Here is a 57671-nt window from a genome sequence, read left to right as displayed (position 1 = left end):
CTGTAGCGCCCGCCCGATGCTGCTGGCCTTGCTGTGCACCGTGGCTACGCCCGGATTCGTCGGGAGCGAGGAGGCCGCGACGCACCGCTTCGACCTCGAAGGCGGCGACGAGGCCGTGTGGTCGAACGGCGGAGAGACGCTCTGGGCGGAGTTGGTCGAGGACGAGGCCTGAGGCTCCCGGCCCGGCCCGGCGTCGGTAGGATGCCGGGAGAGGAAGCCGCCATGCCATCCGACCCGGCCGCGAGCCTGCTCCGGCTCCACGTCGAAGAGAAGTCTCTCACGCTGAAAGGCCCGAGGGCTGAAGCCTTGTCGGGTTCTTCCATGGAGGAGACCCTCGCCGCTTTATCGAGAGTCGGCCGCCGCCGGGCTGATGAGCCCCCGCCGATCGGTCGCGGCGATGGCTCATGATCGCCGTGGAGCCGGGCTGAGCTACCGGATGAGAGCGAGTGAAGGCGTGTCGACCGTGGGCTCCGAGCGAATGATCACGATCCTTGACGGCGTCGTCCTGACGGCCGCCATCGGCGTGATCCGGCTCATATGGGATTCCATGCCCAATCCCGCGCTCTGGGTGACGCACCAGGACGGATGGGGGATGCGCGTTTTGTTCGCGACCACTCCTTGCGCCGCTTCGCTGGATTTCCCCTGAGCGTGGTCGGCGGGGACTAGGGGCGGTTCGTCGGCTCTCCGTCGAGTGTAGCCATGTCCATGGAGCAGCGCAAGCAGTTCCAGCTGCAGCCCATCAACGGAAAAGAGCCGCCCCGCCGGACGAACCCGGTAGAGCGGCAATCTATGTGAAGCGGGCGTTCTCACGCCCGGTCGCGTCCAGTCGAAAGCGGATGAATCATATGTACGCGCCACGCTCGCGGCGGATGGCGGCGCTTCGGTCGTAGGCGTCGCGGGCCGCGTCGCGGGCGCGATCCCACTCCACCTCGCCCTCCCAGCCGCTCTTCAGGTCTTCCTCGATCTCGTCGAAGCGGCCCTCGCCGTACTGCGACTCGGCCGTGGCGCCGTAGCGGTACGCGGGCGTGTAGGACTCGAAGGTGTCGCCCTCGCGGACGTAGGGGCGCGACGAGAAGTTGTCTCGCAGCCAGTTGTCTTCGGTCGTCGGATCGATAAGCTCGCCCACGCCCTTGCCGGCCAGGCCGCCCGCGACGGCCCCCAGGGCGGCGCCGACCGCCGTGCCTACAGGACCCGCGACGGAGCCGACCGCCGCGCCGGAGGCGAGGCCGCCGACCGCGGCCCCGATGCCCGTCTCGAAGGGGTGGGAGCCGGGCTGGTCGGTAATGGGATCGGCGTTGCGGTCGCCGCGAGGGGGCAGATCGGCGCTTTTCTCGGGATCGTTGGTGGTGGCCATGATGGTCCTCTCGGATTTCGGGATGACGCGTCGATCAACAAAAGGGCCGACCGAGCATGGATTTCATTGTGTAAGCAATTCGCTTGCCAAAGTGCGACCTCTTACGACTGAGACGGTCAGGGAGACGCGAGGCCGGAGGAAGCCGATGCCCGCCGGAGCAGGATGCATCGCCCGTCCTTTCGGAATCGCTTAGAATCCGCCCAGGCCGATCGCGATCAAGGAAGGAACGCCCCGAATGACCGTCGACGAAATCCTCGCCCAGTTCGAGTCCCTCGGCGACGACGCCCGGCGTAAGCACAACAGGAAGGCCGGCGCGCCCGACGACCAGTTCGGCGTGAAGCTCGGCGACCTGCGGGCGATCGCCAAGAAGATCAAGACGGACCATGAGCTCGCGCTCAGGCTCTGGGAGACCGGCAACGTCGAGGCCCAACTCCTCGCCACGCTCATCATCAAGCCCAGGTCGCTCTCGGCCGACCAGCTCGACGAGTTGACTCGGTCCGCGACCTGCTCGCAGGTGGCCGACTGGCTGAACTCGTACGTCGTCGCAGAACACCCCGAGAAGGAATCGCTGCGTCAGAAGTGGATGAAGGCGAAGGACCGCTGGTCCGCCCGCGCGGGCTGGCACTTCACCGCCAGCCGCGTGAACAAAGGCGGCGGCGGCCTCGACCTGCCCGCACTCCTCGATCGCATCGAGAGAGAGATGCCGAAGGCTGCGCCGGAGGTGCAGTGGACGATGAACAACACGCTCGCCGCGATCGGCATCCACCACCCCGAGTATCGCGAACGAGCCGTAGCCGTCGGAGAGAGGATCGGCCTGTACCGCGACTGGCCGGTGTCCAAGGGCTGCACGCCTCCCTACGTGCCGGTCTGGGTGGCCGCGATGGTCGAGCGGCAGGGCTGAGGCGCATGGACCCTATCTTCTTCGAAACACCCGGGGACTTCCGGGCCTGGCTCGGCGAGAACCACGCCACGGCGGACCAACTCCTGGTCGGCTTCTACAAAAAGGGCACGCGCCGGTCTAGCATCACCTGGCCGGAATCGGTGGATGAGGCCCTCTGCTACGGATGGATCGACGGCGTCCGGAAGGGCGTCGACGCCGAGAGCTACACGATCCGGTTTACGCCGCGCAAGAAGCGCAGCGTGTGGAGCGCCGTGAACATCGCTCGGGTCCAGGCCCTGACCGAACTCGGCCGCATGCAGCCGACCGGCCTGGCCGCGTTCGAAGCTCGGAACGAGGACCGATCGGGCATCTACTCCCACGAGCAGGGGGACGTCGAGATGCCCGAGCCGTTCCTGGGCCTTCTGCGGGAGAAGCCGGCGGCGTGGGAGTTTTACGAGAAGCAGCCCGCGTCCTACCGCAAGGCGGTCAACTGGTGGGTCGCCGGCGCCAAGAAGGTCGAGACGCGTCGTAAACGGTTGGACTCGCTGGCCGCGTACTCGGCCCGGGGCGAGCGGGTGCCCCAGTTCACCTGGAAGAAGGCGCCGGGCTGAGACGCGGGGCGACCCCCGATTAGGCCCCCTGGTTGATGTTGTTCCAATCCTTGCTCGTGCAGCCGCCGCCACGTCGAAACGTGGCGGATCTCATCCCGATTGAGGTGGCAGTCGAGCCCGCCGAACTCACCCGGCCGCATCTTGTCGCACGTTGCAGCGCCTCTGATGATGACGCCGGGGAATTCTCCAGTATCGAGCTGCTTGAGCGGAGCCCAGCATGAAGAAGAAGCCGACCTGCCCCCTGTGCACCGGCCGCATGGAACGACATAAGGAAGTCGTGGTGGAGCACGCCGCCAATGGCACGACCTACGACTTCGCGTGGGTTTGCACCGAGTGCTCTGCCGCGTACCCGATCGCGGTCAACGTCAGCGGCTTCTTCGGCAAGTCCGAGCCGATGTACAAGCCGTTGGATGCGGGGGACTGAGCGGGTGGCTCGCCACCCGGTCGGCACCGGGAGAATTCGAGCGAGCAGCCCCCGGGTAGACTCGGCGTGACAAGCGACTGCCCCGGCCCGACGGCGGCCGGAGATCGGCCCTCCGCATCCACGTCGCCTGGGCCCAGGATCTAGGTTCTGTCTGACGGCTCGTAGAGCGTTACCATGGCGGCTTCCCCAAGGAGGCCGCGATGACGCGTCGCTACGAGTTGAAGGATGAGGAATTCACCCTGATCGCCGACCTTCTGCCGCCGGTCGGGAGGCCGGGGGGTCGCTGGAACGACCACCGGACGACCCTCGACGGCGTCCTCTGGATCCTCCACACGGGGGCCCAGTGGCGGGAGCTCCCGGAGCGTTACGGGAAGTGGAAGAGCGTCTACGACCGCTTCAACCGCTGGGCCCGAGACGGGACCATCGACCGAATCCTGGAGCGGCTCCACCTGGAGCTGGACGCCTCGGGGCGGATCGACTTCGACCTCTGGTGCGTCGACGGGACCTCCATCCGGGCGAGCCGCGCGGCCGCCGGGGCCGGGGGGAAAAGGGGGACGGCCGAGCCGGCCGACCACGCCCTCGGCCGCTCCCGCGGCGGCTTCGGGACGAAGCTCCACCTGGTCGTCGACTCCGGCGGCGTCCCGCTCTCGGCCGTCGTCACGGCGGGCCGGGCCCACGAATCGAAGTCCCTGGAGCCGGCCCTGGAGGCGGTGCGGATCAAGCGGCCGGGCCGGGGCCGGCCGCGACGGCGGCCCCGCCGCCTGGCCGGCGACAAGGGGTATAGCTATCGGCGCATCCGCCGCTACCTGCGACGGCGGGGGATCAAGGCGGTGATCCCGACCCGCAAGGACCAGCGGAGGAACCCGAAGTTCGACGCCGGGGCCTACCGCCGACGAAACATCGTCGAGCGGTGCATCCTCTGGCTGAAGGAGAACCGCCGCCTGGCGACCCGGTTCGAGAAGCTCGCGGTCAACTTCCTGGCCATGGTCAAGCTCGCCATGATCCGCCGTTGCTTCCGGCTCATCGAGCCGTCAGACAGAACCTAGGCCTAGGACCTCGAGACCAGCTCCGGGATCGCCTGGCCGTTGGAGACGATCGGGATGGGTCGCCCTAGACGGTCGGGGATGGTGATCCGTTCGTAATCGATCCCAAGGTGGCGATAGACGGTCGCCAGGAAGTCGTGAGGCCCGACGCGACGATCCACCACGTCCTCGCCGCGGCTGTCCGTCGCGCCGATCACGCGGCCGCCTTCGATGCCGCCCCCCGACCAGATCATGGAGTTCGCCCGGTTCCAGTGATCCCGGCCCGGCTGGGTCGTCCCCGCCGGGGCGCTCGCCACGCCGCCCCCGCTGCTCGCGACGTACGAGATGCGGGGCGTGCGGCCGAATTCGCCCGTGACGATGACCAGCACTCGGTCCTGGAGCCCCCGGTCGTGGACGTCCTGGATCAGGGCCGAGACCGCCTGGTCGAAATACGGGGCGCGGAACTTGAGGGCGTCGAAGACGTGGTGGTTGACGGCGTGGTCGTCCCAGTTCGCGACCCGGCCGCAGAGCGGCCCGTCGAAGGTCGTGGTGACGAGGTCGACCCCCGCCTCGACGAGCCGACGCGCCATGAGGCACTGCTGGCCCCAGGCATGGCGGCCGTAGCGGTCCCGCAGCTTCGGGTCCTCGCGAGAGAGGTCGAACGCCGTGGCGGCCTCCGGGCTGGTCATGAGGTTGAGGGCGCGGGCCTGAAAATCGTCCATGGTCCTCTCGATCTCGGACCGATCCAGCGAACGCCGGAGGTCGTCGAACGTGCTGCGGAGTCTCGCCCTGTCCCGCAGGCGGTCGGCCGCCGCGGCGTCGCCGAAATTGACGCGGAAGTCCGGGGCGGACGGGTCTCCCATCACGGCGAACGGCTCGTAAGTCGAGCCCAGGAACGCCGGGCCGGCGATGCGGAAGCCGTCGTAGCCGTGGATGGGATTGACCCCGACGTAGTTCGGCAGCGCCCGGTCCTCGCGCTTCCCGAGGTAGTTCGCCACCGCGAGCACATCCGGGAAGGCCGGGCCGGCCTTGTCCTGGGGGTCGGGATCGCCCGTGAGCAGCTGGAGCGACCCGGCCGGGTGCCCCCCTCCCGTGTGCGCCATGGAGCGCAAGACGGTGAGCTTGTCCGAGATCGCGGCCTGGAGGGGGAGCAACTCGGACAGGCGCAGGCCGCTCGTCTTGGTGTCCAGCGTCGCGAACGGCCCGCGGAACTCCGACGGGGCGTCCGGCTTCGGATCGTACGTGTCCAGGTGGCTGCACCCGCCCCTGAGCCAGACGAGGATCACGGCCTTCCGCTCCCGCGTCGGGGCGGCCTGCGCCCTGAGCTGGAGCAGCCCCGAGAGCGACAGAGACCCCATGCCCGCCAGCCCCGCCCTCAGGAATTCTCGGCGAGAGCCCGCTCCGGCTGCGTAAGACATGGACCATTCCCGTCAGGATGAACCGGAAGCTCGGAGTCCACGCGACGCCGATCGCCACCAGCCTAGCTCATTCGCCGCCGGCGATCCAGCGGCCTCAGCGCCATCGTCCCGACATCGACACCGTCCGTGCCCCCGGCGGCGGGAGTCGGTATGCTGGCGGTCCCCTGAACTTGAGGAGCCAGATGATGAGAAGACTCCGTCGAACGGTCGTGGTCGGGCTTATGATGCTGGTCGTCGAGGTTCCGGCGAGTCGGGGTTTCGACGACGGGGGACCGCCTCCGTCCTGGAAAGCCGGGACGGCCACGGTCGCGATCACGCCCGAGCGGCCCCTGGTCCTGCTCGGCTACACCGACCGCAAGGGGCCGTTCGAAGGGGTCTCCGACGAGCTGTCGGCCCGCGCGCTGGCCCTGGAGGACGCGCGGGGCCGCCGCGCGGTGGTCGTCGCGGCCGACCTGGTCGGCTTCCAGTCCGCCGTCGTCACCGACGCCGTGACGCGCCGGATCGCCGAGCGGACGGGGCTGGGTCCAGAGCGGCTGATCTTCAACGCCTCGCACACCCACACCGGGCCGGTCGTCAGCCTCGATCCGAACCTGACGCTCAACGTCGCCCACCCGGACATGACGCCCGAGCAGGCCGAGGCGACGGCCGCCTACACCCGCCGGCTGCAGGATCAGCTCGTCGACCTGGTGGAGCGGGCCCTCGCCGCCTTGCGGCCGGCACGGCTCTCCTGGGCGGCCGGCCGCACGAACGTCCCCACCAGCCGCCGGCTTCCGAAGCCCGAAGGGGTCGTCATGGCGCCCAACCCGGACGCCCCGGTGGATGACGCGGTCCCCGTCCTGCGGGTCGATTCGCCGGAAGGGAAGCCCCTGGCCGTGGTCTTCGGCTGCGCCTGCCACGCGGTGGCGGCCGGCACCGGGAACGTCATCAGCGCCGACTACCCCGGCTACGCCCGCGCCGTCGTCGAGGCGCGTCATCCGGGCGCGACGGCCCTGTTCCTGGCCGGTTGCGGCGGGGACGCCAACCCGGAGCCGCGCGGCGCGATCGAACAGGCCCGGACGCACGGCGAGGCGCTGGGCCGCGAGGTCTGCCAAGTGCTCGACGGGCCGCTGGCAGCCGTGGACGGGCCGCTCCAGGTCGCCTACGCGCAGGTGGATCTGCCGCTGCAACAGTTGTCCCGCAAGCAGATCGAGGGATACCTGGATCGTCCCAACTTCCAGGCGTGGCAAGCCCGACACATGCTGGAGGTCCTGGACGCGGGCGAACGCTTGCCGACCCGCTACACGGCGCCCGTGGCGGTCTGGCGGTTCGGCAAGAGCCTGACGCTGGCGGCGCTGCCGGGCGAGCCGGTGGCCGAGTACGCGACGTTGCTACGCAAGGCCCTCGGCCCGGATGGGCTCTGGGTCGCCGGATACAACAACGACTGTTTCGGCTACCTGCCGACGGCGCGGGTCGTCGAGGAGGGCGGCCACGAGGCGATCGGCGTGACGCTCTGGGCGTGGAGTCGGAACCTGAGTCCCATGGTCGGCTTCTTCGAGCCTCGAGTCCAGGACGTCGTCGTCGACGCCGTCCGGCGGCTGGCGGACGAAGCCCGGATCGAGACCCAAGTGAAGTAGCGAAACACCGCTGGGAGATTTTCGGTTGCCGAGGTTTGCCGTAACTCTGATCTCGTCGGTGGGATTCGAACCCACACGGGCGTCCCCGCCCAGAGGATTTTAGGTCCCCAGAGCCGACTCAGCGGGCCGCACTCGGGCGGCAAGGGTTTGGCGACGAAACGCCGTGCTTCAGAAAGCGAAACGCGCGACGGTCGGGTCTCACCGGCACGGGTCGCGTAGTCGTCGCACGGCCCTGGCTCTTACCAAATTCTTGCCAGCCCTGCAACAGACCCACAATCTACTGAGCCGGGCATGAACGCAGTCGATGACTGAGCCGGGCATGAACGCAGTCGATGACGACTACTGGTCGAACCGGTCGACCGCCCTCGACGAATGGGGCGGGGACTGGCGGATTGCCGGAGTGCTCGATGGAAGTGATGTCTCAGGTTCCCATCGAGCAGCACCCGCCATGTCCGCTGGAGAGATCGACTCCCCGCATGATGGTAAGCTGGAGGACGTCGCCTTGCGCTTTAGAGCGGTTTTTTGTCGAGTGTGTCGCTTGATCGGGCCTGGTATCCGCCATGGCGGAACCAGCCGACGACGTCGGCGGGGCGGACCTCCCGCACGGCGTCGCCCATCGCCCCGATCAGGCCGTCGCCCGCCCGTGTTTTCACCTACCGCAGCCAGGCCTTGAGCTTGGAGGACATCCGCTCGATCGGATTCAGGTCGGGGCCGTACGGCGGCAGGAAGCGCGGTTCGGCCCCGGCCGCGGCGATCGGTCGGGCGGCCTCGGCCGTCTTGCGGCACGGCCAGTCGTCGAGGATCACGACGTCGCCGGGCCTCGGCGTCGGGGCCGGGCGTCGCTCGACGTAGGTCTCGAACGCGGCCGAGTCGGTCGCCCCGTCCAAGGCCCCCACGCCGCCCGGGCGGACGGCCTCCGCGAGCGCGACGACCTTCCAGCGGCCGTGCGGCGCCGGGCCGCCGACCCGCACGCCGCCGGGGGCTCGGCCGTGCGTCCGGTCCATGGCCGTGCTCGCGCCCGTCTCGTCGATGAAGACCGGCCGAGCCGGATCGACCCCCGCGAACTCGTCGCGCCAGGCGGCCCGCTCGGCCGTCGGCTCGGGACGGTCCTGCTCGGACGCCCGCCGCGACTTTTCTCGCGAGCGGCCCCCGGACGCTTCAGGGCCCGATGCACCGCCGAGACGCGGCACGAGACGCCGGCGGCCAGGACCGCCTCGCGGAGCCGGCGTTCGGCCTCGGCGTCGAACGCCCGGGCGCGGCCGCCGCCGTGCGGCCTGGGCCCGATCGAGCCGGTCTCGCGACGCCGCCGCATCCGCTTGCGGATCCAGGCGACGCCGACCGAGAAGCGGGCGGCGTCGCCGGCGTCGCACGCCGCGACGACCCGCTCACGGAGGTCGGTTGAGTAGGCTTTCCTCTCAGGTGGCCCTCCATAGCCGCCCAGGGACAACCGCGTCAATCGCCGCATTCAACGAAAAACCGCTCTAAAATTCGAGTTAGAGGTCGACGCCCCGGAAGCAAGGACGACCGGGCCGTCCGACGGCGCGGCGAGATCGGGCGGAAGCCGACCCGGTCGTTTCGGTTAAGATCATGCCGGGTCGCCTCATCCGGCGACCGCGCCAATCCCATCAGGGCCTCGATCCCATGCCGAGCGAAGACGTCGCGAAGATCCTGGGGAACAAGTATCGCCTCGCGCTGGCGGTCGTCGGCTTCCTGGTCTTCGGCAATCAGGCGTTGGTCCAGCCCTCCCTGGTGCGGCTGTCGACCGACGCGACGTTGATCAACTCGGCCGGCCGCCAGCGGATGCTCAGCCAGCGGCTGGCGAAGGCTGCCCTCGCAGCCGACCGCGGCGACGAGCGGGCGGGCGCGGCGAGCGACGAGATGAGGCAGGTCCTCGCCTCGTGGTCGACCGCGCACAAGGGGTTGCTCGACGACGAGGCGGGGGACGGGGAGGATCGGCTTGTACGGGACGGCCTGGCCGCGTTGGAGCCGCATTTCACCGCGATCCAGGACGCCGCGAAGCGCCTGGTCGGACCCGAGGCGGCCGTTCCGCGCGACGCCGCAGCGAGGCGTGTGGACCTGGCCGTCATCCTCGACCACGAGGCGGAATACCTCCGGGGCATGGACCACGTCGTCGGGCTCTACGAAGCCGAGGCGCGGGGGCGGGTCGAGCGGTTTCGTCGAATCGGCTGGGCGCTCGCCGGCTTGACCGTGGGGGGCCTCGTCGCCATCGGCCGTTTCATCCTCCGCCCGGCGGTCGGGCTGATCCGCAGCCAGCTCGACGAGCAGGGACGGGCGCGCGACGAGTTGGAGGCCCGGGTCCGCGAGCGCACCTGCGAGTTGGAGGCGGCAAGGGAGAGGCACGGGGAGCTTCTCGCGCGGCTCAGCCACGCCGATCGGACGAGCGCGGCTGGGGAGATGGCGTCGGCGCTGGCCCACGAGCTGAATCAGCCGCTCGGGGCCGTCTCCAACTACGCCGAGGGCTGCCTGGCCGCCCTGGCCGCCCCGAACCCGGCCGTCGACGAGATCCGCGAGGCGCTCCGGCGCCTCCAGGCCGCCGCGATGCGCGCCGGCCGGATCATCGAACAGGTGCGGCGGTTCGTCACGCGGCAGGGGCCGAGGCGTGAGCCCTTCGAGGCGAACGCGCTCGTCGACGACGCGAGGGAGATCCTGGGGGGCGCGATCCAGCGGACCGGCGTCGCCCTCCGCCTGGAGCTGGCACCCGAATTGCCCTGTCTTCTTGGCGATCCGGTACAGATCCAGCAGGTGTTGGTCAACCTCGCCCGCAACGCCCTGGACTCGCTCGCCCTGTCGCAACCCTCGACCCCCACGCTCGTTATGTGGACGAAGTCGTCCGATGAGGGGGGGGTCGAATTCGGTGTTCGCGACAACGGGGAGGGCATCTCGCCCGACCGGCTGCCCGTGATTTTTGATGCCTATTTCAGCACTCGTGCCAATAGCATGGGCATGGGACTGGCGATCTGTCGCACGATTGTGGAGGCCCACCAGGGGCGGATTTTCGTCGAGTCGGTGCCGGGAGGAGAGACGACCTTCCGGGTCCGGCTGCCGGCCGCCCCGCCCGATCATGAGCGAGCCGACGGTTCACATCGTGGATGACGACCCCGACATGCGAGACTCGCTGCGTTGGCTGCTGAAGACGGTCGGCCTCCGGGCCTTGACCTATGCGTCGGCCGAGGAGTTCGCCCGCGGCTACGCCGAGGACGGCCCCACCTGCCTGGTGCTGGACGTCCGCATGCCGGGGACGGGCGGGCTCGATCTGTTCGAGGACCTCTCCGCGCGCGGTCTGGAGATCCCTGTGCTGTTCATCACAGCCCACGCCGACGTACCGATGGCGGTCCGGGCGATGAAGTCGGGCGCGGCCGAGTTCCTTGAGAAGCCGTTCAACGGCCAGGTGCTCCTGGAGAAGATCCAGCGCGCCCTCCGCGACGACGGAGCCCGCCTTGAGCGACGATCCGCGACCGAAGCGGTCCGGGCGCGGCTCGGCTCCCTGACCACCAAAGAATGCGAAGTCCTGGCGATGATCCGGGACGGTCGGCCGAACAAGGAGATCGCCAGGCTCCTGGAGATCACCCCCCGGGCCGTCGAGCTCCGCCGCGCCAGCCTGATGCGCAAGCTCGGCGTCGGCTCGCTCCCCGACCTGCTCCGGATCGCGATCGGCCTGGAGGCCGCATCCGAAAGCCGCCCTGCGGACCCGCCCTCCCGATCGGCCTGATTCGGCCGCCGAACCGCGTCTGGTTCCCGCCGAACGCACCGCCTGGATTTCTGGCACGACTGCCAGCCCCGCGAACAGGCCCATCGGCATTGCGAGGGCTTCACCCTTCGGTTTGGCGAAGGGTGGATCGCCAGGCCCTTCGTGATTCCGCAAAAGGGGGCCGCCTTTCGCTGACTGGCATCCCCGCTGCTTTCCAGGGCTGGCAGTCGAAGGCCGACCGGCTCCTCTCCCGACCGGTTGCAACCCTGTCGACCCGTCGTCGGGTCGACCCAACCGTCCGCGAGGAGTGGCGTCCATGCGCTTCGTCGATGAAGGTACGTCCCTGAAGCTCGCCGAGCGGGTCGACCGGTCCGAGGCCGGGGTCGGCGGGCGGCGGGACGACCGACTGGTCGACTCGCTCCTCGCCGAGCAGGGCGACCTGAGCGCCGTCGAGCGTTTCGCGAGGCTCCATCGCGGGCCGGACGAGCCAGTGGGGGAGCGGTTCTACTCGGCCCTGCTCCCGGCCGGGCCGCCGGGGCCGGGCCAGCAACTCGCGTTCGAGGTGGACCTCGATCGTTGCTCGGGCTGCAAGGCGTGCGTGTCGGCCTGCCACGCGCTCAACGGGTTGGACGAGGGAGAGACCTGGCGGGACGTCGGCCTGCTGGTCGGCGGGACGGCCGCGCTCCCGGTGATCCAGCACGTCACGACGGCCTGCCACCACTGCCTGGAGCCGGCCTGCCTGGCGGCGTGCCCGGTCGAGGCGTACGAAAAGGAGCCGATCACGGGCATCGTGCGGCACCTCGACGACCAGTGCATCGGCTGCCAGTACTGTACGCTCGCCTGCCCGTACGACGTGCCGAAATACCACGCGGACAAGGGCATCGTCCGCAAGTGCGACATGTGCGCCGACCGGCTGAAGGAGGGAGAGGCCCCGGCTTGCGTCCAGGCCTGCCCCCACGAGGCGATCCGCATCCGGGTCGTGGACGTCGCGGACGTCCGGGCGGACTCCGAGGCGGGCGCGTTCTTGCCCGGGGCGTTCGACCCGTCGTACACCCGGCCGACGACCCGCTTCACGTCGCTCCGGCCCGGCCTGCCGGGGCCGGCGGGGGGCGACCCGACGGCCCCGGAGCACGGGCACTCGCCGCTGGCGGTGATGCTCGTTCTGACGCAGCTCGCCGCGGGCGGGTTCCTCGTCGAGTTGGCCGCGCGGCTGGCCGACCCGAAGGACGGCCTCTCCGGCCCGGCCCTGGCGCGACTCTCCCTCGCGCTGGGGCTGGTCGGGCTGGTCGCGAGCGTGCTCCACCTGGGCCGGCCCCTGTATGCTTACCGGGCGGTGCTCGGGCTGCGGCACTCGTGGCTCAGCCGCGAGGTGGCGACCCTCGGCCTGTTCGCGAAGCTCGCGACGGCCTACGTCGCGGCCGACTGGCTCGCGGGGGACTGGATGGCCGCCCGCCCGGAAGCGAGGCTGGGCCTGCTGGCGGCCGTCGCGGCGGCGGGGGCGGCGGGGGTGGCTTGCTCGGTGATGGTCTACCACGCGGTCCGTCGGCCGTTCTGGCGGGCGTCGGTCTCGGGGTGGAAGTTCGCGGGGACGGCGGCCGTGCTCGGGCTGGCCTCGGCGCTGGCGTGCCTGGGGGCCGGTCGGGCCGGTTGGCTCCCGGCCCCGGCGAGCGGCCGAGACGCGGCCCCGTTCGCGGCCCTCGCCGTCGCGCTCGGGCTGGTCACGGCGGCCAAGCTGCGGTTCGAGGCGCGCGACTGCGACGAGGCGGGCGAGGACGGCCCACTCGGCCGGACCGCCCGGCTGCTCCGCGGACCGATGCGACGGATCGTCACGCTCCGACGGCTCCTTGGGATCGCCGGCGGCGTCGTCCTCCCCGCGGTGGCGGCGGCCGTGGTCGGTCGGGAACCGCACCTGGCCGCCCAGGCGACGACCCTGGCGTTCGCGACTTGCCTCGCCGGCGAGATTCTCGAACGCCACCTGTTCTTCACCGCGGTCTCTCGTCCCACGATGCCGGGAGGGCTGCCGTCATGACGAACGGGAACGGGCGCGACACGATGATCGACCGGCTCGTCGGCCTGGCCCGGGCTCGGGACGGGCGACTGACCCGCGAACTGCGGCGGGAGCCCGGCGGGTTCGGGCTGGGGCAGGTGCCCGCCGCGAGGACGCCGGACGCGACGACCGGCATGGTGTGCGGCTACTGCTCGACCGGCTGCGGCCTGACGGTCCACCTGCGCGAGGGCCGGGCGGTGAACCTCAGCCCCACGAAGGACCACCCCGTCAATCGCGGCATGGCCTGCCCCAAGGGGTGGGAGGCGCTGGCCGTCCTCGACGCCCCCGACCGCGCCGTCGCACCTCTCCTGCGCGGGGCGGACGGGCGGCTGCAGGATGTCGGCTGGGACGAGGCCATGTCGGAGATGGCCTCGCGGTTCCGGGCGATCCAGGCGGAGCATGGGCCGGCCTCGGTGGCGTTCCTCAGCACCGGGCAGATCGCCACCGAGGAGATGGCGCTGCTGGGCGCGGTCGCGAAGTTCGGCATGGGGATGGTCCACGGCGACGGCAACACCCGCCAGTGCATGGCCTCGGCCGTCGTCGCGTACAAGCAGGCCTTCGGCTTCGACGCCCCGCCCTACACGTACCAGGACCTGGAGGAGTCGGACTGCATCGTCCTCATCGGGGCGAACCCTTGCATCGCCCATCCGGTGCTCTGGGAGCGGGCCACGCGGAACCCACACCGCCCCGAGATCCTCGTGATCGACCCTCGCCGGACGGAGACGGCGATGGCGGCGACGCTGCACCTGCCGGCGCGGCCGAAGTCCGACCTCACGCTCCTCTACGGGCTCGCCCGCCTGCTGATCGAGCGAGGCGCGGTCGACCGCCGGTTCGTCGAGGCGCACACCCGCGGCTTCGAGGAGTTCGCCGCGTTCGTGGCACCGTACGACCCGGACCGGGTGGCCCGTGAGACGGGTCTGGAAGCCGACGCCGTCCGATCCGCGGCCGACCGGATCGCGAAGGCGGAGCGGGCGTCGTTCTGGTGGACGATGGGCGTGAACCAGAGCCACCAGGGGGTGAAGACGGCGCAGGCGGCGATCAACCTGGCGCTCCTGACGGGGAGCATCGGCCGGCCCGGGACGGGCGCGAACTCGATCACCGGCCAGTGCAACGCCATGGGCTCGCGGCTTTATTCCAACACGACGTCGCTGCTGGGCGGGCGCGAATTCGCCGACCCCGCCCACCGCGCCGAGGTCGCCGCGACCCTCGGCATCCCCGTCGATCGCATCCCGGACCGGCCGAGCTGGTCGTACGACCGGATCCTCGACGGCGTCCGGTCGGGCGAGATCCGGGGCCTCTGGGTCGTCGCCACGAACCCCGCACACTCGTGGATCGATCAAGGTCGGCTGCGCGAGACTCTCGGCGAGCTGGACTTCCTGGTCGTGCAGGACATGTACAGCTCGACCGAGACCGCGCAGCTGGCCGACCTGCTCCTGCCGGCGGCGGGCTGGGGCGAGAAGGATGGGACGTTCATCAACTCGGAGCGCCGGGTCGGTCTCATCAAGAAGGTCGCCCGCGCGCCGGGCCTGGCGCTGGCCGATTTCCACATCTTCAAGCTCGCCGCGCACTACGCCGGCTGCGGGGCGATGTTCGAGGACTGGTCGTCGCCCGAGGCGACCTTCCAGATCCTCAAGCGGCTCTCCGCGGGGCGACCGTGCGACGTGACGGGGATCGCCGACTACCGCGCGATCGACGAGGCGGGGGGCGTCCAGTGGCCCTTCCCGGCCGAGGGCGCGGACCCGAGCCCGCAGCGGCGGCTGTTCGCCGACGGCCGATTCCACCACCCGGACGGCCGCGCCCGGTTCCTGTTCGAGGAGCCCCGGCCCTCACCCGAGCCGACCGACGACGCCTTCCCGTTCGAGCTGCTGACCGGCCGCGGCGGTGCGGCCCAGTGGCACACTCAGACGCGGACGGCCAAGTCGGACGTCCTCCGCAAGCTCCACCCGCGCGACCCGTACGTCGAGATCCACCCGACCGATGCGCAGAGGCTCGGCCTGACGGCCGGCGCGTGGGCCGTGGTCGAGTCGCGCCGGGGCGAGGCGTGCGTGCGGGTCTTCGCGACCCGACGGTCCCACCCGGCCGTCTGTTCCTGCCGATGCACGACGGCGCGACGAATCGGCTGACGTTCGCGGCGTTCGACCCCGAGTCGCGCCAGCCCGCCTACAAGTCGTGCGCGGCCCGCATCCGGGCCGCCCGCGACGACGAGATCCCCCGGGGCCGCGGCGTCCCGAAGGCCCACTGACCCCCCGCCCGGCACGAGGACCCGACGATGAAGTACGACAAGAGGAAGACCGTGGTGGTGGTCGGCAACGGCATGGTCGGCCACCGTTTCTGCGAACGGCTCGTGGCGCTCGACCTTGAGCGTCGCTACCGGATCGTGACGTTCTGCGAGGAGGCGCGACCGGCCTACGACCGCGTGAACCTGTCGAAGTTCTTCGACGGCCGCGACGCCGACCGCCTCAAGATCGCCTGCCGGACCTGGTACGCCGAGAACGCCGTGGACCTCCACGTCGGCGACCGCGTCGCGGCCGTCGACCGCGAGCGGCGGCGGGTCGTCTCCGCGAAGGGGGTCGAGGTCGACTACGAGGCGCTGGTATTCGCCACCGGCTCCGCGCCGTTCGTGCCGGCGGTCCCGGGCGTGGACAAGAAGGGGATTTTCGTCTACAGGACGATCGAGGACCTGGAGGCGATCCTGGCCTATGCGCCGCGGGCGGGCTCGGCTGCGGTGATCGGCGGCGGGCTGCTCGGCCTGGAGGCGGCGAAGGCGGTCCGGGAGCTGGGCCTGGAGACCCACGTCGTCGAGTTCGCGCCCCGGCTGATGCCCCGCCAGATCGACGCCGCGGGCTCGAAGGTCCTGCTCGAGAAGATCGAGGCGATGAACGTCCGCGTCCACCTCGGCAAGAGCACGCGAGAGTTCCTCGGCAACGGGAAGGTCGAGGGCCTGGCGTTCGCCGACGGCGGCGAGCTCGAGGTCGGCATGGTCGTCGTCTCGGCGGGCATCCGGCCCCGCGACGAGCTGGCCCGCGCCTGCGGCCTGGAGATCGGCCCGCGTGGCGGAGTCGTCGTGGACGACGGGATGTGGACGTCCGACCCGGAGATCCTCGCCGTCGGCGAGGTCGCCGTCCACCGGGGGACGGTCTACGGCCTCGTCGCCCCGGGCTACGAAATGGCCGACGTGGCCGCGGCGAACCTGACGGGCTCCCTGAGGCGGTTCGCCGGCTTCGACATGTCGACCAAGCTGAAGCTGATGGGGGTCGACGTCGCCAGCTTCGGCGACCCGTTCGCCGACGCCGACGGGGCCCGGGCGCTGACCTTCGAGGACCCGTTCCGGGGCGTCTACAAGAAGCTCCTCTTCGCCCCCGACGGCGCGCGGCTGCTCGGCGGCGTCCTCGTCGGCGACGCCTCGGACTATGGCACGCTCCTCTCGGTCTTCAAGAGCGACGGGCCGCTCCCCGTCTCCCCCGGCGACCTGCTCTCCACCGGCCGAGGCCCGGCGCTCGGGGGCGCGGTCGACGCCCAGGTCTGCTCGTGCAACAACGTCGGCGAGGGCCGGGTCCGCGAGGCGATCCGCGACCAGGGTCTCAAGACGATCGCCCAGGTGAAGGAGTGTACGCTCGCCGGGACCGGCTGCGGCGGTTGCCTGCCGCGCGTGTCCGAGCTGCTCAAGGCCGAGCTGAAGGCCGCCGGCGCCCGGGTCGACGACCACCTCTGCGAGCACTTCCCGCACAGTCGGAAGGAGCTGTACCAGATCGCCCTCGTCCGGGGGATTCGGACGTTCGAGGCCCTGATCGCCTCGTACGGCCGGGGGCTCGGCTGCGAGACCTGCAAGCCGACCGTCGCCTCGATCCTGGCGAGCCTCTGGAACGAGAACGTCCTCGACCCGGCCCACGCCACCTTGCAGGACACCAACGACCGCTTCCTCGGCAACATCCAGCGAGGCGGGACGTACTCCGTGGTCCCGCGCGTCCCCGGCGGCGAGATCACGCCGGACCAGTTGATCGTCCTGGGCCGCGTCGCCAAGACGTACGGCCTCTACGCGAAGATCACCGGCGGCCAGCGGGTCGACCTCTTCGGGGCGCCCGTGCACCTCCTGCCCGACATCTGGTCCGAGCTGATCACGGCCGGATTCGAGAGCGGCCACGCCTACGGCAAGTCGCTACGGACGGTCAAGAGCTGCGTGGGCTCGTCGTGGTGCCGCTTCGGCGTGCAGGACTCGGTCGGCTTCGCCGTCCGGGTGGAGCTGCGCTACCGGGGGCTGCGCGCCCCCCACAAGCTCAAGGGGGCCGTTTCGGGTTGCGTCCGCGAGTGCGCCGAGGCCCAGGGCAAGGACTTCGGCCTCATCGCCACCGAGAAGGGTTACAACCTCTACGTCGGCGGCAACGGCGGCGCCCGCCCCCGCCACGCCGACCTCCTGGCGTCGGACCTCGACGAGGAGACGGCCCTCCGCTACCTCGACCGCTTCTTGATGTACTACATCCGCACCGCCGACCGGCTGACCCGGACGTCCACCTGGCTGGAGAACCTGGAGGGGGGGATCGATTACCTCCGCGACGTGATCGTCGACGATCGGCTGGGCCTCGCGGCCGAGCTGGAGCGGCAGATGCAGGCGCACGTCGACTCGTATCGCTGCGAGTGGAAGGCCGTAGTCGACGACCCGGAAAAGCGGCGGTTCTTCAAGCAGTTCGCGAACACTGACGACGTGGAGCCGGGCATCGAGATCGTCGCCGAGCGGGGCCAGCCGCGGCCGGCCGACTGGCCGGACGACTTCGTCCCGGTCGAGAGCCTGGGCGCGTCGGGCGCGGTCGGCCCGGACGGGGGCGAGCGTTCCTGGGTCCACGTCGGGACGGTCGCCGACTTCCCGCCCGACGGCGGCCGTGCGATCAAGCACGGCGCGGCCGAGATCGCCGTCTTCCGGTTCGCCTCCAAGGGCGAATGGTATGCCTGCCAGAACACCTGCCCGCACAAGCGCGAGGCCGTCCTGTCGCGGGGCCTCCTCGGCGACCAGCAAGGCGTCCCGAAAGTCGCCTGCCCGCTGCACAAGAAGACGTTCTCCCTCGAATCGGGAGCGTGCCTGAGCGGCGACCGATTCCGGGTCGAGGTCTTCCCCGTCCGAATCGACGGCGACGCCGTGCTGGTCGAGCTGCCGCCCGCGGAGGACATGGGACGTCTCGCCCGACTGCCCCAACCGTGCGCCACGGCCTGCCCCTGACCGACGCGAGGATCGTCGCAAGATCGCCTTCTTCCCCGAACCCGGAGCCCCGCCCCGATGAACCTGAGCGACTTCCGCCGCGCGGGCCACGCGCCCACCCTGTTCAGCGCGTTCCTCTACTTCGACGTCAGCTTCATGGTCTGGCTGCTGCCCGGCGCGCTGGCCAACTCGATCGTCGCGGAGTTCGGCCTGTCCGACGCCCAGAAGGGGCTGATGGTGGCGGTGCCGCTGCTGGGCGGGGCAGTGCTCCGCCTGGTCCTCGGGCTCCTGGCCGATCGGATCGGCGCCCGGCGGACCGCGATGCTCGGCATGGCCTCGACGGCCGCGCCCCTGCTGCTGGGCTGGCTCTGGGCCGACTCGTACCCGAGGCTGCTGCTCGTCGGGCTGCTGCTGGGCGTCGCGGGAGCGAGCTTCGCCGCCGCGCTGCCGCTGGCGAGCCGATGGTATCCGCCTCGGCTCCAGGGGCTGGCGATGGGGATCGCCGGCGCCGGCAACAGCGGCACGGCGATCGCCACCTTCTTCGGTCCCCGGCTGGCGGCGGTTTGGGGCTGGCGCGCCGTGTTCGGCCTGGCGCTCATCCCGCTGCTGGCGACTTTCGTCCTGTTCGCCCTGCTTGCCAAGGACAGCCCGAACCAGCCGACGCCCCGGCCGTTGCGGGCCTACCTCGAGGTGCTGCGGCGGGGCGACGCCTGGTGGTTCTGCCTGCTCTATTCGATCACCTTCGGCGGCTTCGTCGGGCTCGCCAGCTTCCTCAACGTGTTCTTCCTGAGCCAGTACGGCCTGTCGCCGGTGGCGGCGGGGGGCTTCGCGACGCTCTGCGTAATCGCGGGCTCCGCGCTCCGGCCGGTCGGGGGCCACCTGGCCGACCGACTCGGGGGCGTCCGTTTGCTGACGGCCCTCTTCCTCGCCGCAGGCGGGGCGATGCTGGGCCTGGCGACGCTGCCGCCGCTCGCCGCCGGGACGACGCTCCTGTTCGCGGCCATGGCGGCGCTCGGCATGGGCAACGGCGCGGTCTTCCAGCTCGTCCCTCAGCGATTCCCCAGAGAGATCGGCGTAACGACCGGCGTCGTCGGCGCCGCGGGTGGCCTGGGGGGCTTCTTCCTACCGACCATGCTGGGCGCCATGAAGCAGGCGACCGGCAGCTACAGCGGGGGCTTCCTCGCCTTCGCCCTGATCGGAGGCCTCGGCGGTGCCGCGGCGCTGGCCTACGCGAGCCGAGGCTGGCGCGGCATCTTCATCGACGAGGGCGGAAGGGCCGCGGAGCCCTCATGTGTCCCGCTTCCCGTCGCGGCCGAAGCCACCGGGGCCGCCTGATTCACCCGTCCGCCCGCGTGGCGGCCGGCCCTCCTCGATCGGGGCCACACGTCGCAAACGCCGCACCCAATCCAAGGGCCTCGACGGGCCTTCGCGGGCGGTCTTCGAGGCCCGGCTGGCAGGCAGGCGGCTTGGCGACCCGTCACGGCGGCGTCCCGGTCCTCGCCCCGGCGCTTCGCGAGATCCCCCTGGAGGACGATCCGACCGCGATCCGGTTCGCCGAGGGCCTGATACGGAGTGCATCTAGAAACGGCGCGTTCTTGCGCCCTGCGGCGGCCCCGGGGATGATGGCGGGGACACCTACGGGAGCCCCGCCGCCGACCACCTCACGCTGGACGAATTGCAAGCCCGAGCCGGCGCCGAGAGGGACAAACGCATGTTCCTCCGGCTGCGGGCCGTCTACCTGGCCTCCACGGGCCAGCCCACCCCCCTGCCCGAGTCCGAGGTCGCGCGATTCCGCGAGCGGCTCGACGCCGGGGCGACGCCCGACGATGGCGTCTACGCCCTCCTGCGCCGGCTGGGCTACTCGTGCCTCGCCCCCCCCGGGGCCCCCCAAGTCCGACCCCGCGGCCCGCGAGGAGTTCCAAAAAAAGTCGGCGGACTGATCGCGGAGGTCGCCGCCGCCCACCCGACCAGGAGGGAGGACGAGGCCCGCTTCGGCCGGAAGGGGACGGCGACCGTCTGGGCCCGCCGCGGCTCGCGGCCGACCGCCGTCCGCCAGACGCAGCACGAGCACCTCCGGGTGATCGCCGCGGCCTGCCCCGCCACCGGGGCGACCTCCGGGATCGTCATGCCCGGCCTGGACGCCGAGGCGATCAACCAACGTCTTCCTGGCCGAGCTCTCGCGCCGGCTCGCCCCCGACGTCCACGCCGCGTTGATCTGGGGCGGGGCGGGCTTCCACGTCGCCGGGGCGTCGGAGGTCCCCGAGAACGTCTCGCAGATCCGGCTGCCGCCCTACTCGCCCGAGCTGGACCCGATCGAGAACCTGCGGCACTACTTGCTACTGGTCCAACCGGCTCTACCCCGGCTGGGAGGACCTGATGGAGGCCGCCGTCGCCGCCATCGACGTCGGCATGGCCGACGCCGAGCTGATCAAGTCGGTCTGCGCCGCCCCCTACCTGACGCGAGGCCGGCGTCAGAACTAAATAGATTCCGTATCACCTCTCGTGACCCGGTTCAACGACGCGGGGCTGGCGGCGTTGACGCCTCGCCACGGCGGCGGGCGAAGCCCGACCTACGACGCCTCGGCCCGCGAGCGCATCCTCCGCGAGGTCCGCAGGACGCCCACACCCGAGGCCGACAAGACGGCCTCTAGGTCCTTGAGCACCCTGCGCGAGGCGTTGCGCTCGGCCCCCGACGGACTCCCCGACGTCTCGACTTACACCATCGAAAAAGTGCTCCACGAGGCCGGCTACAGCCACCAACGCACGCGGACCTGGCACCCGACCGGATCGGCCCTGCGCCTGCGAAAAGTGGGGTCCGTCGTGGCCTCGACCCGGACGCCGAGCCCGAAAAATGTTGATCGAGAATGCCTACCGACTGGGCGAGGCGATGGGCCTGCCGGTCTGGTGCGCCGACCAGACCGGGCCCTACCAGACGATCCCGCACCCCGGCCGGTCGTAGCGGCCCGGGGGCGATCCGGTGCGGCAGCCGCACGAGTACCTCCGCGGCGGCACGGCCAATGCCCTGACGCTCTGCTGTCCGACCGACAGCCGGGTCCGCCTGCAATGGGTGACGTCCTGCCCCAACCCAGTGCTGTATCCCTGGCTCAAGAGGGAGTTGGCCGCAATCCTGGCCGGGTTGCCCGATCCGCCCGGCGAGCCGGCCGCCGGGCGGCGAGCGGCCTGGGAACGCTGGAGGCGACTGCATCGCACTGGAACGCGTCGCCGCCCCCCTTCGTCTGCGGCGGCGAGCGGGCGGCCCGCCGGCGGCGTCAACGAGAACGCCGCCATCGCCTGGGCGGCTCGGGCGCTGTACACGGCCGCCCCTGCCGAGACGCTGTGGAGCGAGTTATGGCCACTCGACCCACTAGTGGGTCAAGTGCCATGCCCGTAGCCATAAGACCTGAGTACGAGTACAATCGGTGGCTTCTCGCACCAGGGAGGCCGCCATGTCGCGCCAGAAGAAGGACCCGCTCCGCGAGCTGACCGACGCGGAGCGACGGGAGTTGGTCCAGTTCAGTCGGTCCTCGGCCGCCCCGGCCGCCGAGGTCGTCCGCGCCAAGATCCTGCTGGCCGTCGCCGCCGGCGACGACTACCAGGACGCGGCCCGCGCCGTCGGCCGCCGCTCCGGCGACGCCGTCTCGCACCTGGTCGCCCGCTTCAACGCCGAGGGCCTTGAGGCGTTGAAGCCCCGCCACGGCGGCGGGCGGAGCCCGACCTACGGCCCGCAGGAGCGGGCGCGGATCGCCGCCGAGGCGGCCCGGGCGCCGACCCCGGAGGGCGACGGCACCGCCACCTGGTCGCTCTCGACGTTGCAGCGGACGCTCCGCGCGGCCGCCGACGGCCTGCCGAAGGTCTCGACCTATACCATCCGCCGCGTCCTGCGCGAGTCCGGGGCCAGCTACCAGCGCACTCGGACCTGGTGCCCCACCGGCAAGGCGCTGCGCCGCCGCAAGGTCGGGCCGGTCCAGGTCGCCGACCCGGATTCTGATGCGAAAAAAATTTGATCGAGGCGGCCTACCTCACGGGTACGTCGTCGGGGCTGGAGGTCTGGTGCACCGACCAGGCCGGCCCCTACCAGACGGTCCCCTACCCGGGACGGTCGTGGCGCCCCGAAGGGGACCCGGCGCGCCAGCCGCACGAGTACCTCCGCGACGGCACGGCGAAGGCCCTGACGCTGTTCCGCCCGGCCGACGGCCACGCCCGCGTCAGCGGCGTGACGGCCTGCCCCAACGCCGTCCTGCACCCCTGGCTGAAGCGCGAACTGGCGGCCATCCTTGCCGCGATGCCCGACCCTCCGGCGACGCCGGACGACGGCTGGCGTGGGGCCTGGGAACGCTGGCAGGAGGGCCTCACGGTCGTGCCGACGCTCCCGGAGGCACCGCCGCCGTTGCGGATGCTCTTGGTGCTCGACAACCTGGCCGGCCACAAGACGCCCGAGCTGGTGTGCTGGCTGTTCGACCACGGGATCATGCCGCTGTACACGCCGGTGGGCGGCTCCTGGCTGAACATGGCCGAGAGCCTGCAGCGGATCCTCAAGCGCCGGGCGCTGGACGGGCAGTACCCGACCGACGCGGCCCAGATCATCGCGTGGTATGAAGCCGCGGCGCGGCACTGGGACGCGGCGCCGACGCCGTTCCAGTGGGGCGGCAAGCGGGCGGCCCGGCGGCGGCGGCAGCGTGAGCGCCGTCACCACCTCGGCGGCTCGGGGGCCTGCTCGCGTGTCCCGGTCCCGCGGCGTGCCGACTTATGGCCACAGGCAATCCAAGTGACCCACTAGTTCCACGCCAACGAGTTTCAGGCGAACGATGGTTGGGGCGGTCCGTCGAGGCTCCACTCATCACCGATTAAAATCATATAAAGTCGTTGAAGAGGTTCTCCAGCATCTCCTGGCGGCCGCTGGCGTTCCGGGCCGCGTCCCCCTTTGGCAGGATGTAAGCCTCCAGGTCGGCGAAGCTCGCGGAGCCCGCCTCGACGCGGCGGCCGAGTTCGCCTTCCCAGCTCGCGTAGCGGTCCTTGACGAACGCGGCGAGCCGGCCGTCGGCGCGGACGGCATGGGCGATCTTGAGGCCCCGGGCGAAGGCGTCCATCCCGCCGATGTGGGCGTAAAACAGGTCGACCGGCTCGAAACTCTCCCGCCGCACCTTGGCGTCGAAGTTGACGCCCCCGGTCGTGAAGCCTCCCATCTGGAGCACGCCCAGCATACACTGGGCGGTCAGGTAGATGTTGGTCGGGAACTGGTCCGTGTCCCACCCCAGCAGGTAGTCGCCGGTGTTCGCGTCGATCGAGCCGAGCGCCCCGGAGCCGATGGCGACCTCCATCTCGTGCATCATCTCGTGCCCCGCCAACGTCGCGTGGTTGGTCTCGAGGTTTAGTTTGAAATGGGGGAGCAGGTCGTACGTCCGGAGGAAGTTCAGGCAGGCGGCGGCGTCGGAGTCGTACTGGTGCTTGGTCGGCTCCTTGGGTTTGGGTTCGATGTAGAACGTCCCCTGGAAGCCGATCTGCTTCTTGTAGTCGACCGCCATCTGCAGGAACCGACCGAGGTGGTCCACCTCGCGCTTCATGTCAGTGTTGAGGAGGGTCATGTAGCCCTCGCGGCCCCCCCAGAAGGTGTACCCGGTCCCCCCCAGTTCATGGGTGACCTCCATCGCCTTCTTGACCTGCGCGGCGGCGAAGGCGAAGACGTCGAAGTTGGGGCTGGTGGCCGCGCCGTGCATGTAGCGGGGGTTCGAGAACAGGTTGGCGGTGCCCCAGAGAAGCTTCACGCCCGTCCGCTCCTGCTCCTCCTTGAGGACGTTGACCACCGCGTCCAGGTTGGCGTGGCTCTCCTTGAGCGAGCGGCCCTCAGGTGCCACGTCGCGGTCGTGAAAGGCGTAGAACGGGGCGCCTAGCTTCTCGAAGAACTCGAAGGCGACCCTCGCGCGGGTCTGGGCGTTGGCGACCGAGTTGGTCCCGTCCTCCCAGGGCCGCTGCGCCGTGCCGACGCCGAACGGGTCGGAGAGGGGATTGCAGAACGTATGCCAGTAGACGACGGAGAAGCGGAGGTGCTCCTTCATCGTCCGGTCGCCGACGACTTCGTCCGGGTTGTAGTACTTGAATTCCAGCGGGTTCCGCGACTTCGGCCCGCCATACTGGATCTTCGGCACGTCTGGGAAGAAAGCAGCCATGGGTCGTCTCGCCAGTCATCAGACGGACATCGGTACACACGCGACGCCTCACTCTAAGGAGACGCTCGCGCGTGGGCAACCCCTCACCCGTCCCTCCCGCAGTCCCCCGCCCTCCCCTTAGCCCCGGCCTCCCGTCGCAAAAATCCCTCGATCCAGGCCGCGCCTCCGCCTTGCGAGCCGCCACGCGACTCGCTAGAATGCACCCTGTCGCATACGTTCTCGTCGCGACCGCTCCGGGCGGCTAACTCAGTGGTTAGAGTGCCATCCTCACACGGTGGAAGTCATTGGTTCAAATCCAATGCCGCCCATTTTCAACGCCTTGCACTGCAACGATTTGCGACGAGAAACAGGTCTTCATTTCCTGTTGCAATCGGTTTTGCAATTCCCTCCGGTTCTACTGCCCGGTCACGGCCACATCTTCCTTCGGGACGGCGTGGCCGATTTCGTTTCGTCGGCGAGGCACCCGACGAAATCATCCTGCATGGATATGCGACGGCTTGACCACCCGATCGGGAGCCGCCCTGGTCCTGCCTATTCGAGATCATTCCGTGCCTTGCAGGGACGAGGCCGGGGACGATGCTCGACGGCGTGATCCTAAACGGACATGGGATCAATACGCATGAGCCGACTTTTCCCGAGATCGGATGCGGTCGGCCAACGTTGCGGCCGGACTCATCCCGCTTGCGGGCTCTGCGCGGGGCGACTCCGACGGGTCGACCAGTCGGACGTCCTGCACGGCTTGTATCCGTTCCCCTCCGACCAGTGGGTCGGAGTTTGCAGGTCCATAATAGTTCGAGCCGCCGGCCGGGTGGGAAAGGTGGAACTTGTGGAGCCGATCGATCAAGTCTTTCAAATACTCGTGGCTTCCAGTCTCCAGGAGGTCGAGCAGCCGCTCGGCGTAGGGCCATGCGAGCTTCTGCTTCAGAGTGCTGAGTTGCTCCGGTTTCGGCGGATGAGGGAGGAACTGTTTGATGTCCGCAGCCCACAGGTAATCCCCATCCGGCAAGCCGAGGTGCCTGGTGAGGCGGTCCAGCCTGCCGCCCCGCCTCGAAAGACCGTCCTTTACGATGCGGCGCAGCCAGCGGTATTCGACTTCGACGGCCTCGGACAGGAGCCTTAATTCAAGGTCGTACGCTTCAATCTGCACTTTCTGAGATTGCATGAGCATCAAGCCGCGAGCCGCAGCAGCCTGTCTGCGGCGGCCTGGATTTCGGCGTCGGACGGGCCGGACCGCAGGATCGCGAGAATCTCCCCGGCCAGGAACTCGCGGCGCCAGGCCCCGCGTTTGTCGGCGTGGCTGGGTCGGCGGGTCGGCGAGTCCCAGGGCGAGTCCGTCCGGTCCACCAACTCGGCCTCCGATCGCCTCCAGGCCCACGCCTCGGTCATCGTGTAGGTCCAGAGGCAGACGAGGAAGGCCCCTACGCTCGCGTAAATGAACCGGACCTGCTGCTCCCCCGCCCCAACGATCTCCTTGATCTCGCGGAAGGCGATCTCCAGGCTGAACCGATCGGCGATCGTGGTCAGGACGTCGGCGACCGTCGCCTTCAGTTCGGTGCAGAAGTAAGCCCGCCAGCCGTGCGGCTCGTCGACCAGGACGACCTGAATCACGCCGCCGGCCGGCCGCCACGTCGCCGGGAACGTCTTGTATCGCTTGACGGCAGCCCCGTCGTACAACTCGAAACGATTTCGGGACCAGCCCCGCTTCTGGCCGGCCCGCTTGGCCAGGTCGATCGCCTTCTCGCCGTAGATGCGGGGGCGGCCCCGCCTGCCGGCGGGCCTCGGGCCGGGGACGGTCCGCAGGGCCGCGTCCTTGCAGAGCCGGCTGACGACCGAGATCCCCAGGGCCTTCGCCGGCCTCGACATCTGCCGCTTCGCATAGGCCCCGTCGGCGACCAACCAGATCGGTCGCTTCAGCAGGCCGAGCCAGTGCTTCGCCCACTGCAGCAGTTCGACGGCCATCTCCAGCTTGGTGCGGAACGCGTTACGATGCCTGAGATCGATCGCCGGCAAGTCCGCCCTTACGGACGTAGAGCCGCGACAGGAGCGGCGGGGCGATCACGCCCCAGGACCGGTACTCGACGAGCAAGGCCAGGACGACGAAGACATGGCCGTAGACGTGCGGGGGGCCGGCCGGGCCGGGCGTCGGGTTGTGATGCACGCCGGCGGCCTGCACGTATGGGCCGTAGCGTCGGGTCGGCGTGTCGTCGATCGCCAGCGTCAGCCGCCCCGAGCCCGTCGCCAGCGGGGCGGCGACCTCGTTCAGCAGTCGGACGGCGATCGAATCGGCCTTCCTGCCGGCCGCGGCGACGGTGATGTAGCAGGACCGGAAGCGGCCGCTCAGCCCCGCGGCCCGGATCCAGGTCGTGACGGTACGCCTCCCGCGGGCCAGCACCGCCCCGATGAACAGCAGGGCGAGCCGCGGCGCCGACCGACGGTCGAGCGACGAAGCGAGGCGGACGAACCACTGGCAAGGCGCGAGCGTCGGATGCGAGGATGACATCGGGGGTCGGCTCCGCTCGGGACGTCCGGCAGTCATGATAACCGCCATCGTCCCGCTCAGGTCGGCCCCCGTCTACGATGCCCCCTCGCGTCGGAGGCCGCGAACGCGCAGAACAGCGAATGTGTCCAGGTCCGGTTCCGCGTCCCGACGGGTGATGATCCACGACCCGGAGGACGGCGGCGTATACCTATGCCTGGTTCGTACTCTCAACGACTCGGCATGCGAGGCCGATTACTGGCACGAGAGCGTGACCGACGCCCGGCGAGATGCGGAAGACGGACTTGGGATCGGAGCCGACGCCTGGCGAACAATCCCCGACCCAGCGCCCGATCGTCCCCACGACCTGCTCTCTTGACCCACCGTGCAAGCTGAACGGTCAATTGTCATGAAATCCCGGAAAGTGCAGCGATAGCAAACCAGTCCACATCAAGTGTGTCCTGCTCATAGCCTGTGTACTTTATGGTTGTTCTCGTATGGTATTCCTGGTTAGACAACAAGCCATCCCATCCGGCCGATGAAGGCAACAGCTTTCTTGTCGCGTTAAACAGGCTGTGGCTTGACGGTTTGAGCGAGCTAACAGATGTGGATAAATGCGAAGACGATCTGGACGAAGCCAAGGTAGACTGAGGTGGGCATAATGTCGAGACCACTCGAGCCCGATTCTACAGCGGTTTGCCCTCGGGCGGCATACGCGAAGAGTAGCTGACGGAGCCATGATCGCGTGACGCGTCGGCTCGGGAGGCGTGCCGTGGGAAGACCTTGTTCGGCGGATCTGCGGGAGCGCGTGGTCGCGGCGGTGGACAGGGGCGAGGAGTCGCAACGCGCGATCGCCCGGCGGTTCGAGGTGAGCCCGTCGTTCGTGGTGCGGATGCTGCAGCGTCGGCGTGCGAGCGGCGGCCTGGAGCCGGGGCCCCACGGCGGCGGGGCCGGGTTCAAGCTCGGGCTCGACGAGCGGATTCGCCTGTTCGAGTTGGTTCGCCGGCACGCCGACGCCACGCCGAAGCAGATCAAGGAGCGGGGCGGCTTCGACTGCACGCTCGTGACGATCTGGCGGCCGTTGCGGCGGTCCGGCTGGACGCGGAAGAAGAAGTCGCCGCACGCCGCCGAACGCGACCGCCCCGACGTCAAGGAGGCCCGCCGGAGGTCCCGCCGCAAGGCGAAGCGGCTCGATCCGAGACGGCGGATCGTCCTGGACGAGGCCGGTGTCGACGCGTCGATGACCCCGACGCAAGCCCGGGCCCCGGGGGGGCGTCGGGCCGAGGGCTCGGCCCCGAAGGCGTGGCGGACGACGACCGTGGTCGCGGCGGTGGGCCTCGACGGCCTCCGCGGCGAGTCGGCGTTCGCCGGCGCCATGGACGAGCCGGCGTTCCGGACCTACGCCGAAGGCGTGCTCGCGCCGAACCTGCGCCCCGGCGACGTCGTGGTGATGGACGACCTTCGCGTCCACGACTCGGAGGCGGCCGAGGCCGCGATCGAGCGGGCGGGGGCGAGAGGGGTCCGGCCGCCGCCGTACAGCCCCGACCACGACCCCATCGAGGAGGTGTGGTCGAAGCTCAAGGCCCGCCTGCGTCGGATCGCCGCGGGGACGACCCCGGCGTTGCATCAGGCGCCGGCCGACGCCCTCTACCAGACCACGGCCAAGGATATCGCCGGCTGGTTCAGGCATTCAGGGCTGTATGCCATCCCGGGGTAAACCGCTGTAAACCAGGAGCAGCCCACGCTGCGGGCCGGAGGTGGATTTCGACCGCTCCTGCCGATTTCGCCCGCCGGAGGTGCAGGTTTCGGACGCAAAACCTGTCGGGGTCGACCGCCCCTCTGCACGTCTTCCGACGCCGTCGATCTGGATCGGGCCATGAGTATAGATGGAACAGATTTTTTACAGTCCGAAGGACGATTCCTCGTATTGCCTGCGGCGGTCGGGAAGAAGAACAATCTCGCTCCGCTGATCAGGAGAGCTGACGGTCATGACGTTGAGCGACGAGAGCTGAAGGGGCGGCCGCCTTCAAAGTCCGAGCGAGCTTCCACGTTCGTCGTCGTGGCGAGGCTCACGCCGAGCATCCTCAGCTCACCACGCAACTTCGGAGCGATACAGCCGGTCGATCCCGCTCTCCATCAGCTCGACCACATGATCGAGCGGCTCTCGCCGCCGCCCCACCCCCAAGCCCCTCCCGCCCGCCGGACGGACCAGCCGTCCCACAAGCGAATTTGAGTGCGAAAGTGCCCCGGTCACCGGCCCGCCTCGACCGGAGGCGGGACGATCGGCGAACTCCCGGCTGGAGCGTCGTCCGGGAGGATCTTGAGGCTTTTTTTACGCCCCGTCGTGCGACTTTTGCGCCCGCTTGATCCGCCCTCGGATCTAATGGACCTAGGTCATCGTGGACGGGAGACGTAGCATGGATATCGCCTGGTTGCTCGCAGTGGCGGCGTTCTTCGGGGCATGCGGCCTGTCGATCCGCCTGATCGACGGACTTCGGAGGGAGGCTTGAGCATGGACTGGACGCAACTCGTCGCCTCGGTGATGGCGGTCCTCCTGGCGGGCTACCTGCTCGCCGCCCTGCTCAAGCCGGAGTGGTTCTCATGACGACCTTCGGTCTGATCCAGATCGGCCTCTACCTCTCCGTGCTCGGCCTCTGCGTCCGGCCCCTCGGACTCTTCATGGCGAGGGTCCACCAGGGGCGCATCCCCCCAATCCTCGGCCCATTGCGGCCGCTGGAACGGCTGGTGTATCGGGCCGCCGGGATCGATCCGGAGGCCGAGATGGGCTGGCGACGGTACGCCACGGGGCTGCTGAGCTTCAGCATGGTGAGCATCATATCCGTGTACGTCTTCCAGCGACTCCAGGGCGTCCTGCCGCTGAATCCCGAGGGCCTGCCCGCCGTCTCGCCCGACTCGGCGTTCAACACCGCCGTCAGCTTCGGCACCAACACGAACTGGCAGGGTTACGGCGGCGAGGCGACGATGAGCTACTTGACCCAGGCTGCCGCCCTGACGGTGCAGAACTTCGTCTCGGCGGCGGCGGGCATGGCGGTCTTGGTCGCCTTGATTCGGGGGTTCTCGAAACACGAGTCGGACTCCATCGGCAACTTCTGGGTCGATCTGACCCGCAGCATCCTCTACATCCTGCTTCCATTGTCGTTCGTCCTCGCCCTGGTCTTGGTCTCGCAGGGGGTCGTCCAGACGTTCTCCGCGTACCGGGGAGTGACGCTCATCGAGCCGATCAAGGACCAAAGCGGGGAGACGACGACCCAACGGATCGCCGTCGGGCCGGCGGCCTCGCAAGTGGCGATCAAGCAATTGGGGACCAACGGCGGCGGCTTCTTCAACGCCAACTCGGCGCATCCGCTTGAGAACCCGACGCCCTTGTCGAACCACCTTCAAATGCTGGCCCTCCTTCTGATCCCGGCGGCGCTCTGCCTGACCTTCGGCGAGATGATCGGCGACCGTCGGCAAGGATGGGCCTTGCTGGCCGCCATGTCGTCCGTCCTGGTCGCCATGATCGCTCTGGCCGTCGTGGCGGAGGGGAAGGGTAACCCGGGTCTGGCCGCCCTGGGGGTGGATCAGACCAACGGCAACATGGAAGGCAAGGAGGTCCGTTTCGGGTCGGACGTGTCGGCCCTCTGGGCGGTGGCGACGACGGCGGCGTCCAACGGCTCGGTCAACTCGATGCACGACTCGTTCACGCCGCTGGGCGGCCTTGCGGCGATGTGGCTGATGCAGCTCGGCGAGGTGATCTTCGGCGGCGTCGGCTCGGGGCTCTACGGCATGCTCGCCTTCGCCCTGGTGGCGGTCTTCCTCGCCGGGTTGATGGTGGGGCGGACGCCCGAGTACCTGGGCAAGAAGGTCGGGGCCTTCGAGATGAAGATGGCCTCGCTCGTGATCCTGCTGCCGTGTGCGACGGTCCTCGTCGGCTCGGCCCTCGCCGTGAGCTTGCCGCAGGGGCGGGCGGCCGTCGCCAACCCAGGCCCGCATGGTTTCAGCGAGATCCTCTACGCCCTCTCGTCGGCCTCGAACAACAACGGCAGCGCCTTCGCCGGTCTGGGGGCGAACACCCCCTTCTACAACGGCCTGCTCGGCCTGGCGATGCTCGTCGGGCGGTTCGGAGTGATGATCCCCATCCTGGCGATCGCCGGGTCGCTGGCCGGAAAGAAGCAGGTTCCCGCCGGCCCCGGCACGTTGCCCACCCACACGCCTCTCTTCGTCTCCCTCTTGGTGGCGGTGGTCGTCGTGGTGGGGGCCCTCTCCTTCTTCCCGGCCCTGGCGCTGGGGCCGATCGTCGAACATCTCATGCTCCCCGCATGACCGAGGAGTATACGAACATGACTTCCCGCACGCAGGCCCGAACCTTCGATCGCACCGTGCTCTTCGAGGCGGTCCAGGACTCGCTCCTGAAGCTCGCCCCTCGGCACCAGCTCAAGAATCCGGTGATGTTCGCCGTCTACCTGGGGAGCATCCTCACGACGCTCCTGTGGATTCGATCGCTCGGCGCCGCCACGGGCGAGTCGTCCGGTTTCATCTTCGAGGTCGGCGTCTGGCTCTGGCTCACGGTCCTCTTCGCCAACTTCGCCGAGGCCGTCGCCGAGGGACACGGAAAGGCCCAGGCGGCGAGCCTTCGGAAGTCCCGCACACAGATCGTCGCCAGCCGGATCGTGGACCGCCGGTCCAAGACCACCGAGGACGTACCCGCCCCGGACCTCAAGTTGGACGACCTCGTGATCGTCCGGGCCGGGGAAGTCATCCCCGCCGACGGCGAGGTCGTCGAGGGGGCCGCCTCGGTGGACGAGAGCGCCATCACCGGCGAGAGCGCCCCGGTCGTCCGGGAGAGCGGCGGCGACCGCAGCGCCGTGACGGGCGGAACGAAGGTCATCTCCGACTGGCTGGTGATCCGGGTCACGGCCCTTCCCGGCCGGAGCTTCCTCGATCGCATGATTGCGATGGTCGAGGGAGCGAAGCGGCAGAAGACGCCCAACGAGATCGCCCTGGCGATCCTGCTGGCGGCGCTCACCCTCGTCTTCCTGCTGGTCGTCGCCACGCTCCTGCCCTACTCGGTATTCAGCGTCGAGGCGTCGGGCCAGGGGCGGCCGATCACGCCGACCGTGCTCGTCGCCCTCTTCGTCTGCCTCGCCCCGACGACCATCGGGGCGCTCCTGTCGGCGATCGGCATCGCCGGGATGAACCGCCTGAGCCGGGCGAACGTCGTCGCCATGTCGGGCCGGGCGGTGGAGGCGGCGGGCGACGTGGACGTGCTCCTGCTGGACAAGACGGGGACGATTACGCTGGGTAACCGCCAAGCGACGGCCTTCCACCCGGCGGAGGGCGTCTCGGAACGAGAGCTCGCCGAGGCGGCCCAGCTCGCCTCGATCGCCGACGAGACGCCAGAGGGCCGCAGCATCGCCGTCCTCGCCAAGGACCGCTTCGGGCTCCGTGGCCACGACCTGCACGATCATGCCGTCGAGTTCGTAGCGTTCACCGCCCAGACCCGGATGAGCGGCGTTGACCTCGACGGCCGAGTCATCCGCAAGGGGGCAACCGAGGCCGTCGCCCGCCACATCCAGGATCAAGGGGGCGTCATCCCCGAGACGCTGACCGAACGGGTGCGGACGATCGCACGGTCGGGAGGGACGCCGCTGGTCGTGAGTCGGGATGCCCAAGCGCTCGGCGTGGTCGAGCTGAAGGACATCGTGAAGGGGGGCATCAAGGAGCGGTTCTCCGAGCTGCGCCGCATGGGCATCAAGACGGTGATGATCACCGGCGACAACCCGCTGACCGCCGCCGCCATCGCCGCCGAGGCGGGCGTGGACGACTTCCTGGCCGAGGCGACCCCCGAAGCGAAGCTCTCGCTCATCCGAGAGTATCAGAAGGGCGGCCGGCTGGTGGCGATGACCGGCGACGGCACCAACGACGCCCCGGCGCTGGCCCAGGCCGACGTGGCGGTCGCCATGAACACCGGCACGCAGGCGGCCAAGGAGGCCGGGAACATGGTGGACCTCGACTCGAACCCGACGAAGCTCATCGAGGTCGTCAACATCGGCAAGCAGCTGCTGATGACCCGAGGGGCGCTGACGACCTTCAGCATCGCCAACGACGTGGCGAAGTACTTCGCCATCCTCCCCGCCGCCTTCGCCACGACCTACCCGGTGCTCGGGTCGCTCGACGTGATGCGGCTGTCCTCCCCGTCCGGCGCGATCCTGTCGGCGGTGATCTTCAACGCCCTGATCATCATCGCCCTGGTGCCGCTGGCCCTCCGGGGCGTCCGCTACCGTCCCGTCGGGGCCGCCCAGCTCCTGCGGGACAACATGCTCGTCTACGGCCTGGGCGGGCTCGTGGTGCCCTTCGTCGGGATCAAGGCGATCGACCTGCTGCTCTCGGCGATCGGTATCGTCTGACCGGTCGCCGATACGAGAGGAACGAGTCCCATGAAAGATGCCCTCCGCACGTCCGTCGTGATGCTGGCGATCCTGACCCTGCTGACGGGCGTGGCCTACCCGCTCCTCGTCACGACGGTCGCCCAGGTCGTGTTCCCGTCGCAGGCGAACGGCAGCCTGGTCGTCCGGGACGGCGAGCCGGTCGGCTCGTCGCTCATCGGGCAGGCATTCACGAACGACGCCTACTTCCGGGGGCGCCCGTCGGCCACCTCTCCGGTCCCATACAATGCCGCCTCGTCGGGGGGCTCGAACCTGGGGCCGCTCAACCCGGCGTTGAAAGAGGCCGTGCAGGCCCGGCTCGACGAATCCCGACGGGACGATCCGGGACCGTGGGCCGTCCCCGTGGATCTGGTCACCGCATCGGGGAGCGGGCTCGACCCGCACATCAGCCCGGCCTCCGCCAAGGTCCAGGCGTCCCGTGTGGCGAAGGCTCGGGGCATGTCGGAAAATGAGCTGCGGGCGCTGATCGATCGCCACACCGAGGGGTGCCAGCTCGGCGTCCTCGGAGAGCCCCGTGTGAACGTCCTCCTGCTGAACCTTTCGCTCGACGAGGCGACCGGCCGGCCATGATCGATCAGCGCCCCAACCCCGACGCCCTACTTGGGCAGGTCCAGGCCGAGGAGGCCCGGCGGGGCCGGGGTGCGCTCAAGATCTTCTTCGGCTATGCGGCGGGGGTGGGGAAGACCTACGCCATGCTGGAGGCCGCCCGGCGGGCGGCTGCATCCGGCAGGGAGGTGGTCGTCGGCTACGTCGAGCCGCACGGCAGGCCGGAGACCCTGACGCTCCTGGAGGGGCTGGAGGCGATCCCGCCACACCTGGTCGAGTACCGTGGGGTGACCCTGCGGGAGTTCGATGTGGATGCGGCGCTCGCCCGCCGGCCCGAGCTGATCCTGGTCGATGAGCTGGCCCACCACAACGCCGAGGGCTCCCGTCACACGAAGCGATGGCAGGACGTGGAGGAGTTGCTTGGGGCGGGGATCAACGTCTGGACGACGCTCAACGTCCAGCACCTCGACAGCCTCAACGACGTGATCGGCGGCGTCACCGGCGTCACCGTGCGAGAGACGATCCCCGATCGGGTCTTCGAGCGGGCCGATGATTTGGAGCTGGTGGACATCACGCCCGAGGAGCTGCTCGAACGCCTTCGGGCGGGCAAGGTCTACATCCCGGAGCAGGCCGAGCGGGCGTTGGCGGGCTTCTTCCAGAAGTCGAATCTCGTGGCATTGCGAGAGTTCTCTCTGAGGCAGGCGGCCCGGCGGGTCCAAACCGATGTGGAGTCCGCCCGGCGGCAGCGGTCGGCCTCCGAGCCGTGGGCGACGGCCGACAGGCTGCTCGTCTGCGTCGGCCCCAGCCCCTCCACGGCTCGAGTGCTCCGAACGGCCAAGCGGATGGCCCAGGCCCTCGACGCCCCCTGGACGGCGGCGGCCGTCGAGCGCATGGACATGGCCGCCGACCCGCTGGTCCAGGTCCGGCTGGCCGACCACTACCGTCTTGCCGAGCGGCTCGGGGCGGAGGTCGTCACGCTGTCGGGCCGATCCGTCGCCCCCGCTTTGCTCGATTACGCCCGCACCCGGAACGTCACCAAGATCCTCATCGGCAAGACCGAACAGCCCCGCTGGAAGCGGCTCCTGTCCGGTTCGATCGTGGATGAATTGCTCGAACGCAGCGGCGACATCGACGTGTACGTCGTCCGGGGAGAGGGCGACCCGGCCCGCTCGTCCCGGACTCGACCGCCCGCCGCCCCGGCCGATCGGCGGCCTTATCTCAAGGCGGCTGCGATCGTGGGCGCCGGCACGGCGGCGGCGGCCCTGGTCGATCGGATCGGGCTGCACTCGGCCAACGTCGCCATGGTGTTCCTCGCCGCCGTCGCCCTCGTGGCGGCCGTCTGCGGGCGGGCGCCCTCGATCCTGGCGAGCGTCGTGGCCGTCCTGGTCTTCGACATCGGGTTCGTCCCGCCCCGCTACACATTCGCCGTGGCCGACACGGAATACCTCGTGACGTTCGGCGTCATGCTCGCCATCGCCCTGTTGATCAGCACCCTCACCGCCCGGCTCAGATCTCAGGTCGAGAGCGGGACTCTTCGAGAGCGCCGCATCACGGCGCTCTACGAGCTGGGCAAGCAACTCAGCTCGATCTCGGGGGCGGCCTTCCTGGCGGCGGCGGCGGCCCGCAAGGTCGCCGAGCTGACGAACGGGGAGGTGGCGATCTATCTCGGCGAACCCGGCGGCGTGCCGGAGGTCGCCTTCGGCCGGGGCTCGGCCGTCGCCGCCCACCCGGTGAGCGACCCGACGGCCCGATGGGTCATGGAGCATGACCAGATGGCGGGGGCGGGGACCGACACGCTCCCCAACGCCGTCGCCCTGTTCGTGCCGCTGACGGCCTCGCAACAGACAGTCGGAGCGCTGGCCGTGAAGGCCGAACCAATCGGGCGGCTGCTGGAGCCCGACCAGAGGCGGCTGCTGGAGGCGTGCGCCGGCCAGCTCGCCCTGGCGATCGAGCGAGACCGGATGTCGCTCGCGGCCTCGGAGGCCCTGGTCCAGGCCCAGGCCGAGCAGGTCCGCAACACCCTGCTGAGCGGCGTCTCCCACGACCTGCGGACGCCGCTCGCCGCCATCGCCGGGGCCAGCACCGGCCTGCTCCAAACCGACACGTTCGACGAGTCGACCCGACGCCAACTGCTGGAGACGATCGCCGACGAGGCTAACCGCCTGACCCGGCTCCTGGAGGACATCCTCCAGATGTCGAGGCTGGAAATGGGCGGGGCGACCGCCCGGATGCAATGGAACATCCTGGAGGAGGTCGTGGGATCGGCACTCGGCCGCACCCGGTGCGAGTTGGGCGATCGACGGGTCGAGGTGTCGATCCCCGGCGACCTGCCCCTGCTGCTGGTGGACGGCCTGCTTCTGGAACAGTTGTTCGTCAACCTGCTGGAGAACGCCGCCCGCTATACGCCCCCGCAAGCGGTCGTCTCCATCACGGCGAGGCCCGAGGCAGGTTGGGTGATCATCAACGTCGCCGACGACGGCCCCGGCTTGCCTCCGGGTTCCGAGGAGCGGATCTTCGAGAAATTCCGCCGTGGCGATCCCCACGCCGACGCCGGGCGTGGCAGCGGGCTGGGCCTGGCGATCTGCCGAGCCGTGGCGAAGGTCCACGGTGGGGAGATCACGGCTGCGAATCGACCCGACGGTGGGGTGCGTTTCACCCTGCGGCTCCCCCTCCCGCAAGATCCCCCGCAGATCGAAATCGAATCGAGCGGGGACTGACCACGACCGAGACGGAGGAAGACGCCCGTGCCCGAAGGAAGCCACCTGATCCTGATCATCGACGACGAGCTTCCCATCCGGCGCTTCCTGCGTGCCTCCCTCACCGCCGAGGGCTACGGGATCGTCGAGGCCGAGTCGGGCGAGTCGGGCGTGAAGCTCGCCGCCCGGCAGCCGCCCGACCTCGTGATCCTCGACCTCGGGCTGCCGGACATCGACGGCCAGGAGGTCATCCTACGGCTCCGGGAATGGCTCACCGCCCCGATCCTCATCCTCTCCGCCAGGGACCAGGAGACGCAGAAGGTCCGGGCGCTCGACGAGGGCGCCGACGACTACCTGACCAAGCCCTTCGGCATCGGCGAGTTGCTCGCCCGCATCCGCACGGCGATGCGGCACGCTCACCCCGCCCGAACGGAATCCTCGGTCCTTTCGATCGGCGACCTCCGAGTCGATCTCTCGGCGAGGCAGGTTCTCGAGGGCGAGGAACGGATCGCCCTGACCCCCATCGAATACAAGCTGCTCGTCACGCTCATGAAACATCCGGGCAAAGTGCTCACCCACCGATTCCTGCTCCGTGAAGTCTGGGGGCCGCAGGCGTCACAGGAGACGCACTACCTCCGGGTCTTCGTGGCGGGCCTGCGGCGGAAGCTGGGCGACGATCCGGCCCGCTCCCGTTACATCGCCACCGAGCAGGGCGTCGGCTATCGATTCGCAGCGGAGTGATCGACCGCTGGTCCTGTCGAATCGCCTCAGATAAGCCGGCGAACAAGGCTGCCTCCACCGGGGTCAGGATTGTGGTAGAGGTGACGGTCGCTCACGAGCCGAGAGAGCGAGGCGACCTCGGGCTACTCCAGCAGGAAGGCCGGGCGGCCGTGGAGGCGGACCATCCGGGTGACCTCCTCACGGGTCGCCGGTTCGCAGCCGAGATCCCGTAGGACCGACCGGGCCAGGCGCCTCCCCCCCGCACGGCGTGCTTGAGCGACGTGACCCGCCCCGTCATCGGATCGACCTGCGACGTGAGCGGCTTGCCGGCGTCGTGCAGGAGCGCCATGAAGAGGAGGACCGTCCGTTCGTGGTCGCCCAACGAGGACCGTTCGTCGAACTACGACGACTCGGCGCAGGCCATCTTCGTGTGGGTCCACACGTCCCCCTCGGCGTGCCAACCCCGATCCTGGGCGCAGGCGGACATCGCCAGTGCCCACGGCTGCTCGGCGGCCCACGCCAGGATCTCGTCGTGCGATGACGTTCGGATCTCACGCCAGTTCATGACCAGATGTCCGCCGCGTCGTCCAGGCGGTTGGGGACCATCGCCCGGTGCTGCCAGTGCTCGCTTTGCTTGATCTTCTCGACGAACTCGGGCCGGACGAACTTGGCCCGGCCCGAGCCGACGCCGCCGGCCTCGGTCCGCAGATAGAGGCCCTCCATCAGGGCGTCGGTGCGGCCGGTGAGCGGGTTCTCGAACACGGCGTCGAATCGGGACGGCCCGATCAAGTCCGAGAGCTGATCTCGCCCCAGCCCCCCCCATGGACCACCGGCACCGTCGAGAGCCCGGTCCCATCCAACAGCGTCAGCCTACGTTCCAGATCGAGGAACGCCCCGGCCCGTTTGTCGTACACGTCGAACTCGAAGAAGTAGTGCGGCAGGCGTTTGTAGAGGACGGAATGCCTCGCATAAACCCATTCGCCGAAAAGGATGAACTGGTCTCCCAGCATCGTCTCCAGGACGGGCCGTTTCACGGCGGCCCACTGCTTGAGGAGATCGTACTGCGGGTGCATCCCCTCGGTGATCAGGTGGCCCCGACACTGGAGCGCCATCGCTCCGTCGGCCGAGAAGTGGACGCCGACGTTGGTGCCGTCGAGCTTCTCCTCGACGATCAGCGATCCGTCGGCGAGGAACCGGGCCGATTCGGCGTCACTCAGATGCTTGTCGTCGTCGGTCCCTCGGGAGCCGAAGAGGTGGGGCGTCCTCGGGTACTTCACGAACTCGACGAATGACCGCCCCATCGCCGTCGCCGCAACTCATGCTCCGGTTCGCCGCAGGCCCGATCGGGCGTAGACATCGCCGACGGCCCGGCTGTTCACGACACCGCCGATGAACTTCGTCACCTCGCCCGCCCGATCATCCGATGCCGCAACGGTGGAGCCTCGTCGTCGAGCATGTCGGAGAACCGGAAGACATCGACGACCCCGCCCCGGACGGTCTCCTCGGTGATCGTGTAACTCACCCAGGGCTCGGGGTCGTAGAGGACCTGCCTCATTCAGCACCCGCTCGACGATCGCCCGCAGCCCACGAGCGTCCGTCCCTCGCTCGTGGGCCAGCTCGGCGATCGCCCGGACCGCCCCATCAGTGAAGTCCAGGCGGGCCTGGCGGTATATGAGGAGCTTCCGATACTGATCGATCAGCGACTCCTTCGGCCCCCGGAGAATACGCACGAGGTCGTCCACGCCCAGGGCGTCGAGCGTGGCGATCACCGGCAGGCGGCCGATCAACTCGGGGATCAGCCCGAAGCCCTCGACATCCTCGGGCGAGACCCGGCGGAGCGGATTCGTCCCCTCGTCCCCGACGGCCGAGCCCGCCTGATCGGACCCGAACGCCCTCCGCCCGAGTCGGCGAGCGACTACCTCGTCCAGGCCGACGAACGCCCCACCGCAGAGGAACAGGACGTTCGTCGTGTCGAGGGGGACGCAAGTCTCCCCGACGGCCTTGTAGCCGCCGTTCGGCGGGACGTGGGCCACGGTTCCCTCGATCATCTTCAGCAGGGCGTGCTGGACGCCCCGCCGCATGTCCTTCGCCCCGTGGACCCGGCCGCCGCCGAGCTTGTCGATGTAGACGATGCCACGCTGGGCGACCTGCACGTCCATGCCGGCGGCGAGCAGGAGCTTGTGGAGAATCGTCTCCACGTCCTCGCCGACGTACCCCGCCTCGGTCAGCGTGGTGGCGTCGGCCACGGCGGCTGCGAGACTGATCGATTGGGACATGCGGCTCGACTCCGGGGAAGGGACGATCGCCGCCCACCGACGTGGCGGGGGGTTCCGTTCCCCGACGGTGCCGATCCGGTTCTCGGCGAACCCCGGACTCGTACTCTCACGTCGCAGGATCGACGGGCCGGCTCATCCCCGGCGGTTCAGCGTCGAGGTCACTTTCCGGTCATCGCATAGTACGAATCCACGGCGGGCTGGCCGGTGTAGTTCGGCCCGGCTCGGTCGTCCGCCCCCAGGTAGCGATAGGGCAGGTCCACAGCCCGACCGCCCCGGCAGCTCACCAGCCTCCGCCTGCGATCGTACTCCAGGCCGCCCCGCCGAAGGTCAGCAGCGATCCGTCGCCCCAACGGCTTGCCATCGGCGATCTTCACGTTGTGGAGATCCAGGCTCGCCACGAACAGGCCGTCCCCGGTCAGCCAGGAGGCGGCACGGGCGATCAGGCCGAGCTTGTCGCCGACGTAGTGCAGGCCGTGGACGCAGGCGATCAGGTCGAAGCTCCGGTCGGGCCGCCAGGTCCGCAGCGAGGCTTCGATCAGGCGCAGATTCATCGGGTCGTGGTCGTACCGATGAAACATGCCGAGGAGGTCGACGCCGACGATCGCCACTTGCAATCCCTCGGCGAGGATAACTTCCGCCGTCTGGATCAGCGCCTTGCCCGAGCTGCAGCAGAGGTCCAGCCAGGCCGTCCCTCGCCCCGAGGCGGTCCGCTGCCGCAGAAATTCGAGCGGGTTGAAACCGACTTCCTTCTCGTAGCCATTGGAGCCGACGAGTTCCCGCTCCCGGTTCATCCGGCAGTTGGCGACGACCGCCGATCGCTCCAGTTCGTCGTCGGCGAGGAGGTTCACTTCGATTGAGGGCTCCGCTCGGCGGCGTCGTTCTCGATCGAGGAGCCTGCTTGAGCGACTGCGCCGCCGCTGGGTCGGGCCGACCGTCCCGAGACGGCGGGGCCGTACTGGCCCCCGAGCCATTCGAGGATCTCGTCGAACGGTTTGCGGGACGGGGCGGCGTTGTGCTTGTCGGCGACGGTGCGGGGCGAGTGTCCGAGGAAGTGGCTCTTGCAGCGACCATATTCTCGGCTGCTTTCGAGCTTCGTCCCCGAGGTCTTGCGGAGTTTGTCGAGGGACTTGGCCATGCCCAGTTTTCCTCGGAGCCGGTTGAAGTTGCTGGCGATGTTGTCGGAAGAGCGCGTCTTGCCGTCCTCGCCTCGCTCTTCCCAGGCCCAGAGGCCGCCCGATCGAGTCAAGAGGCCCGTCTCCCGCCCGGAGTCGTGCTTCTTGAGCAGGTCGAACGTGTGCGGCCACAGCTTGTAATCCACGGTCGGCACGTCCTGCCGGTCCTCGGTCTTGCTCCGCTGTGACGATCGCCTTGGGGGCCGACTTGAACTTGAACGACCGACTGTCGGTGTTGCGAGGGAGGGCAATCACTTCCTTCGACCACAGCCAGCGGACGAACTGGCAGGCCAGGCTGAAGACCGTTTTGGCGTACTCGGCGGACAATCCCTCGTCTGGGTTCTTGCGACGTCTGGTGACCTGGCCGAGGAGATGCTTGTAGAAATTTTCGACGACGACGCCGTCGATCCGCTCGGCGAGCATCCCCTTGCCGACGCAGGTATCGGAGTGGGCGAGGGCCGCCTTGACGTTGTCGAGGCGGGAGGGCGTCATGTCGCTCGTCTGGAGCTTGAGGTCGAGCCCCTCGAACCAGTTTCGGAGCCGACCGGCGACGGTGCGATCGTCCGGCACGGGCTCCGGACGGTCACGTTCCAGGCGGTCACTCCATATGTGCCCGGCGGTCGCCGACCCGAGGAAGAAGTCCCTGACGACCGAGTCGCCAGGGCCAAGGTCGCCCTCACGAGTCTCTTGCAAGGAGGCGATCGCCTCGGACAGTCGTTCGGCCTCCTCGGCGACGCCGTGTCGCCTCGCCCAGTCCCGTCGCCGCTCCAATTGAGTCAAGATGTCGGAGTATGGACGGGGCGGTTGCTGCGCCTCGATCTAGGTTCTGTCTGACGGCTCGTAGAGCGTTACCATGGCGGCTTCCCCAAGGAGGCCGCGATGACGCGTCGCTACGAGTTGAAGGATGAGGAATTCACCCTGATCGCCGACCTTCTGCCGCCGGTCGGGAGGCCGGGGGGTCGCTGGAACGACCACCGGACGACCCTCGACGGCGTCCTCTGGATCCTCCACACGGGGGCCCAGTGGCGGGAGCTCCCGGAGCGTTACGGGAAGTGGAAGAGCGTCTACGACCGCTTCAACCGCTGGGCCCGAGACGGGACCATCGACCGAATCCTGGAGCGGCTCCACCTGGAGCTGGACGCCTCGGGGCGGATCGACTTCGACCTCTGGTGCGTCGACGGGACCTCCATCCGGGCGAGCCGCGCGGCCGCCGGGGCCGGGGGGAAAAGGGGGACGGCCGAGCCGGCCGACCACGCCCTCGGCCGCTCCCGCGGCGGCTTCGGGACGAAGCTCCACCTGGTCGTCGACTCCGGCGGCGTCCCGCTCTCGGCCGTCGTCACGGCGGGCCGGGCCCACGAATCGAAGTCCCTGGAGCCGGCCCTGGAGGCGGTGCGGATCAAGCGGCCGGGCCGGGGCCGGCCGCGACGGCGGCCCCGCCGCCTGGCCGGCGACAAGGGGTATAGCTATCGGCGCATCCGCCGCTACCTGCGACGGCGGGGGATCAAGGCGGTGATCCCGACCCGCAAGGACCAGCGGAGGAACCCGAAGTTCGACGCCGGGGCCTACCGCCGACGAAACATCGTCGAGCGGTGCATCCTCTGGCTGAAGGAGAACCGCCGCCTGGCGACCCGGTTCGAGAAGCTCGCGGTCAACTTCCTGGCCATGGTCAAGCTCGCCATGATCCGCCGTTGCTTCCGGCTCATCGAGCCGTCAGACAGAACCTAGAATTACAGTTGCGCTTTGCCTTACGGCGAATGGCCGCGGCTCCGGTAGTGGCATCGCATGGCCTCGGCCTGGTGGCGGCGTCGCCACTGCGACCAGTCCAGCCAATGGTCCGCGTCGCGGGCGACCGGCCAGACCGGACGCGTGAGCAGGCGACGGACTTCGGGGACCGTCAGCGGGATCAGCTCGGCGAAACGCCTCTTCGTCCTCTTTTTGGGGGCGGCGGGCCCGCCTCGGCCCGCAGGGCCTCCAGGAAGGCGTGCGCCAGCAGCGACAAGGTCACGTGGCGATGCCAGCCGGCCCAGCTCCGCACCTCGTAGCCGTCCAGGCCGACTTCCTGCTTCGCCTGCTCGAAGGCCGATTCGATGGCCCAGCGACAGCCCGCCACGCGGGCCAGCCCCTCCACGGTCGTCCCCTTCCGACCCCGGCAGAGGTAGTACGCCCGCTCGTGGGGCTCGGCGATCGAGCGGCGGACCAGCAGGCCCTTGGTCCACGCCCCGTCGGACTGGAAGGCGAACTCGACGAAGGCCCAGTCGTAGAGCCTCTGCCCCTTCGAGCCGGCCCCGCAGCTGAGGCGGAGCCAATCGTCCGCCGGCAGCCCGGCGGCCAGGGCGTCGGCCCGGCCGTAGAAGCCGCCGAGGAACAGCCGTTGGGCCGAGGAGACGGCGACGACGTAGCCGAGCCCCGCCTGCTCGACCAGGCTGCGGAACTTGTAGTCGGAGCCGTAGACCTCGTCGGCCGTGACCCAGGCGGCCGGCACGCCGGCCTTCAGGGCGCGACGCAGCATGGCCCGGGCCTGCTCGGGCTTGGTCGCGAAGGCGACCCCCTCCGGGACGCCGGCCTCGCGGCGGCGGGCCGCGTCGCCGGCCCACGACTTCGGCAGGTACAACGCCCGATCCAGGAAGGCGGCCCCGCGGCCCGTGCGGTAGGCGAGGAAGACGCCGACCTGGCAGTTCTCGATCCGCCCGGCCGTGCCGGAATACTGCCGCTGCACGCCGACCGACTTGGTCCCCTTCTTGAGGAAGCCGGTCTCGTCGACGATCAGGACGCCGTCGGCCTCGCCGAGGCGTTCGACGACGTAGCCGCGGAGGTCGTCGCGGACGGCGTCGGCGTCCCAGCGGGCGCGGCCCAGGAGGCGCTGGACGCCGTGCGGCGTGGCGTCTCCGAGGGCCTCGGCCAGCTGCCACGAGTTCTTGCGATCGACCCGGCCCAGGAGGCCCCGCATGTATGATTCGGCCCGCCACCGGAGGTCCTTGCGGCCGAACCGCGGGGCGAGCCGTTCGGTCACCTCCTCGAATCGTTCCGGCCAGGCGGCCGCGACGTCGGCGGTCGGCATTCGGAGCCTCCTTGATGGAAGCCCCAGACTACCTCAGAATGAAGCGCGACTGTGTACTAGGCGAGCCTCGCCCGCCACCAAAGGTTGGCGACGAGGTAGCTCCCCTCCTTCGTCTCGGGGACCGGTTCGCCCGCCCATGCGGCCAGTTGACGGCAGGAGACGACGAACCTCTTCCAGCCCGACTTGTGCTTCCACCAGCGGCGGCGCTTCGAATCCCAGGACAGTAACCGCTCACGCCCCGTCGAGGATGAGCGAGGGTGGGCCGCTGCCTGAGCGGTGGGCTTCGACCGCTTCAACGAGGAAGTCGAGCAGGTCGCGGGATTGGCGGCGGCAGGATTCGACGGCGGTGAGGATCCGTTCAACGAACCGGCTGCCGCGAACCGGCTGCCGCCCTCCGAGTCGGCGCCGAAGCTCGTCTTGCGCCAGCAGACGGCCTGACGCAGCCCCCGTTCGGCGTCGTTGTTCGTCGGCTCGACGCCCTCGACCGTCGCGAACGTCCAGAGCGACGGCTCGATCTTGAGGGCCTCGCGGCAGCTCGCCGCCGTCTTCTCGGCGTCCCACTTCACGCCGGCTTCCAGCAGGTCCCGAACTTCGCGTCGCAGCCACGGCAGGGTCTCGGCCGCGAACGCGGGCCGCGAGGACTCGCCGACGCGGACCTTCGACCAGGCGTCGAACAGGACGCCGGAATGCATGAGCAACTCCTCGCCGATCGCCGAGCCGGCGTCGTCGTGGTCGACCATCGCCCGGAAATCGCGGATCGGGTGGGCCCGGCAGGCCTGGCGTCGCTCGGCCGCCAGGTGCGCGTAGGCCGAGTACCGGTCCGACGTCACCACCCCCGGCGGCGACCGGCCCATCAGCTCGGCGAAGGCGTCGCAGCTGCGGCTCGCCGCGACCAGGAAGGCGGCCAGCCTCGTGGTCGCGGCGGTCCAGAGCCAGCCTCGCTCGCGGCCTTGCGGCCAGCTCGTCTCGTCGACGTTGGCGTCGAGTCCGCGGATATGCTCGAGGACCTCGGCGTGGATCGGGGCCGGGGCCTCGGCCGTGCGACGCTCCAGTTCGAAGACCGACGTCGGGCCGATCGGCAGGCCGTAGAGCCCCTTCATCGCGCGGGCGACGCGTCGCTTGCTCAGCCGGTTCTCGCCCGCGAGCGCCGCGCAGACGGCCTGCGTCTGTGGCCCGTAGCCGACCCCGGCCCTGTCCGGCGGGGCGCCGCAGGTCGACGCCCCGCATCGCGGGCACGTCAGCCCATGCAGGCGATGCTCGACGACGTGCGGCCGAACGGCGGGGACCTCGCAGACCTGGCGGGCGAGCGGCTCGAGGGCCTCGCCGCAGCGTCGGCAGCGGTCGGGCCTGGCGTCGACGACGTCGACGGCATCCAGCCGGATGCGGTCGTTGCGCCGACGCCCCGGCCGCCCGCCGCGCCTGCGTCCCGAAGGCTTCCGCGGCGGCGCCGGCTTCAGGTGCGGCGGGTCGCTCGACGGCGGCCGCGACGAGTCCGACGAGTCCTGCTTCAGGCTCGCCTTCAGATCGGCGATCTGGACCTCGAAGGCCGCGATCGCGACCGCCAAGACGGCCTGCGCCTCCGGTGGGATCACGTCCCACGTCGCCTGCGGTATGCACCCCGGTCGATTCAGGGTTCGAATGATGCTCAAACCGCCGGACGCCAGTCAAGTCTCGGCCCGTGAACGGCTACCCAGGACATGAGGCCGGACAGGCCCATGAGGTGGACTTCCCTGGGACAGCCTTGTTGCAATTGGCTGTTGCAATCCCACCTCGAAGTCCGCCCGATTGCAACGAAATGCATTCCATATATAATCCATAAGTCTCGTTTCAGCATATCTTTGCGATTCGATATCAAGCAATCGCGCCATCCTCGCACGGCGGAAGTCATTCGTTCAAATCCAATGCCGTCCATTTTTTAAATCCAATAATGGCAAGAGATTGCTTCAAGCCCGCATTTATTCTGGCCGCTCTTGCATCAATTACTGTGTCAGAATGGTCGGCTCGACCCCTTGAACCCCGTCAGATTCTTGGCGTCCGGGCCGATTTTCGTTGGTGATTATGGGACTTCGCCCGCGCCGCCATCCTCTCGTTTGGGCGGTATGCGTTGGATCGGTTTCTCGTCGGATGTATCGCTTGATCACCGAGCGTGAGATCCGCCATTGCGGAACCAGCCCAAGCCTCTGCAGGGCGTCGCCCATCGCCCCGATCAGGCCGTCGCCCGCCCGTGTTTTCACCTACCGCAGCCAGGCCTTGAGCTCGGAGGACATCCGCTCGATCGGATTCAGGTCGGGGCCGTACGGCGGCAGGAAGCGCGGTTCGGCCCCGGCCGCGGCGATCGGTCGGGCGGCCTCGGCCGTCTTGCGGCACGGCCAGTCGTCGAGGATCACGACGTCGCCGGGCCTCGGCGTCGGGGCCGGGCGTCGCTCGACGTAGGTCTCGAACGCGGCCGAGTCGGTCGCTCCGTCCAAGGCTCGGCGGGCCCCCACGCCGCCCGGGCGGACGGCCTCCGCGAGCGCGACGACCTTCCAGCGGCCGTGCGGCGCCGGGCCGTCGACCCGTGCGCCGCCGGGGGCTCGGCCGTGCGTCCGGTCCATGGCCGTGCTCGCGCCCGTCTCGTCGATGAAGACCGGCCGAGCCGGATCGACCCCCGCGAACTCGTCGCGCCAGGCGGCCCGCTCGGCCGTCGGCTCGGGACGGTCCTGCTCGGACGCCCGCCGCGACTTTTCTCGCGAGCGGCCCCCGGACGCTTCAGGGCCCGATGCACCGCCGAGACGCGGCACGAGACGCCGGCGGCCCGGGCGAGTTCGGCGAGCGTGGCGTCATCGTCGGACCGCCTCGCGGAGCCGGCGTTCGGCCTCAGCGTCGAACGCCCGGGCGAGGCCGCCGCCGTGCGGCCTGGGCCCGATCGAGCCGGTCTCGCGACGCCGCCGCATCCGCTTGCGGATCCAGGCGACGCCGACCGAGAAGCGGGCGGCGACCTGCTCGCGGGTGGCGTCGCCGGCGTCGCACGCCAGAGGCTGGATCGGCTGCGGCGCAGGATCTGGCAGGCCCTCCGCTTGGGGACGCCCTTGAGCAACAGGGTGGCGACCGCATCCCTGCAGTCGGCCACGGTCAGTATTTTTTTGCGAACAGCTCCCGGAGGGCGTTAACCTCCAGGCCCCGCGCGGCCAGGAGGCGCTTCAGCCGGGCGTTCTCCTGCTCGAGCTGCCGCTACCGCCGCAGTTCGGGGAGGCCCATGCCGCCGTATCGACGCTTCCACCGCTAGAAGGTGTTCTCCAATGTTGCCGTGATCGCGGCAGACTTGGCCGACGGCCATCCCACCGGCTTGATGACGGCGACGATTTGGGACTCGCTGAATCGGCTCTTGCGCATCGAATCCGCTCCCCCCCTGGGGCGGATTCTACCACTTCAGGTGGTCCAGTTTCCGGGGAGCAGATCACGCAACGGCAGGACCGCCGGCGAGGTCTGGCGTGACATCAGCAGCCTGCCGGTAGAGTCGAACGCGAAGGCGTTCGCCCACGAGATCCGATCGTATTGGGGGATGGAGCACGGCTGCCACTGGACCGTCGACGAGACCTTCCGCGGGTACGAATCCCGCATCAGCGAGAAGCGATCGGGCGAGAACATGGCCGGGCTGATCTGCTTCGGCCTCTCGCTGCTGAACAAGTCCTCGACCGGAAGAGCGTCTCCAGGAGGCGACGCTGCCGCGCCTGAAGCGACGATCACCTCACGCAAGTCCTTGCCGCATCAACAAGTTAGTTGCTGCCGGCCCTGCGCCGAAGGTCCCCCCTTGTCCTAAAAGTATGTGTCGTATATGCTCGCTACTTAGATCAAGTTGACTGTGTCTTGCCGCCTTGCTTGGATGTCACAGATCGCCTCCCCTCGGTTTGTGGGTCGGACGGACAGGCTTCTCGAGTGTCGTACTCTTTCATTCCGAGCCGCATGCGACGACATCTCACCAGTATGGCCCTGGGCCTTTTGGTCGCGGTCTTGTTCGCGCCGGCTTCGGCACGGGCGCGATGCGCGACGCGCGGCATGGATCGCCCGCACGCATCGGATCATCTCAACGAGCTCCGGTCGGTCGCCGGATTGGATACCGAGGGAGGTTCAGAATACTCGTCGGGACCGCACTCGCTCCCTGTGCGCCCGCCGAAGGACTGCTCGGGCCCGTCGTGCTCGTCGAAGTCCGGGCTCCCGCCGATCCCTTCTTCATTGACGTCGCAATACGTCCAGGGCGAATGGATCCTCGCCACCCCGCCCTCCCAGGATCCCCCAAGGGACTCCTCGCCAGGTCGGAACGACGGTTCCGCGTCGAGGCCGCAGCCCTCGAACGACCGTGTGTTTCACCCTCCTCGCATCTCGCCTGCCGGATGACCGCCCAGTCGCCTTGAATCCGAGGCGACTCCGGATCGCATCGTCCGCCTGCGTTCCCACGTGGCGCGATCACCGTCCGGATCCTGGTCGTCCGACCTGGACTCAAGAATTTTGCACCCATCAGCCATGGGATGCCGCCGTCGCTTCGGCTGAGTGGTCGTGGTTTCGGCGTGTGACGCCGTGCCGCTGAAGCTCGCCGAGGATGATGCGCTCATGCGTTCGGCCTGTCCTCCGGTCGAGCCGCGACGCGCGGACACGTCCTGTCGGCCCCTGCCGACGACTGAGCTTCTGGTGGCATCGCGCCGTGAAGGGGAGCGGCCCCGGCGAAGCATCGTCGGATTTGCGGCGAAGGCGAGGTCCTCTCCCCTGGTCGTGGCCGCCCGATCCCTCGCGACGGCCGGTTGACACGGCGAATCGATGAGGCAAAAGGCGGCTGTGTGATTGATGACGTGATGCGGCTCGCCGTGGCCTTCGCAGTCGATCGAGACGTCGGCGCGACGACCACGGCGGATCCCAAGAGACCTGGCTCTGGACGACCGACCGGAATTCAAGCGCCGACGCTCGCCACCTGACCGGCTTCGACCGGGATCGGCCGCCCGGCGCGAATCTCCGACACCAAGCAGGAAGTTGCTGGCCCATGTTTTCCAACAGGAACGTGCCCCCCGGGGCCTCCCGGAGCCAAGGCCCCGCCCCTCTTCAAGGCGGGGACGCAGCGGCCTCCCGCGATCTCCGCAACAGGAATCGGCCGTTCGGCGTCGTCGGGCGCCGCCGGGCGTCCTGTCGCGAGGGAGGTCGCTCATGAGCCCTGGCGACGGCGACGCCCCGGACGCGTTGCCCCGGCACTTAGGCCTGCTCGCGGCGACGGCGGTCGTCGTCGGCGAGGTCGTAGGGATTGGGATCTTTCTGACCCCGTCGGAGATGGCCAAATCGCTCGCCTCACCGTTCTGGCTTCTTGCCGCATGGACCGCTGCGGGGGGCATTTCGATCTGCGGAGCGCTATGCTTCGGCGCTCTGGCAGCCCGATATCCGCAGGACGGGGGGGCCTACATGTACCTCCGCCGGGCATTCGGGTCGCGGGTCGCGTTCCAGTATGGCTGGGTATCGCTCCTGGTCACCGATCCTGGGATCACGGCCCTGATGGCCGCGGGCATGGCGACCTACGTCGGTTCGCTGGTGGCCCTCTCGCCATTCGCCCTGAAGCTCGTCGCGATCGGTTCGATCCTCGCGCTGGCCGGCGTCAACATGGTGGGCCTCCGGATCGGCTCCGGGTTCATGCAGGGGATGTCGGCCCTGAAGCTAGGCCTGCTCGTCATCATCGCGGTCTGGGGCTTCGGGTTCGGGCCCGGTTCCTGGTCCAACTTCCGCCCGTTCGCGACCCGGCCGTCAGACGCCGCGCCGCTCGGTCAGGCGATGGCGGGAGGGCTGCTAGCTGCGTTCTTCTCCCTTGCGGGGTGGTGGGACGCGAGCAAGCTGGCCGGTGAGGTCCGAGATCCCGACCGGACGCTCCCTCGGGCCCTCCTCCTGGGCGTGGTGGTCGTCACGGTCGTGTACATCATGGTTAGCGCGGTCTTCTGGCGTCTCGTGCCGCTGGAGCGGGTCGACACGTCCCAGGGATTCGCCGCCCAGGCGGGAAAGGCCCTCTTCGGCGCGGCCGGAGGCGGGGTCTTCTCGTCGATCGTGATCCTTTCGGCCTTGGGAAGCCTGGCCGGCCTCCTGATGGCGGCTCCCAGGGTCTACTACGCGATGGCCCGCGACGGCCTCTTCCCGGCCGCGCTGGGTGCGATTCACCCGAGGTTCGGCACGCCCGCCCGCGCTACGGCGATACAGGCGGTCGTGGCGTCCGTCCTCGTGGCGACCGGCTCCTTCGGTCAGATCCTGTCCTACTTCATGGCCGTCACGGTCGCCTTCCTGGCCCTGACGGTCGTCACCGTCTATATCCCGACTGCAACATCCTGGCACGGGCGCATCCCCGGATATCCGCTGACGCCCCTGGGCTTCATCGTGCCCGCGGCCGTCGTCCTCGCGATGCAGGTTGCAGCGGACCCGATCCGATCGGGAATCGGCATGGCCATCGTCGCCGTGGGCGTCCCGATCCACGAGTACTTCGTGCGAGGCTCTTCGGCGCCGTTCGCGAAGGAAGTCCCCTCGGTATCACCGTCCGTCGCCCCCGAAACCTCGACGCGAGGACCGGGGTCGGTCGCTGAGTGAGCTTTGAAGTCCGTGTTCCCGACGCATCTTTCCCCGGGAGTGACTACCATGGCATTCGACGGCGACTCGGTGATCAGCAATCAAGAATCCATCCTCTCCAATCAGATAACCATCGAGAAGAACCAGTCGAAGCTGGACAGGCTCGCGGCCAACCAGGCGACGATCCAGAGCAACCAGGCTCACATCCTGGGTAATCAGGAGGGGCTGGCGGCGGAATTGCGCGAGATCCTTTCGAACCAGCGCGAAATCCTCGCGAACCAGAAGCAGATCCTCAGTAAGTGAAGGCCCGGGGGCGGCAAAGTCCGCCCCCCGCCGATCCGGGAGGTGAGCAGGACCAGCGGCCCGTTAGCATTCGCTTCGGGTGTCGATCGCCCGGACTGGGTCGAACCCGCAGAGACCGCCACGACAGGAGATTTCGTGATGCAGAATCGGACCCGTTCCCGCCTGAGCCGACTTTCGCCGTCGGCCTGCCTCGCTTGCGTCGGACTCGCCCTGCTCGCCGCCGGATGCGGGGGCGATGCGTCGTCGCCGCCGGTCGCGACGTCGGGCGGGCCCACCAAGGTGAAGATCGGATACCTAGGGCTGACCTGCGAGGCGGCGATGTTCGTCGCCCAGGAAAAGGGATTCTTCGAGCAGGAAGGTTTGGACGTCGAGTTCGTGAAGACGGACTGGGACGGGCTCCGCGACGGACTCGGCCTGGGCAAGTTCGACGCCAACTACACGCTCATCATGTACCTGCTCAAGCCGATCGAGCAGGGGCTGGACGTCAAGATCACGGGCGGGGTCCACTCCGGGTGCCTGCGTCTGCAGGTGGGCCCGAAATCGAGCGTCGCCTCGGCGGCCGATCTGAAGGGGAAAAAGATCGGCATCCCCACGATGGGAAGCCCGCCGTTCCTCTTCGCCAGCCGAGCCCTGGCCGCTCAGGGGCTCGACCCGAGAACGGACGTCGAGTGGGTCGTGGTCGCCCCGGAGGTGATGAGCCTCTCGGTGGAGAAAGGCCAGGTCGACGCCGTCGCGACGTCCGAGCCGCTGGGCTCCATCCTGACGGCGCAGGCCGGAATCCGCACCGTCGCCGATCAGGCGGTCGACGAACCTTATCGCGATGAGTACTGCTGCGCGACGGTCCTCAGCGGCAAGTTCGCCGCGAGCAATCCGAGCGGCGCCGCGAAGGTCACGCGAGCCCTCCTCAAGGGCGCGCTCTGGGTGGAGACGAACCCGACCGCCGCGGCCGGGCTGGCGGTGGACAAGAAATACGTCGCCTCCTCGGCCGAGTTGAACGCCCAGGCCATCGGCAAGCTCAAGTTCATGCCGGCGGTGGCGCAATGTCGCGAGAGCCTCGGCATGGCGGCCCGAGAGATGAAGTCCGCCGGCCTCCTCAACTCGGCGACCGATCCGGCCGAACTCGCCGCACGGGCGTGGCTGGACCTCGAAGGCGTCTCGGACGACTGGATCGCGGGCCTTCAGATCGAGCAGGTCGCGGGGGGCGGTCGACCGCCCGTCTTGACCGGTCCCGAGATCGCGTCTCTCCTCGCCGGCGAGAAGGACCTCCGCTCCCTCTTCTGCATGGGCTGTGAAGGGATGGCGGATCCCGACCTCTGCGGGCCGCGCGACAACGACTAACCGGCGGCGCGGCGGCTCGCCGCGGCGTGGATCCAAGGATCCGACGAACCGAGGAAACGATGGCATTCGGATCACCTGCGATCGAATCTGTTCGCGAGGGGGCCGGCCCCTCCGACGACGTGGCTGTGGAGGGCGTGGGCGACCCCGGCGGGGGACCGCCCCACCTGGTTGCGGCCCTCGCGCCGCCCGGTGCCGCTCTCCTGGCGTTGCTGGTCCATTTGCTCCTCCCGGACAGGCAGATAGCCCCGCCGAGCCGGCTCTACGCCGGGCTCCTGTCGGCGTTGCTGGCGGTTTCGCTGATCATGGCAGGGCTCCAGTGGACGCGGGGGCGGTTTGGGGCCTGGTGTCGATATCGGGGTCCCCTCGCGGCGGGGGGCTTCGTCCTGCTCGCGCTTTGGGATCTCGCGACGCTCAAGCGAGGTTGGCTGCCGCAACCCTTCTTCCCGGGTCCCAATCAGGTGCTCGCCGCGATGCGGGAGGACGCCGCCCCGCTCGCCCTGAGCACCTATCATTCCCTCCGCCTCCTCTTGTCGGGTTACGCGATGGGGGTGGCGGCCGGCCTCGTCTGCGGCGTCCTGATCGGATGGTTTCGGGCGGCCCGCTACTGGGGCATGCCGATCCTCAAGGTGGTGGGGCCGATCCCGGCGACGGCCTACGTCCCCCTCGCCATGGTCATGTTCCCCAACGCGTTCCTATCGGGGGCCGCCCTGATCGCACTCGCGGTCTGGTTCCCCGTGACCATGCTGACCAGTTCGGGCGTCGCCAACGTCCCGATGGCCTACCTCGACGTCGCCCGCACGCTGGGGGCGGGTCGGGCGTACCTCATATTCAGGGTGGCCCTGCCCGCCTCGCTGCCCAGCATCTTCCTGGGCCTGTTCATGGGGCTGGGGTCCGCCTTCCTGACGTTGATCGTCGCCGAGACCCTGGGGGTGTCGGCGGGTTTGGGGTGGTACCTCAAGTGGAAGCAGGGCTATCTGGAATACGCCCACGTCTACGCGGCCCTGGCGATCATGGCGATGTTCTTCTCGGGGCTGATGACGGCGCTGTTTCGAATCCGCGACTCGGCGCTCGGCTGGCAGAAAGGCGTGCTACGGTGGTGATCGATTCGGAGCTGACGCAATCGGGTGATTCGTCACTCCACCTGCGAGACGTCGGCAAGACGTTTCGCAAGGAGGACGGGTCGAGGATGACGGCGATCGAGGGACTGACGCTCACGGTCTCCGCGGGCGAGATGGTGGCGCTGATCGGGCCCAGCGGTTGCGGCAAGTCCACCCTGCTGAGGATGATCGCCGGGCTCGAGCGCCCGACGTCCGGGACGCTTCGCGTCGGCGCCCAGCCGATCGAAGGCCCCGGCGCGGAGCGAGGGCTGATGTTCCAGGATCCGAGCTTGTTCCCCTGGAAGAGCGTCCGCCGTAACATAGAATCGGGGCTGGTGGCGCGGGGCGTACTTCGCCGACGTCGCGGCGAAGTCGATGAATACCTGAGGCTGGTGGGGCTGGAGGCTTTCGCGGACGCTTACCCCCACCAACTCTCCGGGGGGATGGCCCAGCGTGCGGCCCTCGCCCGGGCGCTCATCAATCATCCGAAGGTGTTGCTGCTGGACGAGCCGCTCGGCGCGCTGGATCAGTTCACCCGCATGAAGATGCAGGACGAGGTGATCCGTATCTGGCAAGCGCGCAGGACGACCACGGTCCTCGTGACGCACGACATCGACGAGGCCATCTACATGTGCGACCGAATCGTCGTCGTGAGCCCGCGTCCGGGCCGGATCGAGCGTGAGATCCACGTCCCCCTGGAACGGCCGCGGCAGCGGAACCACCCCCGATTCCTGGAACTCCGCGCGGAGATCCTGGAGATGCTCCACTTCGCCGACGGCGTTCCGTCCGGCGTCTCGCACGCCACCGGAAGCGTGGCGGCGGGCGGCGGAGAGAGGCCATGAGCCGTCGCAAGGCATGGGCGGCCGGCCTCGCGCTCGTCATCGTCCTACTCCCACTCGTCGCCTGGATCGCGTCGCGCCGAGGTGGTCTCCCCGGGCCGGGGACGCCGCGTTACGAGGAGATGGTCTCGGCGTTCTCGACCGGGGTCGCCGCGCTGGACACTGAGGCCAATCCGATCGCGCGGGATGCGCTGACGCGCGCCGTCAGGCTGGTCCCCGAGGAGCCGGCGGCCTGGGCGAACCTCGCGCTGGCCCAGATCCGTCTCGGCGAGCTCGACCAGGCGGCGGAGGCGCTCCAGAAAGCCCGGGCCCTCGCCCCCGACAGCGGCGCGGTCGACCGGCTGCTCGCCCTGCTGGAGCAGCGGCGAGGCGAGTTCGAGCTGGCCCTCGACCACCTGAAGCATGCGGTCCTGAACGACCCGAAGGACCTCCGGTCGCGGTACTCGCTCGCCCAGGAGTACGAACGCCAGGGGGACGACGCCGACGGGGCCGCTCGCGAGCTGGACGCGATCCTCGAAGTCGCCCCGGACAACCTCGCGGCCCTGATCGACCGGGCTCGCGTCGCCGCGAAACTCGGCGACGTCGAGGCGATGAAAGGCGTCGTCGACCGCCTTGAGGGGCCGTCAGGGGCGTGGCCCTCGCGGGCCCGCGAGCAGTATGAGTCCCTCAAGCAGGCGGTCGCCGACGGGAACCTGCGCCTGGCGACCACCCGGGGCCTCATGCTCAGGAACGTCCTGGTGACGACTCCGGACTTCCGCCGAAGCCTCGACGCCCTCACGCTGCCGACCGGCACGGTCGGCGAGCCGCTCCACGCGTTCCTGCGCCTCCCGCAGGCCCCGACGGCCTCGGCGCCGCCGGATCGCTCGACCGCCTTCGAGGTCGCGCCGAGCACCGGCGGCGCGAAGTCGGACGCCGTTTTCCTGCTCCCCGATCCCGAAGGCGGCCCGGCGACGGTCCTCGAGGCCGACGGCCGCGAATTGCGGAAGGCCGACGGTTCAGGCGTCGTCGCGCCTTTCCCCGGCGGGGAGGGAGGGGCGCCGTCGCCGCACGCGGTGGTTGCGGCCGACTGGAATTCGGACTACCGCGTCGACCTCGTGCTGGCCGGGCCGGGGGGCGTGCGGATCCTCCGCGGCGAGGACGACGGCTCGTTCGTCGACGTCTCGGAGGCCGCCCACCTGGCCCCCGACGTCCGAGACGCCGACGCTTACGGCGTCTGGGCCGCCGACGTCGAGCTGGACGGGGACGTCGACTTCGTCGTCGGCCTGCGATCCGGACCGACGCTGGTGCTCCGCAACGGGGGCGACGGCGGATTCGAGACGATCCGCCCGTTCGATTCGGTCGCCGACCTCCGCGACTTCGCCTGGGCGGACCTCGACGGCGACGGCGACCCCGACGCCGCCTTGCTCGACGCGCGGGGGCGACTGCACGTGCTCGACAACGAACGAGCCGGGCGGTTCCAGGCCCGCACGCTCCCGGACGGGCTGGCGGACGTCTCCGCCCTGGCCGTGGCCGACCTGGACGGCCTGGGGGCGATCGACCTGGCCCTGCTCGGCCCGTCGTCCGTCCTCCGCCTGTCGGACCGCGACGACGGGGCGGGGTGGGACCTCGTCGAGGCCGCCCCCCGCGCGGGTGTCGCCGCGGCCGACCCTGGTAGCGCCCGGCTGCTGATCGCGGACCTGGACAACAACGGGGGCATGGACATGGTCGCGTCGGGCCCGGGCTCGACGCTTATCTGGCTGGAGGACGGGGCCGGCGGTTTTGTAGTTTTGGATGGGCCCCCGTCGCTGCGGCCCCTCGCAGCCGCCGACCTCGACGGCGACGGCCGGATCGACCTGGCCGGCCTCGCGGACGAGGGACGGTCGGCCCGGGCCCTGGGGCGTGGGACGGCGGACTACGCCTGGCAGGCGATCCTTCCCAGGGCCGCGAAGGCCGTCGGCGACGGCCGGATCAACTCCTTCGGCGTCGGCGGCGAGGTGCAAGTGCGAGCGGGCTTGCTCGTGCGGACCCAGGTCGTCGCGGGCCCGGTCGTCCACTTCGGGCTCGGGACACACGCGCGTGCGGACGTCGCCCGCGTGGTCTGGCCGAACGGGACGTCCCAGGCCGAGTTCGACGTGGAGGCGAATCGCACGATCGTCGCGGAGCAGCGCCTGAAAGGGTCCTGCCCCTTCGTCTACGCCTTCGACGGGGAGGAGGTCCGGTTCGTCACCGACTTCCTCTGGCGCTCGCCGCTGGGCCTACGCATCAACGCGCAAGACACCGCCGGCGTGAGCCAGACGGAGGATCGGATCAAGATCCGCGGCGACCAGCTCGCGGCTCGGGAGGGCGAATACGACGTCCGGGTGACCGCCGAACTTTGGGAGACCCACTACTGGGATCACATCTCCTTGATGGTGGTCGACCATCCCGAAGAGACCGAGATCCACATCGACGAGCGGTTTGCGCGCAAGCCGCCGACGTTGGAAGTTCGCGTCACCGACCGGCCCGTCGCCGTCGCGTCGGCCGTCGACGATCAGGGCCGGGACGTGACGGACGTCGTCCGCGCCCGCGACGGCCGCTATCTCGACACCTTCGGTCGCGGGTTCTATCAAGGGGTGACTCGCGACCACTGGGTCGAGGTCGATCTGGGCGAAGCCCCGCCGGGCGATCGCAAGCTCGTTCTGGTCGCGGAGGGGTGGATCCACCCGACCGACAGCTCGATCAACGTGGCCCTGGGACAGGGGCGGCACGAGCCGCCGAAGGGCCTCTCGCTCGAGGCTCCCACGGCCGCCGGCGACTGGGCCGTCGTCCGCGACGACCTGGGCTTCCCGGCCGGCAAGTCCAAGACGATCCTCATCGATCTGGACGGCGTGTTCCAGCCCGGGGCTCCTCGGAAGCTGCGGCTCCGGACCAACCTGGAGGTCTTCTGGGACGCGCTCTCGGTCGCGTCCTATGCGGACCCGGCCGTCCTGAAGTCGAAACGGCTTGCGCCGACCTCGGCCGACCTGCGGTGGAGGGGCTACTCGTTGATGACGCAGGCCGACCAAAGCTCGCCGGAGACGCCCCGGTACGATATAGTGACGAGTGCCGGCCAGCGTTGGAACGATCTCGCCGGCTTCTATACACGCTTCGGCGACGTGCGAGAGTTGCTGGAACGCGTGGACGACCGCTACATGATCGTGAACGCCGGCGACGAACTGGCCCTCCGCTTCCCCGCCCCCGACCCGCCCCCTCCGGGTTGGCGGCGTGATTTCGTGCTCATCGGCGACGGCTGGAACAAGGACGGAGATTACAACACCGCGTTCTCGAAGACGGTCCTCCCGCTGCCTTCGCACGCGCGGCCGGCGTACGACGAGCCGCCGGGAGAGCTGGAAGACGACCCCATCCATCGGGCGCATCGGGAGGATTGGGAGCGGTACCACACGCGTTTCGTCACCCCCCACGTCTTCCGCGAGGGGCTCAGGCCTCGGACGGGCGCGATTCCTTGACCGATCGGAGTCCAAAGCCATGCCTGGCAGTCCCGGCCGCATCGCGGCGATCATCCTCTTCGCGGGCCTCCTGGCGGCCGTGCCCTTGCTCAACCGCGGGACGACCACCGGCGTGACGGCCGTCGCTACGCGCACGCCCTCCACGTCGGGGCGGAATCCGGACGGGCCGTCGCCGCGAGGATTCCGCCTCGAGGAAGTGTCGAAGGCCTCCGGGATCGACTTCGTCCACCAGGCGCCGACGCTGGATCC

Annotated in this window: 47 protein-coding genes, 1 tRNA gene and 2 pseudogenes (2 of these 50 running past the window's edge); 34 read left to right on the top strand and 16 right to left on the bottom strand. The window is 69.5% G+C overall.

Annotated features, from left to right (window positions below; all coding sequences use genetic code 11):
- Positions 1–172, top strand: partial view of a hypothetical protein gene (locus tag VT85_RS27635; protein WP_197490665.1) — the 3' portion only. The gene continues 128 nt to the left of window position 1, outside the view; only the last 172 of its 300 coding nucleotides appear in the window; its start codon lies beyond the left edge, outside the window; the stop codon is at positions 170–172.
- A 306-nt stretch (positions 173–478) separates the two neighbouring features.
- On the top strand, positions 479–646 hold the full coding sequence (locus VT85_RS13175) for a hypothetical protein (protein WP_156512852.1): 168 nt from the start codon (positions 479–481) through the stop codon (positions 644–646).
- A 195-nt stretch (positions 647–841) separates the two neighbouring features.
- Here VT85_RS13175 and VT85_RS13170 read toward each other — a convergent pair whose 3' ends face one another.
- Entirely contained in the window at positions 842–1354 is a 513-nt protein-coding gene (locus VT85_RS13170; protein WP_068415793.1) for a hypothetical protein, read from the bottom strand.
- Between the two features lie 235 nt (positions 1355–1589).
- On the opposite strand from VT85_RS13170, the gene VT85_RS13165 reads away from it, so the two are divergent.
- From VT85_RS13165 to VT85_RS13150, 4 genes are all read left to right on the top strand, one after another.
- A complete protein-coding gene (locus VT85_RS13165; RefSeq protein WP_068415787.1) occupies positions 1590–2255 on the top strand; it encodes a DNA alkylation repair protein in 666 nt (221 codons plus the stop codon).
- Between the two features lie 5 nt (positions 2256–2260).
- Positions 2261–2845 carry a YdeI/OmpD-associated family protein gene (locus VT85_RS13160; RefSeq protein WP_068415784.1) on the top strand — a complete coding sequence of 195 codons (585 nt, stop codon included), beginning with the start codon at positions 2261–2263 and terminating at the stop codon, positions 2843–2845.
- A 217-nt stretch (positions 2846–3062) separates the two neighbouring features.
- Positions 3063–3269, top strand: coding sequence for a hypothetical protein (locus tag VT85_RS13155; RefSeq protein ID WP_068415780.1), 207 nt, complete (start codon positions 3063–3065; stop codon positions 3267–3269).
- Positions 3270–3469: 200 nt separating this feature from the next.
- A complete protein-coding gene (locus tag VT85_RS13150) occupies positions 3470–4315 on the top strand; it encodes an IS5 family transposase (RefSeq protein WP_068415722.1) in 846 nt (281 codons plus the stop codon).
- Between the two features lie 2 nt (positions 4316–4317).
- Here the strand turns inward: VT85_RS13150 and VT85_RS13145 are convergent, their stop codons facing one another.
- Positions 4318–5709 carry a DUF1501 domain-containing protein gene (locus VT85_RS13145; RefSeq protein WP_068415777.1) on the bottom strand — a complete coding sequence of 464 codons (1392 nt, stop codon included), beginning with the start codon at positions 5707–5709 and terminating at the stop codon, positions 4318–4320.
- Between the two features lie 185 nt (positions 5710–5894).
- Between VT85_RS13145 and VT85_RS13140 the strand changes: the two genes are divergently transcribed.
- Positions 5895–7322, top strand: a complete 1428-nt coding sequence (locus VT85_RS13140) for a neutral/alkaline non-lysosomal ceramidase N-terminal domain-containing protein (protein WP_197490663.1) — start codon at positions 5895–5897, stop codon at positions 7320–7322.
- Between the two features lie 653 nt (positions 7323–7975).
- Here VT85_RS13140 and VT85_RS13135 read toward each other — a convergent pair.
- Positions 7976–8512: a transposase gene (locus tag VT85_RS13135; protein WP_068415771.1), complete on the bottom strand. Its 537-nt coding sequence runs from the start codon at positions 8510–8512 to the stop codon at positions 7976–7978.
- Between the two features lie 451 nt (positions 8513–8963).
- On the opposite strand from VT85_RS13135, the gene VT85_RS13130 reads away from it, so the two are divergent.
- From VT85_RS13130 to VT85_RS13090, 9 genes are all read left to right on the top strand, one after another.
- Positions 8964–10436, top strand: coding sequence for an ATP-binding protein (locus VT85_RS13130; RefSeq protein ID WP_068415768.1), 1473 nt, complete (start codon positions 8964–8966; stop codon positions 10434–10436).
- Between the two features lie 10 nt (positions 10437–10446).
- On the top strand, positions 10447–11052 hold the full coding sequence (locus VT85_RS13125) for a response regulator transcription factor (protein ID WP_197490653.1): 606 nt from the start codon (positions 10447–10449) through the stop codon (positions 11050–11052).
- Positions 11053–11347: 295 nt separating this feature from the next.
- Positions 11348–13060, top strand: coding sequence for a DmsC/YnfH family molybdoenzyme membrane anchor subunit (locus VT85_RS13120; protein WP_082858578.1), 1713 nt, complete (start codon positions 11348–11350; stop codon positions 13058–13060).
- Positions 13057–15201, top strand: coding sequence for a molybdopterin oxidoreductase family protein (locus VT85_RS13115; RefSeq protein WP_231871372.1), 2145 nt, complete (start codon positions 13057–13059; stop codon positions 15199–15201). Before VT85_RS13120 ends, VT85_RS13115 begins: the two co-directional genes overlap by 4 nt.
- Positions 15174–15320, top strand: coding sequence for a hypothetical protein (locus VT85_RS29165; RefSeq protein ID WP_231871371.1), 147 nt, complete (start codon positions 15174–15176; stop codon positions 15318–15320). The genes VT85_RS13115 and VT85_RS29165 overlap by 28 nt, the downstream gene beginning before the upstream one ends.
- 27 nt (positions 15321–15347) lie before the next feature.
- A complete protein-coding gene (gene nirB, locus VT85_RS13110) occupies positions 15348–18287 on the top strand; it encodes a nitrite reductase large subunit NirB (RefSeq protein WP_068415762.1) in 2940 nt (979 codons plus the stop codon).
- Between the two features lie 57 nt (positions 18288–18344).
- Positions 18345–19601, top strand: coding sequence for an MFS transporter (locus tag VT85_RS13105; protein ID WP_082858577.1), 1257 nt, complete (start codon positions 18345–18347; stop codon positions 19599–19601).
- A 2111-nt stretch (positions 19602–21712) separates the two neighbouring features.
- Positions 21713–22270: a helix-turn-helix domain-containing protein gene (locus VT85_RS13095; RefSeq protein WP_068411620.1), complete on the top strand. Its 558-nt coding sequence runs from the start codon at positions 21713–21715 to the stop codon at positions 22268–22270.
- Entirely contained in the window at positions 22267–23043 is a 777-nt protein-coding gene (locus tag VT85_RS13090) for a transposase (RefSeq protein WP_082858376.1), read from the top strand. The genes VT85_RS13095 and VT85_RS13090 overlap by 4 nt, the downstream gene beginning before the upstream one ends.
- Positions 23044–23116: 73 nt before the next feature.
- Here the strand turns inward: VT85_RS13090 and xylA are convergent, their stop codons facing one another.
- Positions 23117–24430, bottom strand: a complete 1314-nt coding sequence (xylA, locus tag VT85_RS13085; RefSeq protein ID WP_068415756.1) for a xylose isomerase — start codon at positions 24428–24430, stop codon at positions 23117–23119.
- A gap of 235 nt (positions 24431–24665) precedes the next feature.
- Between xylA and VT85_RS13080 the strand changes: the two genes are divergently transcribed.
- A tRNA-Val gene (locus tag VT85_RS13080) sits at positions 24666–24738 on the top strand.
- Positions 24739–25040: 302 nt separating this feature from the next.
- On the opposite strand, the gene VT85_RS13075 is transcribed toward VT85_RS13080, so the two are convergent.
- The 3 genes from VT85_RS13075 to VT85_RS28495 are packed head-to-tail and all read right to left on the bottom strand — an operon-like array spanning position 25041 to position 26930.
- Positions 25041–25592, bottom strand: a complete 552-nt coding sequence (locus VT85_RS13075; RefSeq protein WP_068415753.1) for a hypothetical protein — start codon at positions 25590–25592, stop codon at positions 25041–25043.
- 5 nt (positions 25593–25597) lie between these two features.
- Positions 25598–26440 (bottom strand): transposase, encoded by an 843-nt coding sequence (locus tag VT85_RS28500; RefSeq protein ID WP_197490651.1) that lies wholly within the window; start codon positions 26438–26440, stop codon positions 25598–25600.
- Positions 26412–26930, bottom strand: coding sequence for a transposase (locus tag VT85_RS28495; RefSeq protein WP_197490649.1), 519 nt, complete (start codon positions 26928–26930; stop codon positions 26412–26414). Before VT85_RS28495 ends, VT85_RS28500 begins: the two co-directional genes overlap by 29 nt.
- A gap of 748 nt (positions 26931–27678) precedes the next feature.
- Here VT85_RS28495 and VT85_RS13065 point away from each other — a divergent pair.
- From VT85_RS13065 to VT85_RS13040, 7 genes are all read left to right on the top strand, one after another.
- Entirely contained in the window at positions 27679–28623 is a 945-nt protein-coding gene (locus VT85_RS13065) for an IS630 family transposase (protein WP_197490648.1), read from the top strand.
- 795 nt (positions 28624–29418) lie between these two features.
- The gene (gene kdpF, locus VT85_RS27625) at positions 29419–29511 is read left to right on the top strand and encodes a K(+)-transporting ATPase subunit F (RefSeq protein WP_156512849.1); all 93 of its coding nucleotides are present in this window, start codon (positions 29419–29421) and stop codon (positions 29509–29511) included.
- Positions 29508–31229: a potassium-transporting ATPase subunit KdpA gene (kdpA, locus tag VT85_RS13060; protein ID WP_068415746.1), complete on the top strand. Its 1722-nt coding sequence runs from the start codon at positions 29508–29510 to the stop codon at positions 31227–31229. Before kdpF ends, kdpA begins: the two co-directional genes overlap by 4 nt.
- Positions 31230–31246: 17 nt before the next feature.
- The gene (gene kdpB, locus VT85_RS13055; protein WP_068421958.1) at positions 31247–33313 is read left to right on the top strand and encodes a potassium-transporting ATPase subunit KdpB; all 2067 of its coding nucleotides are present in this window, start codon (positions 31247–31249) and stop codon (positions 33311–33313) included.
- A gap of 30 nt (positions 33314–33343) precedes the next feature.
- On the top strand, positions 33344–33922 hold the full coding sequence (kdpC, locus tag VT85_RS13050) for a potassium-transporting ATPase subunit KdpC (protein ID WP_068415743.1): 579 nt from the start codon (positions 33344–33346) through the stop codon (positions 33920–33922).
- The gene (locus VT85_RS13045; RefSeq protein ID WP_068415740.1) at positions 33919–36615 is read left to right on the top strand and encodes a sensor histidine kinase; all 2697 of its coding nucleotides are present in this window, start codon (positions 33919–33921) and stop codon (positions 36613–36615) included. Before kdpC ends, VT85_RS13045 begins: the two co-directional genes overlap by 4 nt.
- A gap of 27 nt (positions 36616–36642) precedes the next feature.
- Positions 36643–37335: a response regulator gene (locus VT85_RS13040; protein ID WP_068415737.1), complete on the top strand. Its 693-nt coding sequence runs from the start codon at positions 36643–36645 to the stop codon at positions 37333–37335.
- Positions 37336–37714: 379 nt separating this feature from the next.
- Here the strand turns inward: VT85_RS13040 and VT85_RS27620 are convergent, their stop codons facing one another.
- The 6 genes from VT85_RS27620 to VT85_RS28490 form a co-directional block, all read right to left on the bottom strand.
- Positions 37715–37879: a hypothetical protein gene (locus VT85_RS27620; protein ID WP_156512848.1), complete on the bottom strand. Its 165-nt coding sequence runs from the start codon at positions 37877–37879 to the stop codon at positions 37715–37717.
- A complete protein-coding gene (locus VT85_RS29160) occupies positions 37876–38076 on the bottom strand; it encodes a hypothetical protein (RefSeq protein WP_231871370.1) in 201 nt (66 codons plus the stop codon). Before VT85_RS29160 ends, VT85_RS27620 begins: the two co-directional genes overlap by 4 nt.
- A gap of 23 nt (positions 38077–38099) precedes the next feature.
- The gene (locus VT85_RS13030) at positions 38100–38615 is read right to left on the bottom strand and encodes an RNA ligase family protein (protein WP_231871369.1); all 516 of its coding nucleotides are present in this window, start codon (positions 38613–38615) and stop codon (positions 38100–38102) included.
- A 15-nt stretch (positions 38616–38630) separates the two neighbouring features.
- Positions 38631–39590 carry an AAA family ATPase gene (locus tag VT85_RS13025; RefSeq protein ID WP_068415730.1) on the bottom strand — a complete coding sequence of 320 codons (960 nt, stop codon included), beginning with the start codon at positions 39588–39590 and terminating at the stop codon, positions 38631–38633.
- 158 nt (positions 39591–39748) lie between these two features.
- Positions 39749–40438: a class I SAM-dependent methyltransferase gene (locus VT85_RS13020; protein ID WP_197490645.1), complete on the bottom strand. Its 690-nt coding sequence runs from the start codon at positions 40436–40438 to the stop codon at positions 39749–39751.
- Positions 40435–40917, bottom strand: a complete 483-nt coding sequence (locus tag VT85_RS28490) for a hypothetical protein (protein WP_068415727.1) — start codon at positions 40915–40917, stop codon at positions 40435–40437. The genes VT85_RS13020 and VT85_RS28490 overlap by 4 nt, the downstream gene beginning before the upstream one ends.
- A gap of 217 nt (positions 40918–41134) precedes the next feature.
- Here VT85_RS28490 and VT85_RS13010 point away from each other — a divergent pair, with 217 nt between their 5' ends.
- Together VT85_RS13010 and VT85_RS13005 are read left to right on the top strand one after the other, a co-directional pair.
- A complete protein-coding gene (locus tag VT85_RS13010; RefSeq protein ID WP_068415725.1) occupies positions 41135–41596 on the top strand; it encodes a hypothetical protein in 462 nt (153 codons plus the stop codon).
- 45 nt (positions 41597–41641) lie between these two features.
- Positions 41642–42487 (top strand): IS5 family transposase, encoded by an 846-nt coding sequence (locus VT85_RS13005; protein ID WP_068415722.1) that lies wholly within the window; start codon positions 41642–41644, stop codon positions 42485–42487.
- Here VT85_RS13005 and VT85_RS13000 read toward each other — a convergent pair.
- The 3 genes and pseudogenes from VT85_RS13000 to VT85_RS12990 all read right to left on the bottom strand — a co-directional run bounded on the left by VT85_RS13000 (position 42473) and on the right by VT85_RS12990 (position 46600).
- Positions 42473–43820: pseudogene (locus VT85_RS13000) on the bottom strand (IS701 family transposase). The gene VT85_RS13005 and the pseudogene VT85_RS13000 overlap by 15 nt on opposite strands.
- Before the next feature lie 231 nt (positions 43821–44051).
- Positions 44052–45373: pseudogene (gene tnpC, locus VT85_RS12995) on the bottom strand (IS66 family transposase).
- Between the two features lie 681 nt (positions 45374–46054).
- Positions 46055–46600, bottom strand: coding sequence for a transposase (locus VT85_RS12990; protein ID WP_082858575.1), 546 nt, complete (start codon positions 46598–46600; stop codon positions 46055–46057).
- 506 nt (positions 46601–47106) lie between these two features.
- Between VT85_RS12990 and VT85_RS27615 the strand changes: the two genes are divergently transcribed.
- From VT85_RS27615 to VT85_RS12950, 8 genes are all read left to right on the top strand, one after another.
- Positions 47107–47619, top strand: coding sequence for a hypothetical protein (locus VT85_RS27615; RefSeq protein WP_156512846.1), 513 nt, complete (start codon positions 47107–47109; stop codon positions 47617–47619).
- Positions 47620–48992: 1373 nt separating this feature from the next.
- On the top strand, positions 48993–50402 hold the full coding sequence (locus VT85_RS12980; protein WP_068415710.1) for an APC family permease: 1410 nt from the start codon (positions 48993–48995) through the stop codon (positions 50400–50402).
- Between the two features lie 48 nt (positions 50403–50450).
- A complete protein-coding gene (locus tag VT85_RS12975) occupies positions 50451–50684 on the top strand; it encodes a hypothetical protein (protein ID WP_068415707.1) in 234 nt (77 codons plus the stop codon).
- Between the two features lie 138 nt (positions 50685–50822).
- Positions 50823–52022 (top strand): ABC transporter substrate-binding protein, encoded by a 1200-nt coding sequence (locus tag VT85_RS12970; RefSeq protein WP_068415704.1) that lies wholly within the window; start codon positions 50823–50825, stop codon positions 52020–52022.
- Positions 52023–52156: 134 nt separating this feature from the next.
- Positions 52157–53122 (top strand): ABC transporter permease, encoded by a 966-nt coding sequence (locus tag VT85_RS12965; RefSeq protein ID WP_197490642.1) that lies wholly within the window; start codon positions 52157–52159, stop codon positions 53120–53122.
- 86 nt (positions 53123–53208) lie between these two features.
- A complete protein-coding gene (locus tag VT85_RS12960) occupies positions 53209–53961 on the top strand; it encodes an ABC transporter ATP-binding protein (RefSeq protein ID WP_082858980.1) in 753 nt (250 codons plus the stop codon).
- Positions 53958–57422 (top strand): FG-GAP-like repeat-containing protein, encoded by a 3465-nt coding sequence (locus tag VT85_RS12955; RefSeq protein WP_068415698.1) that lies wholly within the window; start codon positions 53958–53960, stop codon positions 57420–57422. Before VT85_RS12960 ends, VT85_RS12955 begins: the two co-directional genes overlap by 4 nt.
- A 19-nt stretch (positions 57423–57441) precedes the next feature.
- Positions 57442–57671, top strand: partial view of a CRTAC1 family protein gene (locus VT85_RS12950; RefSeq protein WP_068415695.1) — the start only. The gene runs 1582 nt beyond the window's last position; the window shows 230 of its 1812 coding nt (coding positions 1–230); its start codon is at positions 57442–57444; its stop codon lies off the right edge, out of view.

It is taken from the genome of Planctomyces sp. SH-PL62, assembly GCF_001610895.1.
Lineage (GTDB): Bacteria > Planctomycetota > Planctomycetia > Isosphaerales > Isosphaeraceae > Paludisphaera.
Note: the sequence above shows the minus strand (reverse complement) of the source record. Positions and strands in the feature narration are given on the sequence as shown.

What these genes read in the sequence shown, in the direction of transcription:
- VT85_RS13175 (WP_156512852.1), top strand. Translation starts at nt 479, where the DNA reads ATGATCACGATCCTTGACGGCGTCGTCCTGACGGCCGCCATCGGCGTG.
- VT85_RS13170 (WP_068415793.1), bottom strand. Translation starts at nt 1,354, where the DNA reads ATGGCCACCACCAACGATCCCGAGAAAAGCGCCGATCTGCCCCCTCGC.
- VT85_RS13165 (WP_068415787.1), top strand. Translation starts at nt 1,590, where the DNA reads ATGACCGTCGACGAAATCCTCGCCCAGTTCGAGTCCCTCGGCGACGAC.
- VT85_RS13160 (WP_068415784.1), top strand. Translation starts at nt 2,261, where the DNA reads ATGGACCCTATCTTCTTCGAAACACCCGGGGACTTCCGGGCCTGGCTC.
- VT85_RS13155 (WP_068415780.1), top strand. Translation starts at nt 3,063, where the DNA reads ATGAAGAAGAAGCCGACCTGCCCCCTGTGCACCGGCCGCATGGAACGA.
- VT85_RS13150 (WP_068415722.1), top strand. Translation starts at nt 3,470, where the DNA reads ATGACGCGTCGCTACGAGTTGAAGGATGAGGAATTCACCCTGATCGCC.
- VT85_RS13145 (WP_068415777.1), bottom strand. Translation starts at nt 5,709, where the DNA reads ATGTCTTACGCAGCCGGAGCGGGCTCTCGCCGAGAATTCCTGAGGGCG.
- VT85_RS13140 (WP_197490663.1), top strand. Translation starts at nt 5,895, where the DNA reads ATGAGAAGACTCCGTCGAACGGTCGTGGTCGGGCTTATGATGCTGGTC.
- VT85_RS13130 (WP_068415768.1), top strand. Translation starts at nt 8,964, where the DNA reads ATGCCGAGCGAAGACGTCGCGAAGATCCTGGGGAACAAGTATCGCCTC.
- VT85_RS13125 (WP_197490653.1), top strand. Translation starts at nt 10,447, where the DNA reads ATGCGAGACTCGCTGCGTTGGCTGCTGAAGACGGTCGGCCTCCGGGCC.
- VT85_RS13120 (WP_082858578.1), top strand. Translation starts at nt 11,348, where the DNA reads ATGCGCTTCGTCGATGAAGGTACGTCCCTGAAGCTCGCCGAGCGGGTC.
- VT85_RS13115 (WP_231871372.1), top strand. Translation starts at nt 13,057, where the DNA reads ATGACGAACGGGAACGGGCGCGACACGATGATCGACCGGCTCGTCGGC.
- VT85_RS29165 (WP_231871371.1), top strand. Translation starts at nt 15,174, where the DNA reads ATGCACGACGGCGCGACGAATCGGCTGACGTTCGCGGCGTTCGACCCC.
- nirB (WP_068415762.1), top strand. Translation starts at nt 15,348, where the DNA reads ATGAAGTACGACAAGAGGAAGACCGTGGTGGTGGTCGGCAACGGCATG.
- VT85_RS13105 (WP_082858577.1), top strand. Translation starts at nt 18,345, where the DNA reads ATGAACCTGAGCGACTTCCGCCGCGCGGGCCACGCGCCCACCCTGTTC.
- VT85_RS13095 (WP_068411620.1), top strand. Translation starts at nt 21,713, where the DNA reads ATGTCGCGCCAGAAGAAGGACCCGCTCCGCGAGCTGACCGACGCGGAG.
- xylA (WP_068415756.1), bottom strand. Translation starts at nt 24,430, where the DNA reads ATGGCTGCTTTCTTCCCAGACGTGCCGAAGATCCAGTATGGCGGGCCG.
- VT85_RS13075 (WP_068415753.1), bottom strand. Translation starts at nt 25,592, where the DNA reads ATGCAATCTCAGAAAGTGCAGATTGAAGCGTACGACCTTGAATTAAGG.
- VT85_RS28495 (WP_197490649.1), bottom strand. Translation starts at nt 26,930, where the DNA reads ATGTCATCCTCGCATCCGACGCTCGCGCCTTGCCAGTGGTTCGTCCGC.
- kdpF (WP_156512849.1), top strand. Translation starts at nt 29,419, where the DNA reads ATGGACTGGACGCAACTCGTCGCCTCGGTGATGGCGGTCCTCCTGGCG.
- kdpA (WP_068415746.1), top strand. Translation starts at nt 29,508, where the DNA reads ATGACGACCTTCGGTCTGATCCAGATCGGCCTCTACCTCTCCGTGCTC.
- kdpB (WP_068421958.1), top strand. Translation starts at nt 31,247, where the DNA reads ATGACTTCCCGCACGCAGGCCCGAACCTTCGATCGCACCGTGCTCTTC.
- kdpC (WP_068415743.1), top strand. Translation starts at nt 33,344, where the DNA reads ATGAAAGATGCCCTCCGCACGTCCGTCGTGATGCTGGCGATCCTGACC.
- VT85_RS13045 (WP_068415740.1), top strand. Translation starts at nt 33,919, where the DNA reads ATGATCGATCAGCGCCCCAACCCCGACGCCCTACTTGGGCAGGTCCAG.
- VT85_RS27620 (WP_156512848.1), bottom strand. Translation starts at nt 37,879, where the DNA reads ATGAACTGGCGTGAGATCCGAACGTCATCGCACGACGAGATCCTGGCG.
- VT85_RS13030 (WP_231871369.1), bottom strand. Translation starts at nt 38,615, where the DNA reads ATGGGGCGGTCATTCGTCGAGTTCGTGAAGTACCCGAGGACGCCCCAC.
- VT85_RS13025 (WP_068415730.1), bottom strand. Translation starts at nt 39,590, where the DNA reads ATGTCCCAATCGATCAGTCTCGCAGCCGCCGTGGCCGACGCCACCACG.
- VT85_RS13010 (WP_068415725.1), top strand. Translation starts at nt 41,135, where the DNA reads ATGCTTGTAGAAATTTTCGACGACGACGCCGTCGATCCGCTCGGCGAG.
- VT85_RS13005 (WP_068415722.1), top strand. Translation starts at nt 41,642, where the DNA reads ATGACGCGTCGCTACGAGTTGAAGGATGAGGAATTCACCCTGATCGCC.
- VT85_RS12980 (WP_068415710.1), top strand. Translation starts at nt 48,993, where the DNA reads ATGAGCCCTGGCGACGGCGACGCCCCGGACGCGTTGCCCCGGCACTTA.
- VT85_RS12975 (WP_068415707.1), top strand. Translation starts at nt 50,451, where the DNA reads ATGGCATTCGACGGCGACTCGGTGATCAGCAATCAAGAATCCATCCTC.
- VT85_RS12970 (WP_068415704.1), top strand. Translation starts at nt 50,823, where the DNA reads ATGCAGAATCGGACCCGTTCCCGCCTGAGCCGACTTTCGCCGTCGGCC.
- VT85_RS12960 (WP_082858980.1), top strand. Translation starts at nt 53,209, where the DNA reads ATGACGGCGATCGAGGGACTGACGCTCACGGTCTCCGCGGGCGAGATG.
- VT85_RS12955 (WP_068415698.1), top strand. Translation starts at nt 53,958, where the DNA reads ATGAGCCGTCGCAAGGCATGGGCGGCCGGCCTCGCGCTCGTCATCGTC.